Source organism: Burkholderia sp. IDO3, from assembly GCF_003366075.1.
Taxonomy (GTDB): domain Bacteria; phylum Pseudomonadota; class Gammaproteobacteria; order Burkholderiales; family Burkholderiaceae; genus Burkholderia; species Burkholderia anthina.
Window position 1 is genome coordinate 1,305,972 of the sequence record NZ_CP028963.1, and the last position, 54,935, is coordinate 1,360,906.

The 54,935-nt window shown below is 68.6% G+C and carries 56 protein-coding genes (2 of these 56 cut by a window edge); 36 read left to right on the forward strand and 20 right to left on the reverse strand.

Annotated elements, in window-relative coordinates:
* Both DCN14_RS20655 and DCN14_RS20660 read left to right on the forward strand, forming a co-directional pair.
* A protein-coding gene (locus tag DCN14_RS20655; RefSeq protein ID WP_096502874.1) for a putative zinc-binding metallopeptidase crosses the window boundary here: on the forward strand, positions 1–996 show its 3' portion. 129 nt of this gene lie to the left of the window's left edge; the window shows 996 of its 1,125 coding nt (coding positions 130–1,125); its start codon lies off the left edge, out of view; it ends in the stop codon at positions 994–996.
* A gap of 122 nt (positions 997–1,118) precedes the next feature.
* Complete coding sequence (locus DCN14_RS20660; protein ID WP_096502872.1) at positions 1,119–1,340, forward strand: hypothetical protein; 222 nt, start codon at positions 1,119–1,121, stop codon at positions 1,338–1,340.
* Positions 1,341–1,395: 55 nt separating this feature from the next.
* Here DCN14_RS20660 and DCN14_RS20665 read toward each other — a convergent pair whose 3' ends face one another.
* The 3 genes from DCN14_RS20665 to DCN14_RS20675 are packed head-to-tail and all read right to left on the reverse strand — an operon-like array spanning position 1,396 to position 2,379.
* On the reverse strand, positions 1,396–1,707 hold the full coding sequence (locus DCN14_RS20665; RefSeq protein ID WP_096502870.1) for a hypothetical protein: 312 nt from the start codon (positions 1,705–1,707) through the stop codon (positions 1,396–1,398).
* A complete protein-coding gene (locus DCN14_RS20670; RefSeq protein ID WP_096502868.1) occupies positions 1,707–2,078 on the reverse strand; it encodes a phage holin family protein in 372 nt (123 codons plus the stop codon). Before DCN14_RS20670 ends, DCN14_RS20665 begins: the two co-directional genes overlap by 1 nt.
* 52 nt (positions 2,079–2,130) lie before the next feature.
* Positions 2,131–2,379, reverse strand: coding sequence for a CsbD family protein (locus DCN14_RS20675; protein ID WP_096502866.1), 249 nt, complete (start codon positions 2,377–2,379; stop codon positions 2,131–2,133).
* Between the two features lie 373 nt (positions 2,380–2,752).
* Between DCN14_RS20675 and DCN14_RS20680 the strand changes: the two genes are divergently transcribed.
* The 6 genes from DCN14_RS20680 (at position 2,753) to DCN14_RS20705 (ending at position 9,969) form a co-directional block, all read left to right on the forward strand.
* On the forward strand, positions 2,753–3,985 hold the full coding sequence (locus DCN14_RS20680; RefSeq protein ID WP_096502864.1) for a 3-methyl-2-oxobutanoate dehydrogenase (2-methylpropanoyl-transferring) subunit alpha: 1,233 nt from the start codon (positions 2,753–2,755) through the stop codon (positions 3,983–3,985).
* Positions 3,986–3,987: 2 nt separating this feature from the next.
* Positions 3,988–5,028 carry an alpha-ketoacid dehydrogenase subunit beta gene (locus DCN14_RS20685; RefSeq protein WP_096502862.1) on the forward strand — a complete coding sequence of 347 codons (1,041 nt, stop codon included), beginning with the start codon at positions 3,988–3,990 and terminating at the stop codon, positions 5,026–5,028.
* Position 5,029: 1 nt separating this feature from the next.
* Positions 5,030–6,385 (forward strand): dihydrolipoamide acetyltransferase family protein, encoded by a 1,356-nt coding sequence (locus DCN14_RS20690; protein WP_096502860.1) that lies wholly within the window; start codon positions 5,030–5,032, stop codon positions 6,383–6,385.
* A 5-nt stretch (positions 6,386–6,390) separates the two neighbouring features.
* A complete protein-coding gene (lpdA, locus tag DCN14_RS20695) occupies positions 6,391–7,782 on the forward strand; it encodes a dihydrolipoyl dehydrogenase (RefSeq protein WP_096502858.1) in 1,392 nt (463 codons plus the stop codon).
* A gap of 874 nt (positions 7,783–8,656) precedes the next feature.
* Positions 8,657–9,556: an SDR family NAD(P)-dependent oxidoreductase gene (locus DCN14_RS20700; RefSeq protein ID WP_096502856.1), complete on the forward strand. Its 900-nt coding sequence runs from the start codon at positions 8,657–8,659 to the stop codon at positions 9,554–9,556.
* Positions 9,557–9,651: 95 nt separating this feature from the next.
* Positions 9,652–9,969, forward strand: a complete 318-nt coding sequence (locus DCN14_RS20705; RefSeq protein WP_096502854.1) for a nuclear transport factor 2 family protein — start codon at positions 9,652–9,654, stop codon at positions 9,967–9,969.
* Between the two features lie 201 nt (positions 9,970–10,170).
* On the opposite strand, the gene DCN14_RS20715 is transcribed toward DCN14_RS20705, so the two are convergent.
* A complete protein-coding gene (locus tag DCN14_RS20715) occupies positions 10,171–11,118 on the reverse strand; it encodes an MBL fold metallo-hydrolase (protein WP_096502852.1) in 948 nt (315 codons plus the stop codon).
* Positions 11,119–11,184: 66 nt separating this feature from the next.
* The gene (locus DCN14_RS20720) at positions 11,185–12,855 is read right to left on the reverse strand and encodes a GMC family oxidoreductase N-terminal domain-containing protein (RefSeq protein ID WP_096502850.1); all 1,671 of its coding nucleotides are present in this window, start codon (positions 12,853–12,855) and stop codon (positions 11,185–11,187) included.
* A 211-nt stretch (positions 12,856–13,066) separates the two neighbouring features.
* Between DCN14_RS20720 and DCN14_RS20725 the strand changes: the two genes are divergently transcribed.
* The 3 genes from DCN14_RS20725 (at position 13,067) to DCN14_RS20735 (ending at position 16,432) form a co-directional block, all read left to right on the forward strand.
* Positions 13,067–14,023: a LysR family transcriptional regulator gene (locus tag DCN14_RS20725; protein WP_240327409.1), complete on the forward strand. Its 957-nt coding sequence runs from the start codon at positions 13,067–13,069 to the stop codon at positions 14,021–14,023.
* A gap of 145 nt (positions 14,024–14,168) precedes the next feature.
* Positions 14,169–14,951 carry a class II aldolase/adducin family protein gene (locus DCN14_RS20730; protein ID WP_240327410.1) on the forward strand — a complete coding sequence of 261 codons (783 nt, stop codon included), beginning with the start codon at positions 14,169–14,171 and terminating at the stop codon, positions 14,949–14,951.
* A 29-nt stretch (positions 14,952–14,980) separates the two neighbouring features.
* The gene (locus DCN14_RS20735) at positions 14,981–16,432 is read left to right on the forward strand and encodes an aldehyde dehydrogenase family protein (RefSeq protein WP_096502978.1); all 1,452 of its coding nucleotides are present in this window, start codon (positions 14,981–14,983) and stop codon (positions 16,430–16,432) included.
* Positions 16,433–16,547: 115 nt separating this feature from the next.
* Here DCN14_RS20735 and DCN14_RS20740 read toward each other — a convergent pair whose 3' ends face one another.
* Complete coding sequence (locus DCN14_RS20740; protein ID WP_096502844.1) at positions 16,548–17,522, reverse strand: alpha/beta fold hydrolase; 975 nt, start codon at positions 17,520–17,522, stop codon at positions 16,548–16,550.
* Between the two features lie 136 nt (positions 17,523–17,658).
* Between DCN14_RS20740 and DCN14_RS20745 the strand changes: the two genes are divergently transcribed.
* Together DCN14_RS20745 and DCN14_RS20750 are read left to right on the forward strand one after the other, a co-directional pair.
* Positions 17,659–18,675: an AraC family transcriptional regulator gene (locus DCN14_RS20745; protein WP_096502842.1), complete on the forward strand. Its 1,017-nt coding sequence runs from the start codon at positions 17,659–17,661 to the stop codon at positions 18,673–18,675.
* Between the two features lie 168 nt (positions 18,676–18,843).
* A complete protein-coding gene (locus DCN14_RS20750; protein WP_096502840.1) occupies positions 18,844–19,473 on the forward strand; it encodes an NAD(P)H-binding protein in 630 nt (209 codons plus the stop codon).
* A 42-nt stretch (positions 19,474–19,515) separates the two neighbouring features.
* On the opposite strand, the gene DCN14_RS20755 is transcribed toward DCN14_RS20750, so the two are convergent.
* A complete protein-coding gene (locus DCN14_RS20755) occupies positions 19,516–20,433 on the reverse strand; it encodes a LysR family transcriptional regulator (protein WP_096502838.1) in 918 nt (305 codons plus the stop codon).
* Between the two features lie 128 nt (positions 20,434–20,561).
* Between DCN14_RS20755 and speB the strand changes: the two genes are divergently transcribed.
* The 3 genes from speB to DCN14_RS20775 all read left to right on the forward strand — a co-directional run bounded on the left by speB (position 20,562) and on the right by DCN14_RS20775 (position 24,703).
* Positions 20,562–21,512 (forward strand): agmatinase, encoded by a 951-nt coding sequence (gene speB, locus DCN14_RS20760; protein WP_096502836.1) that lies wholly within the window; start codon positions 20,562–20,564, stop codon positions 21,510–21,512.
* Between the two features lie 528 nt (positions 21,513–22,040).
* Positions 22,041–23,471 carry a cytosine permease gene (locus DCN14_RS20770; protein ID WP_096502834.1) on the forward strand — a complete coding sequence of 477 codons (1,431 nt, stop codon included), beginning with the start codon at positions 22,041–22,043 and terminating at the stop codon, positions 23,469–23,471.
* Positions 23,472–23,632: 161 nt separating this feature from the next.
* The gene (locus DCN14_RS20775; RefSeq protein WP_096502832.1) at positions 23,633–24,703 is read left to right on the forward strand and encodes a porin; all 1,071 of its coding nucleotides are present in this window, start codon (positions 23,633–23,635) and stop codon (positions 24,701–24,703) included.
* A 319-nt stretch (positions 24,704–25,022) separates the two neighbouring features.
* Here DCN14_RS20775 and DCN14_RS20780 read toward each other — a convergent pair whose 3' ends face one another.
* Positions 25,023–26,228, reverse strand: a complete 1,206-nt coding sequence (locus DCN14_RS20780) for an MFS transporter (RefSeq protein ID WP_096502830.1) — start codon at positions 26,226–26,228, stop codon at positions 25,023–25,025.
* A 728-nt stretch (positions 26,229–26,956) separates the two neighbouring features.
* The gene (locus DCN14_RS20785; protein ID WP_096502828.1) at positions 26,957–27,868 is read right to left on the reverse strand and encodes a LysR family transcriptional regulator; all 912 of its coding nucleotides are present in this window, start codon (positions 27,866–27,868) and stop codon (positions 26,957–26,959) included.
* A 171-nt stretch (positions 27,869–28,039) separates the two neighbouring features.
* Between DCN14_RS20785 and DCN14_RS20790 the strand changes: the two genes are divergently transcribed.
* Complete coding sequence (locus tag DCN14_RS20790; RefSeq protein ID WP_096502826.1) at positions 28,040–28,960, forward strand: pyridoxal-phosphate dependent enzyme; 921 nt, start codon at positions 28,040–28,042, stop codon at positions 28,958–28,960.
* 212 nt (positions 28,961–29,172) lie between these two features.
* On the opposite strand, the gene DCN14_RS20795 is transcribed toward DCN14_RS20790, so the two are convergent.
* Together DCN14_RS20795 and DCN14_RS20800 are read right to left on the reverse strand one after the other, a co-directional pair.
* A complete protein-coding gene (locus DCN14_RS20795) occupies positions 29,173–30,291 on the reverse strand; it encodes a DUF2242 domain-containing protein (RefSeq protein WP_096502976.1) in 1,119 nt (372 codons plus the stop codon).
* Between the two features lie 160 nt (positions 30,292–30,451).
* The gene (locus DCN14_RS20800) at positions 30,452–31,345 is read right to left on the reverse strand and encodes a LysR family transcriptional regulator (protein WP_096502824.1); all 894 of its coding nucleotides are present in this window, start codon (positions 31,343–31,345) and stop codon (positions 30,452–30,454) included.
* A gap of 108 nt (positions 31,346–31,453) precedes the next feature.
* On the opposite strand from DCN14_RS20800, the gene DCN14_RS20805 reads away from it, so the two are divergent.
* Positions 31,454–32,209, forward strand: a complete 756-nt coding sequence (locus tag DCN14_RS20805; protein WP_096502822.1) for a TerC family protein — start codon at positions 31,454–31,456, stop codon at positions 32,207–32,209.
* A 71-nt stretch (positions 32,210–32,280) separates the two neighbouring features.
* On the forward strand, positions 32,281–32,583 hold the full coding sequence (locus DCN14_RS20810) for a zf-TFIIB domain-containing protein (protein ID WP_096502820.1): 303 nt from the start codon (positions 32,281–32,283) through the stop codon (positions 32,581–32,583).
* Positions 32,584–32,695: 112 nt separating this feature from the next.
* On the opposite strand, the gene DCN14_RS20815 is transcribed toward DCN14_RS20810, so the two are convergent.
* Positions 32,696–33,109, reverse strand: a complete 414-nt coding sequence (locus tag DCN14_RS20815; protein WP_096502818.1) for an Hsp20/alpha crystallin family protein — start codon at positions 33,107–33,109, stop codon at positions 32,696–32,698.
* Between the two features lie 16 nt (positions 33,110–33,125).
* Complete coding sequence (locus DCN14_RS20820; RefSeq protein ID WP_096502816.1) at positions 33,126–33,566, reverse strand: Hsp20/alpha crystallin family protein; 441 nt, start codon at positions 33,564–33,566, stop codon at positions 33,126–33,128.
* Between the two features lie 245 nt (positions 33,567–33,811).
* Here DCN14_RS20820 and DCN14_RS20825 point away from each other — a divergent pair, with 245 nt between their 5' ends.
* Complete coding sequence (locus DCN14_RS20825) at positions 33,812–34,729, forward strand: 3-hydroxyacyl-CoA dehydrogenase NAD-binding domain-containing protein (protein ID WP_096502814.1); 918 nt, start codon at positions 33,812–33,814, stop codon at positions 34,727–34,729.
* Positions 34,730–34,754: 25 nt separating this feature from the next.
* Here DCN14_RS20825 and DCN14_RS20830 read toward each other — a convergent pair whose 3' ends face one another.
* Positions 34,755–35,033, reverse strand: a complete 279-nt coding sequence (locus tag DCN14_RS20830) for a DUF4148 domain-containing protein (RefSeq protein ID WP_096502812.1) — start codon at positions 35,031–35,033, stop codon at positions 34,755–34,757.
* Between the two features lie 185 nt (positions 35,034–35,218).
* Positions 35,219–36,067 carry a LysR substrate-binding domain-containing protein gene (locus DCN14_RS20835; protein WP_096502810.1) on the reverse strand — a complete coding sequence of 283 codons (849 nt, stop codon included), beginning with the start codon at positions 36,065–36,067 and terminating at the stop codon, positions 35,219–35,221.
* Between the two features lie 333 nt (positions 36,068–36,400).
* Between DCN14_RS20835 and madL the strand changes: the two genes are divergently transcribed.
* From madL to DCN14_RS20890, 11 genes are all read left to right on the forward strand, one after another.
* Positions 36,401–36,796, forward strand: coding sequence for a malonate transporter subunit MadL (madL, locus tag DCN14_RS20840; RefSeq protein ID WP_096502808.1), 396 nt, complete (start codon positions 36,401–36,403; stop codon positions 36,794–36,796).
* Between the two features lie 11 nt (positions 36,797–36,807).
* Positions 36,808–37,575 (forward strand): malonate transporter subunit MadM, encoded by a 768-nt coding sequence (gene madM / locus DCN14_RS20845; RefSeq protein ID WP_096502806.1) that lies wholly within the window; start codon positions 36,808–36,810, stop codon positions 37,573–37,575.
* A 173-nt stretch (positions 37,576–37,748) separates the two neighbouring features.
* Complete coding sequence (gene mdcA / locus DCN14_RS20850) at positions 37,749–39,395, forward strand: malonate decarboxylase subunit alpha (protein WP_096502804.1); 1,647 nt, start codon at positions 37,749–37,751, stop codon at positions 39,393–39,395.
* A 10-nt stretch (positions 39,396–39,405) separates the two neighbouring features.
* Positions 39,406–39,720 carry a malonate decarboxylase acyl carrier protein gene (mdcC, locus tag DCN14_RS20855; RefSeq protein WP_096502802.1) on the forward strand — a complete coding sequence of 105 codons (315 nt, stop codon included), beginning with the start codon at positions 39,406–39,408 and terminating at the stop codon, positions 39,718–39,720.
* Positions 39,717–40,652 (forward strand): biotin-independent malonate decarboxylase subunit beta, encoded by a 936-nt coding sequence (locus tag DCN14_RS20860; RefSeq protein ID WP_096502800.1) that lies wholly within the window; start codon positions 39,717–39,719, stop codon positions 40,650–40,652. The genes mdcC and DCN14_RS20860 overlap by 4 nt, the downstream gene beginning before the upstream one ends.
* Positions 40,639–41,346, forward strand: a complete 708-nt coding sequence (mdcE, locus tag DCN14_RS20865) for a biotin-independent malonate decarboxylase subunit gamma (protein ID WP_096502798.1) — start codon at positions 40,639–40,641, stop codon at positions 41,344–41,346. The genes DCN14_RS20860 and mdcE overlap by 14 nt, the downstream gene beginning before the upstream one ends.
* Entirely contained in the window at positions 41,333–42,001 is a 669-nt protein-coding gene (gene mdcG, locus DCN14_RS20870) for a malonate decarboxylase holo-[acyl-carrier-protein] synthase (protein WP_096502974.1), read from the forward strand. Before mdcE ends, mdcG begins: the two co-directional genes overlap by 14 nt.
* The gene (gene mdcB, locus DCN14_RS20875) at positions 41,998–42,870 is read left to right on the forward strand and encodes a triphosphoribosyl-dephospho-CoA synthase MdcB (protein ID WP_096502796.1); all 873 of its coding nucleotides are present in this window, start codon (positions 41,998–42,000) and stop codon (positions 42,868–42,870) included. Before mdcG ends, mdcB begins: the two co-directional genes overlap by 4 nt.
* Positions 42,867–43,799, forward strand: a complete 933-nt coding sequence (gene mdcH / locus DCN14_RS20880; RefSeq protein ID WP_096502794.1) for a malonate decarboxylase subunit epsilon — start codon at positions 42,867–42,869, stop codon at positions 43,797–43,799. Before mdcB ends, mdcH begins: the two co-directional genes overlap by 4 nt.
* Positions 43,800–43,960: 161 nt before the next feature.
* The gene (locus DCN14_RS20885) at positions 43,961–44,482 is read left to right on the forward strand and encodes a phospholipase D-like domain-containing protein (protein ID WP_096502792.1); all 522 of its coding nucleotides are present in this window, start codon (positions 43,961–43,963) and stop codon (positions 44,480–44,482) included.
* Between the two features lie 179 nt (positions 44,483–44,661).
* Complete coding sequence (locus DCN14_RS20890) at positions 44,662–45,330, forward strand: phosphoribosyltransferase family protein (RefSeq protein ID WP_240327412.1); 669 nt, start codon at positions 44,662–44,664, stop codon at positions 45,328–45,330.
* On the opposite strand, the gene phaZ is transcribed toward DCN14_RS20890, so the two are convergent.
* A complete protein-coding gene (phaZ, locus tag DCN14_RS20895) occupies positions 45,317–46,540 on the reverse strand; it encodes a polyhydroxyalkanoate depolymerase (protein ID WP_096502788.1) in 1,224 nt (407 codons plus the stop codon). The genes DCN14_RS20890 and phaZ overlap by 14 nt on opposite strands.
* A gap of 166 nt (positions 46,541–46,706) precedes the next feature.
* Here phaZ and DCN14_RS20900 point away from each other — a divergent pair, with 166 nt between their 5' ends.
* Together DCN14_RS20900 and DCN14_RS20905 are read left to right on the forward strand one after the other, a co-directional pair.
* Positions 46,707–47,336 carry a glutathione S-transferase gene (locus tag DCN14_RS20900; protein ID WP_096502786.1) on the forward strand — a complete coding sequence of 210 codons (630 nt, stop codon included), beginning with the start codon at positions 46,707–46,709 and terminating at the stop codon, positions 47,334–47,336.
* Positions 47,337–47,680: 344 nt separating this feature from the next.
* Positions 47,681–47,878 carry a hypothetical protein gene (locus tag DCN14_RS20905; RefSeq protein ID WP_096502972.1) on the forward strand — a complete coding sequence of 66 codons (198 nt, stop codon included), beginning with the start codon at positions 47,681–47,683 and terminating at the stop codon, positions 47,876–47,878.
* Between the two features lie 107 nt (positions 47,879–47,985).
* Here the strand turns inward: DCN14_RS20905 and proP are convergent, their stop codons facing one another.
* Positions 47,986–49,470: a glycine betaine/L-proline transporter ProP gene (proP, locus tag DCN14_RS20910; protein ID WP_096502970.1), complete on the reverse strand. Its 1,485-nt coding sequence runs from the start codon at positions 49,468–49,470 to the stop codon at positions 47,986–47,988.
* A gap of 540 nt (positions 49,471–50,010) precedes the next feature.
* Here proP and DCN14_RS20920 point away from each other — a divergent pair.
* Complete coding sequence (locus DCN14_RS20920; protein WP_096502784.1) at positions 50,011–50,343, forward strand: YnfA family protein; 333 nt, start codon at positions 50,011–50,013, stop codon at positions 50,341–50,343.
* 51 nt (positions 50,344–50,394) lie between these two features.
* On the opposite strand, the gene dnaQ is transcribed toward DCN14_RS20920, so the two are convergent.
* The 3 genes from dnaQ to DCN14_RS20935 are packed head-to-tail and all read right to left on the reverse strand — an operon-like array spanning position 50,395 to position 52,420.
* Positions 50,395–51,129 (reverse strand): DNA polymerase III subunit epsilon, encoded by a 735-nt coding sequence (gene dnaQ / locus DCN14_RS20925; RefSeq protein ID WP_096502782.1) that lies wholly within the window; start codon positions 51,127–51,129, stop codon positions 50,395–50,397.
* A gap of 38 nt (positions 51,130–51,167) precedes the next feature.
* Positions 51,168–51,611, reverse strand: a complete 444-nt coding sequence (gene rnhA / locus DCN14_RS20930; protein ID WP_096502780.1) for a ribonuclease HI — start codon at positions 51,609–51,611, stop codon at positions 51,168–51,170.
* Entirely contained in the window at positions 51,608–52,420 is an 813-nt protein-coding gene (locus DCN14_RS20935) for a class I SAM-dependent methyltransferase (protein ID WP_096502778.1), read from the reverse strand. Before DCN14_RS20935 ends, rnhA begins: the two co-directional genes overlap by 4 nt.
* 18 nt (positions 52,421–52,438) lie before the next feature.
* Here DCN14_RS20935 and gloB point away from each other — a divergent pair, with 18 nt between their 5' ends.
* Both gloB and DCN14_RS20950 read left to right on the forward strand, forming a co-directional pair.
* Complete coding sequence (gloB, locus tag DCN14_RS20940; RefSeq protein ID WP_096502776.1) at positions 52,439–53,245, forward strand: hydroxyacylglutathione hydrolase; 807 nt, start codon at positions 52,439–52,441, stop codon at positions 53,243–53,245.
* A gap of 162 nt (positions 53,246–53,407) precedes the next feature.
* A protein-coding gene (locus DCN14_RS20950; RefSeq protein ID WP_096502772.1) for a transglycosylase SLT domain-containing protein crosses the window boundary here: on the forward strand, positions 53,408–54,935 show its 5' portion. 56 nt of this gene lie beyond the right edge of the window; the window shows 1,528 of its 1,584 coding nt (coding positions 1–1,528); it begins with the start codon at positions 53,408–53,410; the stop codon falls past the right edge of the window.

The window sequence follows — 54,935 nt, forward strand, 5'->3', positions numbered from 1 at the left end:
GACGGAACGTGGCGCAGCCTGCATCCGGCCGCGCCGGGGAAATCCTATCGGCAATGCGGCAATTACGCGAACGAGCACGTCTGCAACTGGATGATTCCGGCGGAAAGCGGCGATGCGCTGTGCCGCGCGTGCGTGCTCACCGAGACGATTCCGGACCTGTCGCTGCCCGAGAACCGGCTGCTGTGGTACCGGCTCGAGGCCGCGAAGCGGCGGCTCCTCTATACGCTGCTCGTGCTGGGCCTGCCGGTTGAATCGCACGCGCAGCAGCCGGCGTGCGGCATGCGGTTCGCGTTCAAGGCGTCGACGGACGCCGAGCCGGTCATGACCGGCCATGCGAACGGCCTCGTCACGGTGAATCTCGCCGAAGCGGACGACGCGAAGCGGGAGCAGATCCGTACCGAGATGCGCGAGCCCTATCGCACGCTGCTCGGTCATTTCCGGCATGAAATCGGCCACTACTACTTCGATCGCCTCGTGAGCGGCACGCACTGGATCGAACCGTTTCGCGCCTGCTTCGGCGACGAGCGGGCCGACTATCAGGCCGCGCTCGACGCGCACTACGCGAACGGCGAACCGGCGGGCTGGGAGCGCGCATACGTCAGCGAGTACGCGACGATGCATCCGTGGGAAGACTGGGCGGAGACGTGGGCGCACTACCTGCATATCGTCGATACGCTCGATACCGCCACCACCTGCGGGCTCGTGCTCGCTCCCGACGACGCGAGCCTGCCGACGCTGTCCGACCAGACCTCGGTCGACGAAGCGAGCTTCGGCAACCTGATGCGGCGCTGGTTTCCGCTCACCTATGCGCTGAACAGCCTGAACCGCAGCATGGGGATGCCGGACGCCTATCCGTTCGTGCTCGCGCCGGCCGTCGTCGCGAAGCTGCGCTTCGTGCACGATGTCGTGGCCGCGGCGGCCGATGCGGCGGTCGCCGAGCCGTCGCTCGTCGCGCATTCGGCGGGGAGCGAGGCGACAGGAACGCCGCCCGCCTGAATCGCCCGAATGCCGCCCCGGCAGGCGCTGCGTGGGCGTCGATGCTTTTCGCGTATCCGGCGGATGCGCCGTCGCGCGGGATCGGCCGGCGCGGGCGATTCTCTTTTTCAAGGAGAAGTCGTATGAAGTTCCTCTCGATCATGGTGACTTGCATCGCGTTGTCGGCCGCTTCCGCTTCGGCCCAGGCGGCAGGATGCCTGAAGGGCGCGGCGGTCGGCGGCGTGGCGGGGCATGTCGCGGGCCATCATGGCGTGGTCGGCGCGGCGGCGGGATGCGCGATCGGCCATCACCACGCGGCGAAGAAGGCGAAAGAGGCGAGCGCGGCGGCGGCCGCCTCGCAGTGACGGCGGCAAGACGGGCGCCCGCGCATCCGTGCGGTGTTTTGCCGGGGCGTCCGTCTTACTTCTGCACGATGTCTCGCGTCATGCGCCCGATCATCGCGGCCAGGCCGGCGCGAACGGCGGTCGTCACGAGCCGTCGCGGCCCGAGAACCGCCAGACCGGCCAGCGCCACCGCGATCGCGACGCCGGTCGCCCCGCCGAGCGCGGGCAGTCTCACGACCGGATGGCCGCCACGATCGCGCGCGGACGGCTGCCGCGTCAATTCGAGCACATGGTTCGACGCGGACAATTCGGCGCGCGTGGCCGCCATGCGGGCCAGCAGAACGCTGCGTTGCGATTCCGGCGAACCGTCGGGCGTGCGTCGTTTCATTACAGACTCTCTTTGACGGCCTGGATGTCGCGCTGCAACTCGCCGAGCAGCGTGGCGAAGGTGCCGCGCTCGTCGCGCCTGCGCACCGCGACGAAGGCGCCGACGGACACGAGCACCCAGAAGCCGGCGATCGCCCACGCGGTTTCGATCAGATACGGCGTTTGCGCGGCGCTGACGATCGCCGCCACGCACACGAAGGCCAGACCGAACGTCACGCTCAGGCCGAGCAGCGCATACAGGATCAGATCGCGCAGAAAGGACTGCTTCGCGAGATCGAATTCGACCGCCGCCAGGCTGGCGTAATCGGGCAGGCGCGACGCCGAGAATTGCGCGACGTTTTGCCATTTCCTGACTCGTGAAAGCAACGTCATGGCATGCTCCCGTGCTGACTTCAGCGTGCGCCGGCCGGCTTTCGGCCGCCGATCAGCGCTTCGACCACAGGGCGCCGACGAGAAAGCTTACCGCCGCGACGGTTGCCAGCGTCGCAAGCGGGTTGCTCGCGGTCACGTCCCGGACCTGATCGAGCGCTTCGCCATAGGACTGCTGAACCTTGCCGGCCACCTGACGCGCCTTTCCCTCGAGCTGCATGCCGGTGTCGCCCGCGACGTCGCCCACTGCTTCCTGCGCCTTGCCGGCCAGTTTCTGCGCCGTGCCTTCCGTTTTTTCGAACATGATCGACCTCGTCGTTCAAAGGGGTTGTCGGATCGTCGGGACACGGCCGGATCGCGTTCGCGACACCCGCCGATATCCCGCGAGTCAGTATAGGGAGGCCGCGGATTGCGCGTGATATCCAAATGCACCGGAGCGATTAGTGCATTTGAGGGGCTGGCGGGGCGGCGCGCGGCGATGCGCGGCGGCCGATCTGTCGCCGCGCCATGGCAAATCTGCTCACCACGAACGAGCGGCTTGGTCATCGACGTCCGGCGCGCCAACGCATAGATTTCCAAGGTTGGCGTGCTTATCCGCGCGCCAGCCCGCGCGTGAGCCGGCAACCGGCCGCGCGTTTCTATCAGCGTGAGACACAATCGAGCGTGGAGACGACACGATGAGCCTGTCAGAGCCATTGCGTCTGCATGTGCCGGAGCCCACCGGGCGTCCGGGCTGCAAGACGGATTTTTCCTATCTGCATCTATCGCCGGCCGGTGCGGTCCGCCGCCCGCCGATCGACGTTGCCGCGGCGGATACCGCCCATCTCGCACGGAGCCTCGTGCGCGTGCTCGACGACCACGGCGAAGCCGTCGGCCCGTGGGCCCCCGATCTCGACGATGCGCGCCTGATCGCCGGGATGCGCGCGATGCTGAAAACCCGCATCTTCGACGCGCGCATGATGATCGCGCAGCGTCAGAAGAAAATCTCGTTCTACATGTTGAGCCTCGGCGAAGAGGCGATCGGCGCCGCGCATGCGATGGCGCTGCGTCACGGCGACATGTGTTTCCCGACCTACCGTCAGCAAAGCATCCTGATCGCGCGCGACGTGCCGCTCGAACGGATGATCTGCCAGCTGATGTCGAACGAAGGCGACCCGCTTAAAGGGCGCCAGCTTCCGGTGATGTATTCGGACCGCGAAGCCGGCTTCTTCTCGATTTCCGGCAACCTCGCGACGCAGTTCATCCAGGCGGTCGGCTGGGCGATGGCGTCGGCGATCAAGGGCGACACGAAGATCGCGTCGGCATGGATCGGCGACGGCGCGACGGCCGAGGCCGACTTCCACACCGCGCTGACGTTCGCGCACGTGTATCGCGCGCCGGTCGTGCTGAACGTCGTCAACAACCAGTGGGCGATCTCGACGTTCCAGGCGATCGCGGGCGGCGAGGGCACCACCTTCGCCGGGCGCGGCGTCGGCTGCGGGATCGCTTCGCTGCGCGTCGACGGCAACGACTTCCTCGCGATCTACGCGGCATCGGCCTGGGCGGCCGAACGCGCGCGCCGCAATCTCGGGCCGACCCTGATCGAATGGGTGACCTATCGCGCGGGCGCGCACTCGACGTCCGACGATCCGACCAAATACCGGCCGGCGGACGACTGGACCCATTTCCCGCTCGGCGATCCGATCGCGCGTTTCAAGCAGCATCTGATCGCGAAGGGCATCTGGTCGGACAGCGCGCACGACGCGCTCACGGCCGAGCTCGAAGCGGAAGTGATCGCCGCGCAGAAGGACGCGGAGAAATTCGGGACGCTGGCCGACGACCGGATTCCGTCGCCGGCGTCGATGTTCGACGACGTGTACAAGGAGCTGCCCGCGCACCTGCGCCGCCAGCGCCAGGAACTGGGAGCGTGATCATGGCGCAACATGAAACGACGGCGGCCGCACAGCCGATGACGATGATCCAGGCGCTGCGCTCCGCGATGGACGTGATGCTCGGGCGCGACGACGACGTGGTCGTGTTCGGGCAGGACGTGGGCTACTTCGGCGGCGTGTTCCGCTGCACCGAAGGATTGCAGGCGAAGTACGGCAAGTCGCGCGTGTTCGACGCGCCGATCTCGGAAGGCGGGATCGTCGGCGCGGCGGTCGGAATGGGCGCGTACGGCTTGCGGCCGGTCTGCGAGATCCAGTTCGCGGACTACTTCTACCCGGCGTCCGACCAGATCGTGTCGGAAGGCGCGCGGCTGCGCTATCGCTCGGCCGGCCAGTTCACCGCGCCGATGACGATCCGGATGCCGTGCGGCGGCGGCATCTACGGCGGCCAGACGCACAGCCAGAGCCCGGAGGCGATGTTCACGCAGGTCTGCGGATTGCGCACGGTGATGCCGTCGAATCCGTACGACGCGAAGGGGCTCCTGATCGCATCGATCGAGAACGACGATCCGGTGATCTTCCTCGAGCCGAAACGGCTGTACAACGGGCCGTTCGACGGTCATCACGAGCGTCCGGCCATGTCGTGGCTCAAGCATCCGGGCAGCGCGGTGCCGGAGGGCTATTACACGGTGCCGCTCGATACGGCGGCCGTGGTGCGGCCCGGCAACGACGTGACGGTGCTGACGTACGGCACGACCGTTCACGTGTCGCTGGCCGCCGCCGAGGAGACCGGCATCGATGCGGAAGTGATCGACCTGCGCACGCTGTGGCCGGTCGATCTCGACACGATCGTCGCGTCGGTGCGCAAGACCGGCCGCTGCGTGGTGGTGCACGAGGCGACGCGGACGTGCGGCTACGGCGCGGAGCTGGTGTCGCTCGTGCAGGAGCACTGTTTCTACCACCTGGAAGCGCCGGTCGAGCGCACCACGGGGTGGGACACGCCGTATCCGCACGCGCAGGAGTGGGCGTATTTCCCCGGCCCGGCCCGGGTTGGCGAAGCGTTGCGACGCGTGATGGAGGCCTGAGATGGGGATTCATGTCATCAAGATGCCGGATATCGGCGAAGGGATTGCCGAGGTCGAGCTGGTGGCCTGGCACGTGCAACCGGGGCAGACGATCGCGGAAGACCAGCCGCTCGCCGACGTGATGACCGACAAGGCGGCGGTGGAAATTCCGTCGCCGGTCGCGGGCAAGGTGCTGGAACTCGGCGGCCGAATCGGCGAGATGATGGCGGTCGGCAGCGAGCTGATTCGTCTCGAGGTCGAAGGCGACGGCAACCTGAAGCCGGGCGCGAAGGGGCGCGATGCCGGCACGGATGCGACGCCGCGTCCGGCCGCAGCTGAAGCGGCCGATGGACATGCCAGGTCATCCGAAGTATCGGAAGCAGCCGCGGCCTCCGGCGCACCGGCGGTGTCGAACGCGGCGCCTCACGCCGCGCACCGCACGTCGGCCGAGCCGCGACGCGCCGAACCTGCCGCGTCGCCGCGTGCCGCACGCGCGCCCGGCGAGCGGCCGCTCGCGTCGCCGGCGGTACGCCAGCGCGCATGGGACATGGGCATCGAGCTGCGCTATGTGCGCGGCACCGGCGAAGCCGGGCGGATCCTGCATGCGGATCTCGATGCGTATGCGCGCACGGGCGGCGGTACGGCGCGTGCGTCGCAGGCGCACGGCTACGACGAGCGCAACGACGAAACCGACGTGCCGGTGATCGGCCTGCGGCGCGCGATCGCGCGCAAGATGCAGGAAGCGAAGCGCCGCATCCCGCACTTCAGCTACGTCGAGGAGATCGACGTCACCGAGCTCGAAGCGCTGCGCACGGAGTTGAACCGCCGCTACGGCGACACGCGCGGCCGGCTCACGCCGCTGCCGCTGCTGATCCGCGCGATGGTGGTCGCGTTGCGCGACTTCCCGCAGATCAACGCGCGCTACGACGACGAAGCCGGTGTCGTCACGCGTTACGGCGCGGTGCACATGGGCGTCGCGACGCAGACGGACGGCGGCCTCACGGTGCCGGTGCTGCGTCATGCGGAAGCGCGCGACGTGTGGTCGATCTCGGCCGAAATCGCGCGGCTGGCCGACGCGGTCCGCACGAACCGTGCGCAGCGCGACGAGCTTGGCGGATCGACGATCACGATCTCGAGCCTCGGCGCACTCGGCGGCATCGTCTCGACGCCGGTCATCAACCATCCCGAAGTCGGCATCGTCGGCGTGAACCGGATGGTCGAGCGGCCGATGATCCGCGACGGCGCGATCGTCGCGCGCAAGATGATGAATCTGTCGTCGTCGTTCGATCATCGCGTCGTCGACGGCGCGGATGCGGCCGAATTCATCCAGGCCGTGCGCGGGTTGCTCGAACGCCCGGCGCTGCTGTTCGTGGAGTGAGCGCGATGAAGAACGAACACACCACGTTGCTCGTGATCGGCGGGGGTCCGGGCGGTTACGTCGCCGCGATTCGCGCGGGGCAGCTCGGCATTCCGACGGTGCTCGTCGAGCGGGAACGGCTCGGCGGCACGTGCCTGAACATCGGCTGCATTCCGTCGAAGGCGCTGATCCACGTCGCCGACGCGTTCGAGCAGGCGTGCGGGCAGGCCGGCGAAGGGGCGCTCGGGATTCGCGTGCGCACGCCGGAGATCGACATCGCGAAAAGCGTCGCATGGAAGGACGGCATCGTCGAACGGCTCACGCGCGGCGTCGGCGCGTTGCTGAAGAAGCACGGCGTGCGCGTGCTGCACGGCGACGCGCGCGTGATCGACGGCAAGACGGTCGACGTCGTCACCGGCGGCGAGACGACGCGGATCGCCTGCGAGCACTTGTTGCTCGCGACCGGCTCGGAACCGGTCGCGCTGCCGCCGATGCCGTTCGGCGGGCATGTCGTGTCGTCCACCGAAGCGCTGTCGCCTGCGTCGTTGCCGAAGCGGCTGGTCGTCGTCGGCGCGGGCTACATCGGGCTCGAACTCGGGATCGTCTATCGCAAGCTCGGCGTCGAGGTGAGCATCGTCGAAGCCGCGGAGCGCGTGTTGCCCGCGTATGACGCGGAACTCGCGAAGCCGGTCGCCGATTCGCTCGCGCGGCTCGGCGTCGGACTGTGGCCGGGTCACAAGGTGCTGGGTCTCGCGAACGACGGCGCGGTCCGCGTGCAGGCGCCCGACGGCACGGAGAAGACGCTGCCGGCCGACCGCGTGCTGGTCGCGGTCGGGCGCCGGCCGCGCGTCGACGGCTTCGGGCTCGAATCGTTGCCGCTCGATCGCAACGGCCGCGCGCTACGCATCGACGACGAATGCAGGACATCGATGCGCAACGTGTGGGCGATCGGCGACGTCGCGGGCGAGCCGATGCTCGCGCATCGTGCGATGGCGCAGGGCGAGATGGTGGCCGAGCTGATCGCGGGGCGCCGCCGCAAGTTCGTGCCCGCGTCGATCCCGGCCGTGTGCTTCACCGATCCGGAGGTCGTCACGTCCGGCTGGTCGCCCGACGACGCGAAGGCGGCAGGCGTCGACTGTATCAGCGCATCGTTCCCGTTCGCGGCGAACGGGCGCGCGATGACGCTGCAGGCGACCGACGGTTTCGTGCGCGTCGTCGCGCGGCGCGACGATCACCTGATCGTCGGCTGGCAGGCGGTCGGGCGCGGCGTGTCGGAGCTGGCTGCGGCGTTCTCGCAGTCCATCGAGATGGGGGCGCGGCTCGAAGACGTCGGCGGCACGATCCATGCGCATCCGACGCTCGGCGAAGCGATGCAGGAGGCGGCGCTGCGTGCGCTCGGGCATGCGCTGCATGTGTGACGTACAGGGCTGCTGAAACGGAACCGCCGATGTGCAATGTGCGCATTGGCGGTTTTTTCTTCATCGTGCCGACGGTAGTGACCTTCATCCGATCTCCGGAATGATGCGATGCCGGTGTTTCGTGTGCCTCCCGAATTCTCCCGGCGTCACGCCAAAGTGCCGCCGGGCCGTGGTGGACAGGACGCACGCGATCGTGACGCGCCGTTGCGGCCGGCTACCGGATTGTCAATTTCCCGGTACGCAATCCTGAAAGAACCGGTGCGGGTGGAGCGCGACCATGAATGAACCGATTGTTAGTCAATCGTGGATAGTTCATCTCTGCACCCCCCGTTCATTCGCGCGACAGGCTCGGCTACACTCGATTCATCCCAACATCTCCACCGAGTGATCCAGGGTTTTCGAATGGGCACTGTATCGATGACAGACAAGGTAGCCTTGGTCATCGGCGTGTCGTCCGGTCCTGGCCGCGAACTGGCGCAACGGCTGCTTGCGGAGGGCGCGCACTCGGCGCCGACGCGGTGAGGACGATGCTCGGCCGCGCCGAATCGATCGGGCGCGATATCCGGGCATGGGAACCCGTGCGGCGATCGACGCGGCGCGACTGAGCGGGCACCCGGATCATCCGGAACGAATCCGGACGAATAGTATCGGTGTACTAAATGGAAATGCGCGCGTTGTCGTAAATCGAATCGTGGGCGGACGCCGACGCTCCGGCTGCCGTGGCAAGGCATGTTCGACATGCAGATCGCCATCAACCTGAAGGAGAAGCTCAATCCGCTGCGCGAAGCGGCGCGCTGGCTGCGCAATGACGGGAGGGTTCGAGTCCGCATGGTTCGTATCGAGGAATCACAGTCGTCAATCAAGGAGCATCGTCATGGGCAAGATCATTCTCATCACCGGCGCGTCGAGCGGCTTCGGCCGCCTGACCGCCGAAGCGCTGGCGGCGGCCGGCCACATCGTGTTCGCGTCGATGCGCGACACGGCCGGACGCAATGCGCCGGTCGTCGCACAGATGGCTGCGTATTCGAAAGCGCGGGGCGTCGATCTGCGCACGGTCGAGATCGACGTGCAGTCGCAGGATTCCGTCGATTCCGGCGTCGCCAGCGTGATCGCCGAGGTCGGCCGCATCGACGTGCTGGTGCACAACGCGGGGCACATGGTGTTCGGTCCCGCCGAAGCGTTTACGCCGGAGCAGTACGCGTATCTGTACGACGTGAACGTGCTGAGCACGCAGCGCATGAACCGCACCGTGTTGCCGCATATGCGGAAAAGCGGTCAGGGCCTGCTGCTGTGGGTGTCCAGCAGTAGCTCGGCGGGCGGGACGCCGCCGTACCTGGCGCCGTATTTCGCGGCGAAGGCCGCGATGGATGCGATCGCTGTGCAGTATGCGCGCGAACTGTCGCGCTGGGGCATCGAGACGTCGATCGTCGTGCCGGGCGCATTCACGGGCGGCACCAACCATTTCGCGCATGCGGGCGCGCCGGCCGACAAGGCGCGTGCGGCCGAATACGATGCGGGGCCGTATGCGGGGTTCGGCGACCAGGTGCTGAAGGCGTTTGCGGACATCGTGCCGGCCGATGCGGATGCGAGCGAGGTGGCCCGCGCGATCGTCGACATCGTGGGCATGCCGTTCGGTAAGCGTCCGTTCCGCGTTCACATCGATCCGACGCAGGACGGCGCGGCCGTCGGTTTCGCGGTGCTCGACCGCGTGCGTGCGGAGATGTTGCATCGCGTCGGCCTGTCCGACCTGCTGCAGCCGAAAGCGAATGCGTAACGCGCGGGGCGGCCGGCAGAAGGCGGCACGCGTCGCCGGCCCATCGTGGGTCGGCGCAGGCCGAGGGCGGGCTTCTTTCGTCGAGGATAGACACCATGAACACCGACGTACTCCATCATCCGGTCGTGCGGCGCGCGATCGACGCGCTCCAGCAAGGCGACGGCGCGGCATGGGCCGCGCTGTTCGCGCCCGATGCGACGCTGTATGACGACGGCAGGCCGCGCGACCTTCACGCATTCAACCGTGACGCGATCGGGGCCGAGCGCTTCACGACGATCGATCGCGTCGACAACGACGGGCTCGACGTCTACGGCGAGTTTCATTCGGATCGCTGGGGCACGTTCCGCACGTACTTCAAGTTCCAGGTCGACGGTGCCGGCCGGATTATCCGGCTCGACATCGGGCAGGCCTGAGCCGTCTGCATGCCGGCCGTTGTCGCGGTGGCCGCAGCGCCGTTCCAGCACACCTGAATCGCGGGGTGACGACGGGCCGTGCGCGATCGCGCGTCCGTCCTTTTGCCTGCCGTTCGCGCATTCCGAAGCCCTCGGCGACCCGCGGAATTCCGTCGAACCGAACGGCAGGCTCGGCCAGCCATGGCTGTCGCGCGCGCTGCGTCAGCGCAGGAATTCGATGCCGAACGTGCCGGCCGTATCGACGATATGCCCCGCGTGCGGGGCCTCGAAATGACCGGGCAGCAGCAGCGCGCTGTGCTCGACGCAATGCGCGAGCAACTCGAAGCGGCTTTTCGCGGCGAGCGGACGGTCGTCGCAGACCTTGCTGCTCCATTGCCAGAACGGAATCTGGATCGGCGAGTGCAGCATGTCGCCGCTGAACACGCCGCGCGCGCCCCGCGACGTCAGTTCGATGCGCACGTGCCCCGGCGAATGGCCCGGTGCGTGGCGGATCAGGAACGTGTCGTCGAGTTCGTAGGTATCGTCGAACATCGTGGCCTGGCCGGCCTCGATCACGGGCAGCACGCTGTCGTCGTACATCGGGCCGAACCACGCCGGCCCCGCGGGGCCCTCGCCGCGGATCGCACGGACCAGATGATCGTGCTCGACCTGCGAGATCACATATCGCGCGTTCGGAAAGGTCGGCACCCAGACGCCGTTGACGCGCTGCGTGTTCCAGCCGACGTGATCGGCGTGAAGATGGCTGCACATCACGTAGTCGATTTCCTCGGGCTGGATGCCGAGCGCGCGCATCCGGTCGAGATAGCGCGTCGACAGGCGGTGCATCTCCGGCAGTCCCGGCCGCTCCTTGTGGTTGCCGATACAACTGTCGATCAGCACCGTATGCCGGCCGGTCCGTACGATCCAGCTGTGCACGGGCATCGGGATGCGGCCGCTTTCGGGATCGTAGTGCGTCGGCGCGAGCCAGTGTTCGTGCTCGGCCACGCGCGCGCGGTCGAAATCAGGCAGCCAGCTTTGCGCGGTTTCGCCGAGCAGCGTCGTGTCGTACAGCCGGATGATTTCGACGTTGCCGAGCGCGAGGGAGAAGGCATGCGGCGCGGCGTTCGTGATGTGCGCATGACGATGCGCGTGCCCGCAGGAATGGGTCATCGGTGTCTCCTGAATGGTCGGAATGAATCGAATCGGGGCCTGGCGCGAGACCCCGGGCGCGACCGTCTACATCGGTGCCGTGGCGCGAACCGGGGCTTGCGCCGCGGGTACGGCTTTGCCGGTCATGAAATCCGCTGCGCGTTCGGCCATCGTCATGATCAGCGCGTTGGTCGGCCCGCGGATGATGCGCGGGATGGCCGATCCGTCGACCACCCGCAGTCCGGCCACGCCACGCACGCGCATCTGCGTATCGACCACGGCCGCCGGATCGTCGTCACGGCCCATGCGGCAAGTGCCGACCGGGTGATGCAGGGTGATCGCGACGCGTCGAATGAATGCGTCGACGTCTGCATCGCTTTGAACCTGCGCGCCCGGCGCTATCTCTTCGCCGATAAAGGGGCGCAGCCCGGCCTGTGCGCCGATTTCCCGCATGCGCCGGAACATTTCCCGAACTGCGGTGCGATCGTTCCCGGTGGCGAGGAAGTTTTGCTCGATCCGCGCATGCTCGGCCGGATCGGCCGACTTCAACGACACGCGCCCGCGGCTTTCGGGCGTGAGGAAAATGCCCTTGATCGCGAACGAGTCGGCATACGCGCGCTTGAACGGCTCGAAGTACGGCGCGGCATTCATCGCGCCGGCCGCGAGAATCAGTTGAACGTCCGGCAGCGGCAGGTGCGGCTGGCTGCGGACCAGTCCGAGCGCGGCGGCGGGGATCTTGCTCGAGAAGCCGTTGCCGCCGGCAAACGTGCGCGCGACGTCGAACGCGATGCGGTCGGCGCGCATCATCCGGTGCAGCGGCCCCGGTTCCTTGCGGCTCCAGCGCAGGTCGAACACGATGTGGTCATGGAGGTTGGCTCCCACGCCGGGCAATGCGACTTTCGGCGCGATGCCGTGTACGCGCAGGCTGTCGGCGGCGCCGATGCCGGAGAGCATCAGCAGTTGCGGCGAATTGATCACGCCGCCGCAGAGGATGACTTCGCGGCGCGCCTCGGCGAGGTAATCGGATTCGCCGCGGCGATACTCGATCGCGGTGGCGCGCGGCGCACCCCTGTCGGTGTCGAGCACGATTCGTTTCGCGAGCGCCCCGGTCACGAGCGTGACGTTGCCGCGCGCGAGCGCCGGGCGCAGATAGGCGACCGCCGCGCTGCAGCGAAGGCCGTTGCGGATGGTGGCCTGCATCGGCCCGAAGCCTTCGACGGATGCGCCGTTGTAGTCGTCGTTCTCCGGATAGCCGCATGCACGCGTCGCGTCGAGGAAGCCGCCGATCAGCGGGTCGCGATAGTCGAGCCGGGTCACGGTCAGCGGGCCGCGACCGCCGCGCAACGCCGATTCGCCGCGCTCCCACGATTCGGAGCGCTTGAAGTACGGCAGCACGGCGTCGTAGGACCAGTCGGTCAAGCCGAACTCGTCGGCCCAGCCGTCGTAATCTTCCCGCGCGCCGCGTGCGTAGGCCATGCCGTTGATCGACGACGAGCCGCCCACCACCTTGCCGCGCGCGCACTCGATCCGGCGGCCGTCCATGCCGGCTTCGGGCTCGGTGAAATAGCCCCAGTCGAAGAGACGGTTCTTCAGAATCTGGCCCCACGTCAGCGGCACCTTGATGTACGGCGAGCGATCCTGCTCGCCGGCTTCGATGACGAGGATGCGGACGTTCGGATCCTCGCCGAGCCGGTAGGCGAGTGCGCAGCCGGCGGAGCCGGCGCCGACGATCACGTAGTCGTACGTAGCGGTTTTCATCGCCGCACCTCACGGCGCGTGGCGGCAGGGCGGGCCGGCGCAACCCGCGAACGCGGGGCGCGGCGACCGGCCGGAACGGGCGTCGAACGAACCATGATGTCTCCAGGTGGGCCTGAACGCAGGCCTCTCGGTTGTGGGTTCATTCGATTGTGCGTAACCTGAAACATATCTTCCAATACGTATTGCCGGGCCATTCGATACCCGAATGGCTATGGACGAGGGAACCGTGCGCGGATTCGATTCGTATCTCACTTTTCAGAAGCTCGAGGTGTTCTGCACGGTGGTCGAGCTCGGCAGCGTCACGCGTGCGGCCGACCGGCTGTGCATCGCGCAGCCGGTCGTGACCGCGCACGTGCGCAGCATGGAGAAGCGGCTTGGCTATGCGCTCGTGAAGCGCGCCGGCCGCAACATCGCACTCACCGAAGCCGGCGAGCGCATCTATCGGTGGGCGACCGAGGTCATCACGCGCACGCGCGAGGTCGAGCGCGAGCTCGCCGGTCTCGAACAGGGCGAGATGGGCAACGCGGTCGTCGCGACGTCGATGTCGATCGGTTCGTACGCATTGCCGCCGCTGTTCGCGGATTTCTACCGGCGGCAGCCCGACGGGCTCGTGACCGTGCAGATCCTGACGCCGCAGGCGGCTGTCGATGCGACCCGCGTGGGCGGCTGCGATTTCGCGGTCATCCTGATCGCGGCCAATCAGGATCTCGACGGGCTGACGACCCTTCCCGTGTGGGAGGACGAACTGCTGCTCGTGTGCGGCGCATCGAGCCCGTGGGCCGCGCAGCCGGCCCGGGATCTCGACCTGCGCCGCGTGCCGTTCGTGAGCACGCCGCGCAACCAGCCGCGCCGCGAGCTCGAGGAGGCGCTGCTGCGCGAGCGCGGCCTCGAGCAGCGCAAGGTCGTGATGGAGCTCGGGCACCCGGAAGCGATGAAACACGCGGTGCGCGAGAACCTCGGCGTGAGCTTCATGTTCGCGTCGGCGGTGCGTGCCGAGGTCGAGCGGCGCGAGCTGGTCGTGCTCGATCGCGCCGATCTGTCGATGAAGGTGCCGATCTATCTCGTGCATCGCGACGACAAGCGCTTCTCGGCGTTCCAGGCGGAACTCGTGCAGTTCATTCTCGACGCCGCGTCGCCTGGCGCGGAAGCGGATGGATCGAACTCATAGTCGATTGGCTATCTGTTCGGCGATCAATAGCTAATAGACCTATGGTCGGGCCGATTCTAAGCTGGCTGGGTGCCTGACGTCCGCATCGCGATGGGATGCGATGCGGACGCGCGCACCGCCCGTCAACCCGAAAACAGGCCGACCCATGTGCACTCTTCAGCTTCCATCCGGCGCCGCCGCCTATGCGGACGATGCCGGGCGTCTCGCCGATGCGCCGGAAACCGCGCTCGTCGAGGACCTCGTCTGCGCGAACCGCATCCTGTTCGACCAGGGCATCGTCGACGCCTTCGGCCATGTCAGCGTCCGTCACGACAAGGATCCGCGGCGCTTCCTGCTGGCGCGCAACATGGCGCCGGGCACCGTCGGCATGGACGACATCGTCGAATTCACGCTGGACGGCGTGCCGGTCAATGCCGGCGGACGCGCCGTCTATCTGGAGCGCTTCATCCACGGCGAGATCTACAAGGCGCGTCCCGACGTGCAGGCGATCGTGCACAGCCATTCGCCGACCGTGCTGCCGTTCAGCATCACGAAGCGTACGCCGCTGCGGCCCGTGTGCCACATGAGCGGATTCCTCGGCGCGGGGACGCCCGTGTTCGAGATTCGCGATACCGCGGGCGATGCGACGGACCTGCTCGTGCGCGACAACGCGCTCGGCGCGGCGCTCGCGCAGCGGCTCGGCGGCGCGGCGTTCGTGCTGATGCGCGGCCACGGTTCGACGGTGGTCGCGCCGACGCTCAAGCAGGCCGTGTATCGCGCGGTCTACGCGGAAGTCAATGCGCGCATGCAGATCGAGGCGCTGCAACTGGGCGACGTGGTCTATCTCAGCGAGCAGGAAGCCGCGACCGCGTGCGCGAACATCGAAACGCAGGTCGAGCGCCCGTGGGCGCTGTGGAAACGCCGCGTGCAGCGCGGCGACGCGCGCTGACCGGCGATGGAATCATCGAGGAGACGAGTATGAGCGAGCAGTTTATAACCGGCCGTTTGCTGATCGACGGCGAACTGGTCGACAGCGAGACCGGCGAGTGGGCGACGTCGATCAACCCGGCCACCGAGGAAGCGATCGGCCGCGCGCCGGCCGGTTCGCGCAAGGACGTCGCGCGGGCCGTGGACGCCGCGCAGCGCGCGTGGCCGGCCTGGGCCGAGCGCACCGGCGAGGAGCGCGGCGAACTGCTGCGCGGGTTCGGCGAGCGCCTGCTCGAACGCGCGGAGGAGCTGTCGCGCATCGAGGTGCTCGATTCGGGCAACACCTACGCGCCGACGCTCGCGAGCATGCACGAGACGGTGCGCGGCCTGCGCTACTACGCGGGGCTCGTGCACGGGCTGCACGGCGAGACGATCCCGGCCACCGGCCGCCACCTGCACATGACCGTGTACGAACCGTACGGCGTCGTCGGCCGGATCGCGGCGTTCAATCACCCGGCGATGTTTTCCGCGGCGCGCACGGCATCGGCGCTCGTGACCGGCAATACGGTCGTGGTGAAGCCGCCCGAAACGTCGCCGCTGTCCGTGCTTGTGCTCGGCGAAATCGCGCGCGACACGTTGCCGGCCGGCGTGTTCAACATCGTCAACGGCACGGGCGCCGAGGTCGGCGATGCGCTGGTGCGCCATCCGGACGTGAAGCGTCTCGCGCTGATCGGGTCCGTGCCGACCGGGCGCGCGATTCAGCGCAGCGCGGCGGAGGTCGGCGTCAAGCACGTGACGCTCGAGCTCGGCGGCAAGAATCCGATGATCGTGTTTCCGGACGCGGATCCGGACGCGGCCGCCGAAAGTGCGGTGCGCGGAATGAATTTCTCGTGGCAGGGCCAGTCGTGCGGATCGAATTCGCGGCTTCTGGTGCACGACGACATTTACGACGACGTGCTCGCGCGTGTCGTCGAGCGCGTGGCCGCGATCCGCGTCGGCGATCCGATGTCGCCCGACACGGGCATGGGCCCGATCAACTCGCGCAAGAGCTACGAGCACGTGATGAGCTTTCTCGATCCGGCGCAGACGCACGGCGCGCGGCTGATGGCGGGCGGCCGCCGCCCGCCCGGGCGCGCGTTCGAAAAAGGCTTCTGGGTCGAGCCGACCGTCTATGCCGACGTCACGCCGGCGATGCGGCTGTGGCGCGAGGAAGTCTTCGGGCCGATTCTGTCGGTCGCGCGATGGCGCGATGTCGACGACGTGGTCGCGATGGCCAACGACACCGAATACGGGCTGTCGGCCGCGATCTGGACCAACGATATCCGGCAGGCGCTCAACACCGCGCGTCGCATCCGCGCGGGCAGCGTGTTCGTCAACGGCAGCAACACGCACTTTCTCGGCGTGCCGTGGGGCGGCTTCAAGAACAGCGGCGTCGACCGGGAGGAGGGGATCGAGGAAATGGTCAGCTACGTCGAGAAGAAGGTCATCAACGTGATGCTGTGACCGGCGCGATGCGCCGCCGGCCGTACCCGTCATCGACGGCGCCGGCCGGCGGCCGGCGCGAGTTACCCGTCGAAACCGGATCGCGCCGACCGATGCATCGACGCAGGTTTCCCGTTTACGAAAGCGCCCGCGCGCCGGCAGGCCGTGCCGTCACATCCCGATAGAACGCGTCGATCGCATCGACCATCTGCGCGAGCCCCGGCTGTTCGAGCGGATAGTGGCCAGCGTTGTCCAGCATCACGACCTTGACCGGCACGTTGCGGATGCGCGCGAGGAACGGCTCGCTCAGGTGTCGCGGCGTCCAGCGGTCCGCGGCCGGCTGCGTGAGCAGGATCGGGCAGACGCGGAAATCCTCCGGCTCGACCACCGGCCGATACGACATGTACGAATCGAGAAAGGCCATCGTCATCGCGTTGCCGGCCGAAGTCCGGTCCGACAGCCAGACCTTCAGCGCGTCGTCGCGGTTCACGAGCGCGTGCATCTTGCTCGCGAGCGACATCGGAATGCGCATCGCGCGCAGCGGCGTCTTCGCGGTGAAGTGCGTCATCGGGCCGCCGACGCGGCTCATGAACAGGTTGCGCGCGGTTTCGTCGCGCACCTGCTGAAGACGCTGGTCGAGGAACGTCATCCCGACGATGCCGTCGACTTTGCCGTTCAGCGCGGCGACGTGGTAGGTCAGCATGCCGCCCGCGCTCAACCCGTAGAGCACGACCGGACGATCGTCCTTCGCGCGCTCCGCGTCGATCAGGTCGCTGCCGGCGCGCACCCAGTCGTCGTAGCGCACCAGTGCGCCGCGCTCGACTTCGGTCATCCCGTACTCGGGCATGTCGACCGCGATCGTCTCGTAGCCGCGGCGCGCGAGCTGCTCGCCGACGATCATCGACATCTGCCGACCGTTGGTGCCGACGCCATGGAACAGGATCACCTTCACTTTCGCCTGAGGATCGCGATACGTGTCGAGATGCAGGCGATGACCGTGCCAGCGCCACCATTCCTCATGCGGCTGGCGGTCGGCCGCCCACTGGAAGTCGGGCGGCAGGAAGCTTTGCATGGCGCGCCAGACGGGCTGGTCTGCATAGGTCTTGGACATGGCGGCGGACTCCGGTCGATTGGGTTGAAACGGCGGTTTCGATGCATCCCATCATGATCCGGCGGCCGCGCGACGGCCATGCTGGCGCGGGCCAACCGCTTTAGAATCTAGGCCAACACATGTCGCGAGGCGGCCGATGAACGTCTGGAACTTTGCCCGCAGCCCGGCTTCGGTCCTGCTGATGATCGCGTTCGGCCGCGACCGCGGAATCGCGCCGGCGGCCTTGCTGAAAGGCTCGCAACTCACGCTGAAGCAGCTTGCCGATCCGGACTTCACGGTGCTGGCGGCGCAGGAGCTGGCGGTGGCGTCGAACCTGCTCGCGCAGGCCGGCGACGAGCCGGGCGTCGGCCTGAAGGTGGGTCTGTCGTACCAGTTGTCCGCTTACGGACTGCTCGGGTACGGGCTGCTCAGCAGCGCGACCGGGATGGACGCCGTCGCGCTGGCGGGGCGCTATCTGGCGCTGACCTACACGTTCGTCGGGATGACCTACCGCCGAGCCGGGCGGCACGATGGGATCGCGTTCGACGCGGCGCCGGAACTGTCCGCGCCGCTGCAGCGCTTCTTCGTCGAACGCGCGATGGGCGCCACCTGTCGCGTGCTGCGCGACGTGATCGGCGGCGCGTTCGAACTCGCGACGTTCGATCTCGCATACGACGCCGAGCCGGGCGTGCCGCAGGTGCTCGGCACGCGGGTCCGGTCCGGTCGGCCGGCCAACGCGATCACGTTCGCGCATGCGCATCTCGAACGACCGTTGCCGCAGGCGAATGCCGCGACTGCCGCGATGTGCGAGCGGATGTGCGCGGAGCTGATCGCGCGCCGGCGCACCCGCGTCGATCTCGTGTCGTTCCTGAACGAATATCTGGCCACGCGGCCGTTCGACCGGCCGCCGCAACTGAAGGACATCGCGACGCTGCTCAACACGAGCGAGCGCACGCTGAAGCGCCGGCTTCAGGAGGAGGGCGCATGCTTTCGCGACATCTCGAACACCGTGCGCAAGGCGCGCGCGCAGGCGCTGGTTGCCGAAGGGCGGCTGTCGATCAAGGAGATCGCGCAGGCGCTGGGGTTCAGCGACATGTCGTCGTTCTCGCAGGCGTACAAGCGCTGGACGGGCATCGCGCCGAGCGTGTCGCGGCAGGCGGGAACCGGCGCATAGCGGAGGCCGCGGGCCGGTGTTGACCCTCCCGCGCGAACCGTTCATCGTGTCGATATCCCGCCTGAATCATCGGCCGCAAACGGGCGGGGCGACGCGGCAGCGGACTGCCGGGCGCGCGCGGCTGTCGCTCACGGCGAACCTGCGCGAGCTTCATACGGAAAACCTGACATGAAACTGTTGCTCGTCGGCGCGACCGGACTCGTCGGGCGCCACGTCCTCGACATCGCGCTCGCCGATGCGCGCGTGGACCAGGTCGTCGTCGTCGCACGCCGGCCGTTGTCGCCGCATCCAAAGATGCAGGCGCTGGAAGTCGATTTCGACGATCTGCCCGAGGCGGCCGACTGGTGGCAGGCCGACGCGGTGATCTGCACGCTCGGCACCACGATGCGCACCGCGGGTTCGCAGGCTGCGTTCCGGCGTGTCGATCACGACTACCCGCTCGCGGTGGCGCGTCTCGCGCACCGGCACGGCACGCCGGCCTACGTGCTGAATTCCGCGCTCGGCGCGGATCCGGCGTCGCGCATCTTCTACAACCGCGTGAAGGGCGAAGTCGAGCGTGCGCTCGCGGGCGTCGGATTCGCGTCGCTCACCTGCGTGCGGCCCGGCCTGATCGGCGGCAGCCGCGACGAATTCAGGTTCGGCGAACGGTTGTTCGTCCTTGCGTTGAGCATTGCCGGCCCCGTGCTGCCGATGAAATGGCGCGTGAATCCCGCGTCGCGGATCGCCCGCGCGTTGCTCGACGCCGCGCTCGATGCGCGGCCGGGCGTACACGTCGTCGCGTCGGACCGGCTCGTCTGAGTTTCCGCGGCAGGCGGCGCACGGCTGACGTTGCCGCGCCGGCTATCCGCGCGCGAAACCGTCGAGCAACCCGAACTGTTCCGCGAGCGCATCGGCAAACGCGTCCAGTGCTTCGCCGCCGTCGCTGTTCCTCGGCGTCGCGAGCTGGAATTCGACCGTGTGGCTCAGCCTGCTCGCGAGCAGCTTGCGCATCTTGCCGGCCGCGACCCACGGCGCCGCGACATGGTCCGGCAGGAAGCCGATGTGCGCGCCCGACAGGATGAAGATCACGTCGGCATCGACGTTTTCGGAGAACGCGGTCGGCTGCGCGTTGCGCAGCGCCGCACCGGCCGTGTGCGTCTTGTAGAGCCGCGCGACGTTGCTTGCCTGCGCGACATCGTTCATCGACACGGTCTTTTTCGCGGCGAGCGGATGCCGGGCGCCGCAATAGAGCGACTGCGGTTCGACGAACAGCGGCGCGTAGTGCAGGCCGGCCTGGTGCCCGGAGAAGTAGCCGACCGCCAGCTGCAGCTCGCCCTTCAGCAGCTTGCGCTCCAGTTCGTCGGGCGCCACTGCCAGCATCTCGATCAACACGTCCGGCGCATGTTCGCGAAAGCGGCCGACGGCCGTTGCGAGCGATTCGACGATGTCCGGCGCGAGCCGTTCGGACAACCCGATGCGCAGCTCGCCGAGCAACGTGCCCGACACGTGCTGCGTATCGCGCGTGAATACGTCCATCGCGTGCAGCAGGCGCCGCGTCGATTGCAGCACGCGTTCGCCCTTCGGCGTCAGCCGGAAGCCGCGCTTGCCGCGCTCGCACAACCGGAAGCCGACGCGCGTCTCGAGCTTGGCCATCTGCGTGCTGATGGTCGACGGCGCCATCCCGAGCGTGCCTTGCGCCGCGCTGAAGCCGCCGCTCTCGACGATCGTGACGAAGAGCCGCAGCAACTGCACATCCATGTCTCTCAAGCGGGTCAGCATGGCGATACATCGCGTTTTGTGAAGTCGGCTTATGTTAGTTCATATTTTTCGTCGAAAGCGATCGCGGCAGAATCGGCATCGGGTCGCCGCGCGTGCGACCGGCATCTCCACCCGACAGGAATCCGACGATGAGCCAGAACGATCTCGCGTTCACGCGCGACAGCCTTTACGGCACGCAGGCCGAACCCAGCTTCGCGGGGGCGACGAGCTTCATGCGCCGGCGCTTCAGCCGCGATCTCGACGGTGTCGATCTCGCGATCACCGGCGTGCCGTTCGATTCGGCCGCGTCGCACCGGCCCGGCACGCGCTTCGGCCCGCGCGGGCTGCGCATCGCGTCGACCGGCATTGCGTGGGAGCGTCCGTGGCCGTGGGACTTCGATCCGTTCGACGTGCTGGCCGCGGTCGACTATGGCGACTGCGCGTTCGATCTGGGGCAGCCCGAGTCGGTGCCGGGCGCGATCGAGCGGCACGCGGATGCGATCCTGTCGCGCGGCTGCGCGATGCTGACGCTCGGCGGCGATCACTTCATCACGTATCCGCTGCTGAAGGCGCATGCGAAGGTGCACGGCCCGCTGTCGCTGGTGCACTTCGATGCGCATACCGACACGTGGCCCGATCGCGACGTCAAGCGCATCGATCACGGCACGATGTTCTATCACGCGGCGCGCGAAGGATGGGTCGCGCCCGAACGCTCGGCGCAGATCGGCATTCGCACGACCAACGACGAACCGATGGGATTCGACATCCAGGATGCGCGCAGCGTGCATGCGTCGACACCGGCGGCGGTCGCCGCGCGCATTCGCGAGCGCGTCGGCGATCATCCCGTCTACCTGACGTTCGACATCGACTGTCTCGATCCGGCGTTCGCGCCGGGCACCGGTACGCCGGTTTCGGGCGGGCTGTCGAGCCATCAGGCGCTCGAAATCCTGCGCCATCTGAACGGCATCGATCTGGTCGGGATGGATGTGGTCGAAGTGTCGCCGCCATACGATCACGCGGAAATCACGTCGCTGGCCGGCGTGACGATCGCGCTGGAACTGATCTGTCTGCACGCGTCGCGCCGTCGCGATGCGCGATGACGGCAAGCACGCTCATCGACCGACGAACGATCCGATCTGCCGCCGTGCCGTTCCCGGCGATGCAATCCCGACGCCGCGGATCGCGCCGCGCACACGCGATTCGATCGGATAACGCGCGCGCGCTGCACGCGCCGCGCATGCGCACGACTGCTGCATTCCGGTCTCGTCCCGCTACGCCGCATCCGTCGCGCGCTTCAAATCCGGCACCACTGTCCAGTGCCGGACCTTTCATTTTTAAAACGCTCAACTTACGGCTGCCAAGGTCGGATCAGTCCTGATTATTCGGACGATTTCGAAAACTTGCCGATATCGGGTAATCACCGATATCACGCAAGTTGTATATACAAGATCATCCGCTGGCAATGTCGGCACACGTCGTGCCGGTTGCGCGCCAGCGTGCTGACCGTGCGTGCGTGGCGCATGCCGGCGATCCACGGCGCACCGCATGCGAAGAGCCGAAAGGGCGGCTCGGCACGTTCCAGTCTCGTCCAAACCATTTGTGGTCCTCAGTATCTTGGAGATTTACCCGTGTCAACGAATTCCAGTGGAAAAGCCGGCGGCCTGATCGAGGTTCGCTCGATCGATTTCATCCCTGACACCGAACGCCACGGCGGCCTGCTGAGCCAGTTCACGCTGTGGCTGTCGGCGAACATGCAGATCACCGCCATCGTCACGGGCGCACTGGCGGTCGTGCTCGGCGGCGACGTGTTCTGGTCGCTGGTCGCGCTGCTGCTCGGCCAGTTCGTCGGCGGCGCGGTGATGGCGCTGCACGGTGCGCAAGGTCCGCAGCTCGGGCTGCCGCAGATGATCTCGAGCCGCGTGCAGTTCGGCGTGTACGGCGCGATGATCCCGATCGTGCTCGTGTGCCTGATGTACATCGGCTTTTCCGCCAGCGGCTCGGTGCTCGCCGGGCAGGCCGTCGCGCAGTTGCTGCACGTCGACGACGCGGTCGGCATCCTGCTGTTCGCGGCCGTGATCGTCGTGCTGACCGTGTTCGGCTACCGTGCGATCCACTTCGTCGGCCGGATCGCGAGCGTGATCGGCATCGTCGCGTTCGTCTACATGTTCGCGCAGCTGTTCGCGAATCACGACGTCGGCGCGCTGCTCGCGAACAAGCACTTCTCGCTCGCGAGCTTCCTGCTGTCGATGTCGCTGTCCGCGTCGTGGCAGATCGCGTTCGGCCCGTACGTCGCCGACTATTCGCGCTACCTGCCGCGTTCGACGTCGTCGGTCGCCACGTTTTGCGCGGTCGGCCTCGGCTCGGTGATCGGCGCGCAGGCCGCGATGGTGTTCGGCGTGTTCGCGGCCGCGCTCGCCGGCAGCCAGTTCGCGCACCACGAGGTGTCGTATATCGTCGGCCTCGGCTCGACGGGCGCCGTGGCCGCGCTGCTGTACTTCAGCATCGCATTCGGCAAGGTGACGGTGACCGCGCTCAACGCGTACGGCAGCTTCATGTCGATGGCGACGATCGTCAGCGGCTTTCGCGGCAAGGGCGCGGTGTCGTCGCGCAGCCGTCTGGTGTACATCGTCGGGATGATCTGCGTGTCGACGCTGATCGCGCTCGCCGGCCGCCATTCGTTCCTGAAGGAATTCACCGCGTTCATCCTGTTCCTGCTCGCGTTCTTCACGCCGTGGAGCGCGATCAACCTCGTCGACTACTACTGCTTCACGCGCTCGCGCTACGACGTGCCGGCGCTGTCCGATCCGGACGGCCGCTACGGCCGCTGGAACGTGATGGCGATCACGATCTACGTGGTCGGCGTCCTGGTGCAACTGCCGTTCATGTCGACGCACATCTATACGGGCCCGCTCGTCGATGCGCTCGGCGGCACCGACATCTCGTGGATTCTCGGCCTCATCGTGCCGGCCGTGCTGTATTACATCGGCGCGCGCGCATCGCGTCGCAGCATCCCCGAGCGCCTGATCCTGCCGCTCGAACGCGGCGAAATCCAGCACTGACGCATCGCGTCGCCCGCCGGGCCGGCGTGCAGCCGGCCCGAGCGGCCCTTCGCCCGGTTTTGCGCGACGGGCCGCACCGTACTCCCACTTGATTTTCCGCGATGCCGGCACGGCAAGACCACCGTGCCCGGCGTCGTGCCATTCTCCTTCCATTGAATAGTATGACTAAGAAAATGAACGCACGAGGAACTCGTTCCCGCGCGCGGCCGGTGCATGCCGGCCTTCGCATCGCGGTTGCGGCGGCATGCGTCGCCGGTTCGGGCGTTGCCTGCGCGCAGGATGGCGTCACGCTGTACGGCGTGATCGACGAATTCGCGCAGTACGTGAACACCGGCAACGGCTATACGGCAGCGATCGGCTCCGGCGGCCAGTGGGGCAGCCGGTTCGGCGTGAAGGGCGGCGAGGACATCGGCGGCGGGCAGAAGATCGAGTTCGCGCTCGAGAACGGCTTCAACCCGAACGACGGTTCGCTCGCGAGCTCGGGCAGCATGTTCAACCGGCAGGCGTGGGTCGGCATCGCGGGGCAGTGGGGCAAGGTGCGCGCGGGCCGCCAGAATTCGCCGCTGTTCAACGACCAGGGCGGGCAGGATGCATTCGGCGGCGTCACGCAGGCGTCCGGCATGGACAACCTGACCGTGTTCTCGTTCCGCACGAGCAATACGCTGTCGTACCAGAGCCCCGAGATCGCCGGGTTCCAGGCCGGGCTGTACTTCGGTTTCGGCGACGCGGGCGGCGTGCGCTCCGCGGGCTCCAGCCAGCAGTTCGACGTGACCTACGAGCACGGACCGTTCGCGGCGTTCGTCGCGGGGCAGTGGCTGAAGAACACGACGGCGACCACGACCGATCGCACGATCATGGCCGGTGCCTCGTACGAGATCGGCAAGGCGACCGTGTACGGCGGCTTCTCGGCGGTGAAGTGGGACGACCTCGGGATCGATTCGCGCGTGTACGGGTTGTCGGTCAAGTATCAGCTCAATCCGGCGAACTACGTCGCGCTCGGCTATGCATACCTGCACGACCAGACGTCGCAGGGCGACCATGCGGACCAGTTCGGGCTGATGTACGAATACGACCTGTCGAAGCGCACGAGCTTTTATGGCGCGCTGTCGTACCTTCGCAACCGGAACCAGGCAGGGTACACGCTCGCCGGCGCGGCGAATCCGGGGCTGCCGCTTGCCTATCCGGGCGCGAATGCGCGTGGTGTGCAGCTCGGCATCGTGCATCGGTTCTGACCGGTGCCGCATCGGGCGCCGGGCGTTGCAGGCCGGCGCTTGCTGCTTCCGCGTTCGTGCGTTCACGCGGTGACATCGCCCCGTCGAGCGCGCGTGCCCGGCCGCGTTCGTCCGGCAGTCGCGATGCGATTCGAACGGGCGGCCGTATCTGCGACGGGAGACGAAAGGCCGATCGACAGGGCGAGCGACAACGTCGTGAAAACGATGGCGCGTTTCAAGGACGAAAAAATGGCCGCATGATGCGGCCATCCGCGGCCATCGAAATGCATGCGTCGAGTCCGGTTTGCCCGCGCGATTCGCGGGACCGGCCAGATCGCGTTCAGGAATTCGCGGCGGCCGGCGCGCGGCGGCGCTGAGCGACCTGCAGGGCGACGACCGCGAGCCCTGCCGCGGCGATCAGCCCGCCGACGACCGGCACCGCCGCGTAGCTGAAGCCGGCCGAGATTGCCGCGCCGCCGGCTGCCGCGCCGAGCGCGTTGCCGAGGTTGAACGCGCCGATGTTCACGGCCGATGCAAGGCCCGGTGCTTCGTGTGCGGCACGCATCACGCGCATCTGCAGCGGCGGGACCACAGCGAACGTCGCGACACCCCAGACCAGCAGCGTGATCGCGGCGCCGGCATGCGTGCCGGCGAGCAGCGGGAACGCGGCCATCGTCGCGATCAGCAGCAGCAGGAAACCGGCCAGCGTGCCGTCGAGCGAGCGGTCGGCCAGGCGGCCGCCGGCGATATTGCCGATCGAGAAGCCGACGCCGATCAGCACGAGCATCGCGGTCACGAAACCGGGCGTGGCGCCCGTCAGGTGTTCGAGCGTCGGGGCGACGTACGTATACAGCGTGAACATCGCGCCGGCGCCGAGCACCGTGGTGGCGAGCGCGCCGAGCACGACGGGGCGCGTCAGCACCGACAGCTCGGCACGCAGGTTGGGCATCCTGCCGGCTTCGCCCTTCGGCAGCGCGGCGAACAGGCCGGCGATCGCGACGAGGCCGAGGCCCGCGGTTGCCGCGAACGACATGCGCCAGCCGATGATCTGGCCGAGCCACGTCGCGGCCGGCACGCCGCCGACGTTCGCGATCGTGAGGCCCATGAACATCGTCGCGACGGCGCTGGCCTGCTTCTCGCGCGGCACGAGGCTTGCCGCGACCACCGAGCCGAGCCCGAAGAACGCGCCGTGGTTCAGGCTCGTGACGAGCCGGGCGAGCAGCAGCGTCGTGTAGTCCGGCGCGACGGCCGACAGCAGGTTGCCGATCGTGAAGATCGACATCAGCGCGATCAGCGCCGAGCGGCGCGACCAGCGCGCGAGCAGCAGCGTCATCAGCGGCGCGCCGACCATCACGCCGATCGCATATGCGCTGATCAGCATGCCGGCCTTCGGAATCGACACGTGCACGCCGTCGGCGATCACGGGCAGCAGGCCCATCGGCGAGAACTCGGTCGTGCCGATGCCGAACGCACCGGCGGCGAGCGCCAGCAGCGGCAGCGCGGCGTTGCCGCCCGGGCGGGAAGGAGAAGAAGTCGTGGTGTTCACGCGAAGTGCTCCTGTAAGCGTTGGGCAACGGCATCGGGCCGTTGTGGACAGGCTGAAGTGTGCCTGCATTACTTTTGTGGAAAAAGCCGCATGCGGACGAAATTATCTTGATTTCATGTCAACAATGCAGGCTCGGTCGGCGTGCGCACCCGGCCCGCAGGGCGGGGCTTCCGGCGATTTGCACGCGATCGACGACTGGGCGCGCGAGTGAATCCGTGCCGTTCGAATGGAGTCCGTCGCCGGAGCAACGAGGCTGCCGGGTGTAGCGGAACGCCCGGGTTCGACGTGCACGGCCGGGTGTGCGGCTGCGTTCCGAAGCGACGCGGACGGCGCTCGGCGGCCGCGACGAAGCGATCGGCCGACATGCGCGCACGACCGTCATTTCGCGACGCGGGCGTGCGGCATCGTCGTCGCGAACCTGTCGCCGGCGCGGCTCGAAAGCAAAAAAACCCCGGTCACAGGGGGACCGTGACCGGGGCGGAAAAGCATCCTCTCTTTGGCACGAGGGTTGGATGCGCGCGCAGTATATTTCGCTCCATAACAATTCGAAATGCCGTTAAACGGCCGTTTTTGGTGTCAATTTAAAAATACTGACGCGGCACCCTGATTTGTCATCGATATGAAAGGTTTTTCGTGAATTTGCGCCGCAGTTTAGGGCGTCGCGATGGCGAACGCGGCGGGTGGATCCGCCGCGGATGGTGCGGCTGCCGATCCCGCGGTTTCGCCGGTCAGTCCGCGTAACCGGTCGCTTCGCGCACGGCTTCGACGAACCGCGCGACGACCGGAGAAGGCGACGCCGGCGCGCCGTCGAACACGAACTCGATGTCGAAGCGGCTTGCGAGTTCGTCGAGCGCGACGAGCCGAACGGTGTGCGGACACGTCGGCGCCGCGCTTTCCGGCACGAACGCGCAGCCCATGCCGGCCGCGACGAGGCCGATCAGCGTCGGGATGTCGCTGCCGACCTGGGCGATGCGCGGCGTGAAGCCGGCCCGCTCGCATTGCGCCATCAGGAACCGGTGGTGCGCCGCGGAGCGTTGCGCGTCGAACCACACGAACGGCTCGTGTGCGACGTCGGCCAGCGTGCGCGGTGCGTCAAGGTGCTCGCCGGGCGGCGCGGGCATCGCGAGCACGAAGCGGTCGCTCAGCAGCCGCACGCCCGACAGGTGCGGTGCCTCGTCGCGACGCCACGCCATGATGCCGCCGTCGAGCTGGCCGCGCGTCAGCGCCGCCGCCTGCTCGGCCGACAGCATCGGCGCGATCGACAGTTTCACGTCCGGGCATGCGTCGCGAAACGCTTTCAGCACGTCCGCGACGATCGGCAGCGGCAGGCAGTTCGGCAGCGCGCCGAGCCGCAGTTCGCCGAGCTGGCCGGCCGCGCTGCGCAACGCGCGTTCGCGGCTGTCCTGCAACGTCGCGAGCAGGGCCGTCGCGTCCTGCAGGAAGCTCGCGCCGGCCGCCGTGAGCGTAACGCCGGTCGCGCGGCGGATCAGCAGCGGCGTGCCGATCGCTTCCTCGAGTTCGCGGATCTGACGCGACAGCGCCGGCTGGACGATGCCGGCCGCTCGGGCGCCGGCCATCACGCTGCCGGCTTGCGCGACCGCCACGAAATAACGCAGGTGACGCAGTTCGATCTGGCGCATGCGGCGCGGACTCCGGTTCCGATTGATAGGGTATGCCTAAAGAGCATAGCAAACGCCATTCGATGGTATTGGAAAGCATGGCGTGCGTGCCGTACGATGGTTTCCGTTGCCGCACCGGCTCGCCGCCGGCGCGCGCGCCTTCCGTCACCCATCCTCACCCTGTCCCGCACCATGCCGCTTCATATCCAGACGCCGTATATCCGTTCGCAAATCGCCTCGCGCCGGCTTGGCACGAACGTCCTGCTCAAGCTGGACGCGCTGCAGCCGTCCGGTTCGTTCAAGTTGCGCGGGATCGGCGCCGTCTGCGAAGCGCGGCATGCGGCCGGCGCGCGGCGGTTCGTGTCGTCGTCGGGCGGCAATGCGGGCATCGCGGTCGCGTACTGCGGCCGCGAACTCGGCGTGCCGGTGCTCGTCGTCGTGCCGGAAAGCGCGTCGGCCCGCGCGCGCGAGCTGATTCGCGTCGAGGGGGCGGAGGTCGTCGTGCACGGCGCGAGCTGGGCCGAGGCGAACGCGTTCGCGCTGTCGGCCGTCGGCCCGCACGACGCGTTCGTGCATCCGTTCGACGACCCCGTGCTGTGGCAGGGGCACGCGACGATGATCGACGAGATGGCGGCGAGCGGCCCGAAGCCCGACGCGGTCGTGCTGGCGGTCGGCGGCGGCGGGCTGCTGTGCGGCGTGCTCGAAGGGCTCGCGCGCAACGGCTGGCCCGACGTGCCGGTCGTCGCGGTCGAGACGGAAGGTGCCGACTGCTATGCGCGTTCGGTTGCGCAGGGGCATCCGGTCGAATTGCCGGCGATCACGAGCATTGCGACGTCGCTTGGTGCGAAGCGTCCATGCGACGCGGCGGTCGAATGGGCGGCACGGCATGCGATTCATCCGGTCGTCGTGTCGGATGCGCAAGCTGTGGCCGCGTCGCTGCGGTTGCTGGACGAGCACCGGATCGTCGTCGAACCCGCATGCGGCGCCGCGCTGGCCGCGCTCGAGGCGTCGGTGCCGGTGCTCGAGTCGGCGTCGAATATCGCGGTGATCGTCTGCGGCGGCGTGACGGCGACGGTCGAGTATCTGCACACGCTGAATGCGACGTTGAGGTAAAGCGGGAAGGCAGGGCGGCTGGAGATTTCGGCAAGTCTTGCACGTCGGGCGCGCGGGGCTGTCGTGGCGCGTCGGCCTTTGATCGTCAGCCGCTTCGTATCGAAGATGTGTGGCGGGCCGCCGGTGTGCGGCCGGGCATGTCGTTGGAGGGGGCGGAGAAAAGGGATCGCGCCGCGCCTCGAGAGGCACGGCGCAGGGAGGCGGGACGCGTGTTAGTTGGCAGCCGGTGCGCTTGCGCCGGTCGGTGCCGACGATGCGGCCGGATCGGCAGCGGCAGGCGTGGTGTTCGACGGCGCGGGGGCGGATGTCGCGGACGCCGGCACCGGCGCAGATGCGGCCGATGCCGGCGCTGCGGCGGCAGGCGTCGATACCGGGCTGGAAGCGGGGGCCGGGGTAGCGGGTGGCGACGAAGCGGGTACGGACGCTGCGGCGGGCGCCGAAGTCGAAGCGGGCGCCGAGGCCGAAGCAGGTGCCGAAGCCGAAGCCGAAGCAGGCGCCAAAGCCGAAGCGGGTGCCGAAGCCGCGGCAGGAACCGAAGCCGCCCCCGGCACAACCGCCCGCATTGCCCCCGGCGCGACCACGGCCGACGCAGCGCCGGGCACGGCCGGCACCACGGATGTCCCCGTCGCCGGCGCGATGCTCGGCACCGAAAGCGGCACCGGCGCGGCGGGCGGCGTCGGCACGACCGGCGTCGTCATTTTCAGCGGCTCGCCCTGCGGCGTCGGCGCGGGCTCGGGCAGCGGCGCGACCGGCTCCTTCTCGGCCGCCTTCACGGCCGCGCGATCGCGGCGGGCCGGATCGACCTTCAGGAAGTGCTCGACGAGATTGAAGAAGCGCTCATAGAACACGCCGGCCGGAATCGTCTCGCTCGCGGTCTTCACGAGCGCATCGTCGCTCGACCCGATCGGCAGCGACAGCGAGCCGAACACGCTGAGCCCGACGCTCGCCGACGTATTCGACTTTTTCAGCGTGTAGCGATCCTGCACCGCGTTCACGTACGCGATGCTCGACGAGCCGTCCGCGTTCGCGTCCGCGCACACGACGTGAAACTCGATCACGACGTGCATGTCGTTGCTGGGCTGGAAATTCTTGCTGCCGTCGACCGCATCGTTGCGCGACGACGACACGACATAGCCCTGGCTCAGCAGCGCGCGCCGCGCGGCCTCGCAGGCCGCGTCGGACTTTGAATGGAACGTGTGCGCATACGGGCTGCTGGTCGCGTCGAACTGTTCCTGCTGGTAGATCGGCTTGGGCGGCGACGAGCACGCCGCCAGCACGGTCGCGGCCGCGAGCGCGCACGAAACGGAAAACAGGCGAAATCGGTTGTGCATGGCGTCTTTCAAAAGGCTCGGCGAGATGCCGCGCGGCGGCTGCGGGCGCAGTGCGCGCAAGCCGCGCAACGGTGGTGCCTGCGCGGCGCGCGGGCAACTTCCGCGGGCAATCTCGTATGGCCGGGGCGTCATTATAGTTTCGTTTGATGTCGCGCTCGCTTCAGCCGGCCGGCGCGGGCCGCGCGGCGGCGAGCAGTTGCGATGCCAGCGGATGGTGTTCGCCGCGCCGCGAGCGGATCGCGTGGATTTCCTCGGTCACGTCGCCCGCGCGGCCGAGCCGGCGCAGCCCGCGCAGCAGCGATGCATCGTTCGCGCCGAGTTCGCTGAGCGGAAATACGCCGAGGCCGCGCGCGGCGAACACGGCCATCAGCGCGCTGTCCTCGAATTCCCCGGCCACGCGCGGAACGATCCGTTCGCGCTCCAGCCACAGGTCCAGACGCGCGCGCAGCGCCGAATGGGCGGTGGGCAGCAGCACCGGCAATTCGGCGAGGCACTGCGGAAAGTGCTGTCGCGCGGCCGGCGTGACGAGCGCCGCGGGCCCGTACCAGTCGACCGGCGACGCGACGAGCCGCTCGCTCGTCACGCGCAGGTTAGACCCCGACGGCGCGCCCTGGCCGGCCAGCACGAGATCGAGATGGTGCAGCGCCAGCTCCGCGAGCAGCGCATCGTGTTCGCCTTCGTGGCACAGCAGCCGCAGCGTGGGCGTGTCGAGCACCGGCGCGAGGATCGCATGGGCCGCCAGCTTCGAGATCCCGTCCGCGAGACCGACCGCGAGCCGCACGGTCGGCTGGCTTGCCGCCGCGCGCACTTCGTCGGGAATCAGCCGCCCCATCTCGAAGATGACTTCCGCGCGCGCATACGCGGCCTGCCCGGCGTCGGTCATCGCGACGCCGCGCCCGGCCGGGCGCAGCAACTGGTGGCCGAGCGACTTCTCGAGCTCGCGCACCTGCGCGCTGATCGTCTGCACGGCCATGTCGAGCCGCTCGGCGGCGCGCGCGAAGCCGCCTTCCTTCACGACGACCCAGAAATAGTACAGATGTCGAAAATTCAGCATCGGATCGTTATTTCGTAAAAACCGAACCAAAGATCATATTTTCTCTGATTTTCTCGAAGTCGTGGGTTGTCTATCATCGGGCTTTCCACTTTCGTATCGGCCCTTTCCATGGACTATCTGCTGACGCTTGCCGCCGATCCCGCCGTCTGGGCGGCGCTCCTGACGCTCGTCGTGATGGAAGTCGTGCTCGGCATCGACAACCTGATCTTCATCTCGATCCTCAGCAACAAGCTGCCCGAAGCGCAGCGCGCCCGCACGCAGCGCATCGGCATCGCGCTCGCGCTCGTGATGCGCCTCGCGCTGCTCGGCAGCGTCGCATGGATCGCGAGCCTGACCACGCCCGTATTCACGCTGTTCGATCACGCATTCTCGTGGCGCGACCTGATCCTGCTGTCGGGCGGCCTGTTCCTCGTGTGGAAGGCGACGACCGAGATCCATCACCACGTGTCGCGCGATGGCGACGCGGACGGCGCGTCCGGCGGCGCGGCCGGCCTGACGATGTGGGCGGCGATCGGCCAGATCGTGATGCTCGATATCGTGTTCTCGATCGACAGCATCGTGACCGCGATCGGCATGACCGAGCACATCCCGATCATGTTCGTCGCGGTGATCGTCGCCGTGACCGTGATGCTGTTCGCCGCCCAGCCGCTCGCACGCTTCATCGACCGCAACCCGACCGTCGTGATGCTCGCGCTGTCGTTCCTCGTCGTGATCGGCATGACGCTGATCGCGGAAAGTTTCGGCTCGCACGTGCCGAAGGGCTATATCTACGCGGCGATGGCGTTCTCGGCATTCGTCGAGGGCATGAACATGCTGGCGCGGCGCGCGAAGGCGAAGCGCGCGGCGCGAGTCGAAGGTCACTGAGCCAGCGTGCGGGAGGCCGGCTTCGGCCGGTTTTCCCGCGACGCGTCATTCGCAACCCAAGGAGAAGCGCGATGAAATGTCCGGTCTGCAAGACGCCCGACCTGCTGATGGCCGAGCGCCAGTCGATCGAGATCGACTACTGTCCGACGTGCCGCGGCGTGTGGCTCGATCGCGGCGAACTCGACAAGCTGATTGCGCGTGAAACCGGCGATGCGCCGGCGCGCCGCGACGCGGCGCCGATGCGGCACGATGCGCAGCCGCCGCGCACGCGCGGCGATGGCTGGGGCCGCGACGGCCGTTCGCACGACGATCGTTATCGGCACGACGGCCAGCGCCGCAAGAAATCGATGTTCGACCTGTTCGACTTCGATTGATCGCGGCGGTGCGCTTGCGCCGCGCGTTGCACGCACGTTGCAAAAAGCCCCGTCAGGCAGCGCGCCTGGCGGGGCTTTTACATGCGCGTCGCGCGCCGACGTGCGCCGGCGCTTACGCGTTGCCGGCCGTCACGTCGATGCGGCGCGGGCGCGTTTCCTCGCGACGCGGAATCGTCAGCGTGAGCACGCCGTCGCGCAGGTTCGCGTCGATTCTCGACGTGTCGAGATCGGGACTCAGCACGAAGGTGCGCGCATAGCGCGTCGCGCGCACTTCGGCATGCCGCACACGCAACTCGGCCGGCGTATCGACGCGCGTGTCGGCTTCGATCGTCAGCGTGTTGTCGTGCACTTTCACGTCGAGGTTCTCGCGCGGCACGCCGGGCAGGTCGGCGCGCAGCGTGACGCGCTGCTTGTCCTCGACGATGTCGACGGACGGCGTGATCGCGGGCCGGCGCGCGGCGTCGGCGGTGGCGGCAGCATGCGCGGCACCGGTCTGGCGTTCGGTCAGGGTCTGGCTCGTATTCATGTCGTTCTCCTGAATGTTACTGGACGGCGATCGCACGCGGCTTCGATGCCTCGCGCCGGCCGACGCGAATCAGCAGGCAGCCGTTTTCGTAGCGGGCGCTGACGTTGTCGGCATCGGCATGCTGCGGCAGCTCGACCACGCGGCGGAACGTGCCGTGAAAGCGTTCCTGCGCATAGGTGCGCACATCGTCGCCGGCGTCGTGCGGCGCGGGCTTGCGCTCGCCGCTGATCGTCAGCAGGTCCTTGTCGATCGATACGTCGAAGTCGGCCGCGCCCATGCCGGGCGCGAATGCGACGATCTCGATCGCGTCGTCGATGGTGCCGACGTTCAGCGCGGGGAACGCGCCGGGACGCACCGCGCGGATGCCGGTCGGCAGCTCGCCGAACAGGTTCGCCATGTGCCGCTGCACGCGGGCGAATTCGTCGAACAGATCGTGACCGTTATGAATGCCGCTCATGAAATTCCTCCGGAACATGAAACGCGAAAGACGCGACGACGCGACGCCGATGGCGCGTGCGATGCGCGGCTTTCCGCCGAGTCGAAACGGGGGCAGCGCACGTGACGGGCACTGCCGGGTAACCGGTAATTAGAGGCCGTCGCAGCGGTTTTCAAGAGGGAAATTGCAATCTGCATCAACGCGTGACGATGCGAATCGATGCGACAATCGTCGCGCTATCCACAGACCACGGAGACGGGAAGGACATGGACATTCAACGCATCGCGATCGTCGGGGCCGGCGTGATCGGCGCGAGCTGGGCGGCTTTCTATCTGTCGAAGGGCTTTGACGTCGTCGCGACCGATCCCGCGCCGCAGGCCGACGCACGGCTGCGCGACGCGCTCGCCGCGTTTCTCGGCGAACGGGCCGCCGAACTTTCCGCACGGCTGTCGTTCGACGCCGATCTCTCTCGCGCGCTCGACGGCGTCGATTTCGTGCAGGAAAACGGCCCGGAACGGCTCGACCTGAAGCGCGCGCTGTATCGTCGGATGGACGACGTGCTGCCGGCGCACGTCCCGATCGCCTCGAGTTCGTCGGGCCTGAAGATGTCCGAGATCCAGACCGCGTGCGACAAGCACCCGGAGCGCTGCCTGATCGCGCATCCGTTCAATCCGCCGCACCTGATTCCGCTCGTCGAGCTGGTCGGCGGCGACGCGACCGATGCCGGCGTGATCGCGCGCGTGAAGGCGTTCTACGACGCGCTCGGCAAGCAGACGATCGTGCTCAACAAGGAAATGACGGGCCACGTCGCGAACCGGCTCGCGGCCGCGCTGTTCCGCGAGGTGTATCACCTCGTCGGCGAAGGCGTGGTGAGCGTCGCCGATGCGGACAAGGCGGTCGCGTGGGGCCCGGGCTTGCGCTGGGGGCTGATGGGGCAGTGCCTGACCTATCACCTCGGCGGCGGCGCGGGCGGGATCGCGCACTTCCTCGAACATCTGTCGGGGCCGATCACGACGTGGTGGGACGATCTCGGCACGCCGTCGTTCGATCCGGACGTCGATCGCAAGCTGAACGACGGGCTGCGCGCGATCCAGGGCGAGCGCTCGATGCAGGAACTCGCCGCCGAGCGCGACCGGCTGCTCGTCGAGCTGATCGACGCGCGGCGTCGCAGCTTCCTGCCCTGAGCCTGTCGCCGCGCCGCGCGGGCGGCTATTGCTGAACGCTCGTTTGCGGCGCCTGCGGTGTCTGCGCAAGCCATGCGGGCCGCGCGGCCTGTACCAGTTCGCGATTGCGCGCGCGCGTCGCGGCGTTCGGCGGATAGTTGCTGTCGTTCGTCGGCAGTTCGCCGTCGAGATAGGCCTGCTTCAACTGGGCGATGACTTCCGCGCGCGTGAGGCCCTGCTCGGGGGCCGGCGCGCCGGTTTGTGCAAAGGCGGGGGACAACAGCGCGGCCGCGGCGGTCGCGACGGCGAATCGCATGACGTTCATGGTGTGCTCCGATCTGGGGACGGGACACCGGATGCACGGCACGCTGCCATGCATTCCGATGGGCCCCATTCTGGCGAGCGGGCACTGCGCAGAGGCTGACGCGTTCCGGGCAAGACGGTCAGTTGCGCGCGACGCCGCGGCGTCGCGCGCCGTGGTCGCTACGGTGACGCGCGCGACGGGGGCGGCTACAGCTCGGCCGCCGCGGCGATCAGCGTCGCTTCGAGCGCGAGCGTCGAGCGCGACGCGGCCGCCGGCCGGTCGATCACGTATTCGAGTTCGCCGAGTTCGGGCAGTCCCGCGTCGAGCCGCGCGAGCCCGGCCGGAATCACGTAGCCGGCGAACGCGCTGACGCCGAGCCCCGCGCTCGCGGCCGCGCGCAGCACGGCGATGCTGCTGCTCACGACGGCGATCCGGTAAGGCCGGCCGACCGCCTCGAGCGATTCCAGCACGCGGCGGCGCGACACGCTCGGCTCAGGATGCATCGCGAGCGGCAGCACGGTCTCGTGGCCGGTAATGCGCGAATCGGGGCCGGTGCACCAGTAAAGCGGTTCGCTGCGGATCACGCGGCCGCGCCGGCTGCCCGCGACGCGCTTCGCGAACACGAGATCGTGGCGGCCTTCGTCGAGCGCGTCGAACAGGTCGCCCGACAACCCCGTCGAGATCGCCAGCTCGACTTCCGGATTGCGCTGCACGAAGCTCGCGAGCGCGGCCGTCAGGTGCGCGGACGCGAAATCCTCCGACATCGCGAGCCGCACCTTGCCCGACAGCGGCGGCCCGCACACCGACGTGACGGCCTCGTCCATCAGTTCGAGGATGCGCACCGCGTAGCGGAACAGCGCGTCGCCGTGCTGCGACAGGTGCACGTTGCGCGTGTCGCGCTCGAACAGCGGCCGGTCGAGCAGCTCCTCGAGACGGCGGATGTGCTGGCTGACGGTCGACTGCGACAGGCTCACGCGCTCGGACGCGGCGGTGAAACTGCCGGACTGGGCGACGGCGACGAAGCTGCGCAGCAGCTCGGGCGGTAATGGACGCATTGCTAAATCCACTGAATCGGTTTCGACAACTTCATAAATGGCCGGATTTTGCGGGGCTAGTATCGGATACGCCCCGGTGCGGCTCGTGCAAACGGGGCGCAGCGGACGCGTAGCGCGTGTCGCGCCGCCGGCTGCCCCGGTCAGTCTAAGGCATCCGGCGTCCGGCCCGAAACCGCATCATCCCATCGACCGCCCGAGAACGCGCTCGCACGACGAGCCGCCGGGCCGCGGCGCACCGCCGCAGGAGACAGGCAATCCGCGCGCGGGATCGGCGTGCGGGCCCTGGCTCCCGCAGGTGTCAGGCGCCCGTCACGAAGAGACTGGAGACGACTCATGATCATCTACGGAACCGCGCTGCTGGCGTTCTGCCATCTGGCCGGACTGTTCCTCGGCGACCTGCTGGGCACCGCGATCGGCGTGAAGACCAATGTCGGCGGCGTCGGCATCGCAATGCTGCTGCTGATCTGCCTGCGTTTGTGGCTGCACCGGCGCGGCTGGCTGCCGAAGGAGACCGAGGCCGGTGTCGGTTTCTGGGGCGCGATGTACATCCCGGTCGTCGTCGCGATGGCCGCGAACCAGAACGTCGTCGCCGCGCTCAAGGGCGGCCCGGTCGCGCTGCTCGCCGCCATCGGCGCGGTTGCGATCTGCGCATGCTGCATCGCGGTACTCGTGCGCATGGGGCGCGACGACACGGCCTTCGCGGGCGTGCCGCAACTCGACGAACAGTGAAGGAGGCCGCCATGTTGCAGATGCTCGAAAAAACCGTCGCCCACAACGGGCTCGTCGCGTCGTTCGCGCTGGTCGGCCTGATCATGTGGCTGTCGTCGATCGTGTCGCGCAAGCTCACGTTCGGCCGCGTGCACGGCTCCGCGATCGCGATCGTGATCGGTCTTGCGCTCGCGTACGTCGGCGGCGCGTTCACCGGCGGCGAGAAGGGGCTGGCCGACGTGCCGCTGTTCGCGGGTGTCGGCCTGATGGGCGGCGCGATGCTGCGCGATTTCGCGATCGTCGCGACCGCGTTCGAAGTGCAGCCGACCGAGGCGCGCAAGGCCGGCCTCGTCGGCGTCGTGTCGCTGCTGCTCGGCACGGTGCTGCCGTTCATCGTCGGCGCGTGCATCGCGCGCGCATTCGGCTATACCGATGCCGTCAGCATGACGACCATCGGCGCGGGCGCCGTCACCTACATCGTCGGGCCCGTGACGGGCGCGGCGATCGGCGCGAGTTCCGACGTGATCGCGCTCAGCATCGCGACGGGGCTCGTCAAGGCGATCATCGTGATGGTGGGCACGCCGGTTGCGGCCAACTTCATGGGCCTGAAGACGCCGCGCTCCGCGATGATCTTCGGCGGCCTGGCCGGCACCGTGAGCGGCGTGAGCGCCGGGCTGGCCGCGACCGATCGCCGGCTCGTGCCGTACGGCGCGCTGGTCGCGACGTTCCATACCGGCGTCGGCTGCCTGCTCGGGCCGTCGGTGCTGTTCTTCACGACGCGCGCGCTGGTCGGCGCGTAGCCGGGCGCGTCCGGTCATCCGGTCCGGGCGGCCCGCGCGTGCAGCCGGCAGGCCCGCGCCATAGCGGGCCGCATCCATCGCGGCGTCCTCTGAGTCGCATTCGTCAACATCATCAATCGGCGGCGGCGCCAGGCTTAGAATGCCGCTGAACCATCGAAGCGGGAGAACTGTTCATGACGGGATGGAATCACGCGCGGCAGGCGCGCGATGCACGCCTCGCGGCCGGCGCGGCGTACGCGCGGGGCAAGCGGGTCGATGCGCGCGACACCGTCGCGTTGCTCGAAGCGGTGCTGCGGCCCGGCGACCGCGTTTGCCTCGAAGGCGACAACCAGAAGCAGGCCGATCTGCTCGCGACGGCGCTCGCCGACGTCGACAGCGCGAAGGTGCACGATTTGCACATGGTGCAGTCGGGCGTCGTGCTGCCCGAGCATCTCGACGTGTTCGAGCGCGGGATCGCGAAGCGGCTCGATTTCGCGTATTCCGGCCCGCAGTCGCAGCGGATCGCGAAGCTGCTGTTCGGCGGCAAGATCGCGCTCGGCGCGGTGCACACCTATCTCGAGCTGTTCGCGCGCTACTTCATCGACCTCACGCCGCAGGTCGCGCTGATCGCCGCGGTCAGCGCCGACGCCGACGGCAACCTGTACACCGGCCCGAACACGGAAGACACGCCGACCGTCGTCGAGGCCACCGCGTTCAAGGACGGCATCGTGATCGCGCAGGTCGACCGCATCGTCGACAAGGTGCCGCGCGTCGACATTCCCGGCGACCGCGTGCACTTCGTCGTCGAGGCCGGCCGGCCGTTCTACGTCGAGCCGCTGTTCACGCGCGACCCGGCCGCGATCACCGAGACGCAGATCCTGACCGCGATGCTCGCGATCAAGGGCATCTACGAGCCGTACGGCATCAAGCGCCTGAACCACGGGATCGGCTTCAACACGGCCGCGATCGAGCTGCTGCTGCCGACCTACGGCGCGAAGCTCGGGCTGAAGGGCAAGGTCTGCACGCACTGGGCGCTCAACCCGCACCCGACGCTGATTCCCGCGATCGAATCGGGCTGGGTCGAGCAGATTCACTGCTTCGGCTCCGAAGTCGGGATGGACGACTACATCCGCGCACGCTCCGACGTGTGGTTCACCGGCCCCGACGGGTCGCTGCGCTCGAACCGCGCGTTCTGCCAGACCGCGGGCCTCTATGCATGCGACATGTTCATCGGCTCGACGCTGCAGATCGACCTGTCCGGTCATTCGTCGACGGTCACGGCCGAGCGGATCGCCGGCTTCGGCGGCGCGCCGAACATGGGCAGCGACGCGCGCGGCCGGCGCCATCCGAGCGAGCCGTGGCTGAAGGCCGGCGCGGAAGCCGACCCCGACACGCCGGCGGCGCTCAGGCGCGGCCGCAAGCTGGTCGTGCAGATCGGCGAGACGTTCGGCGACAAGAACGTGCCGATGTTCGTCGAGAAGCTCGACGCGCTGAAGCTCGCCGACAAGCTGCAGCTCGATCTCGCGCCGATCATGGTCTACGGCGACGACGTCACGCACATCGTCACCGAGGAAGGGATCGCGAACCTGCTGATGTGCCGCGACAAGGACGAGCGCGAGCATGCGATCCGCGGCGTGGCCGGCTATACGGAAATCGGCCGCGGCCGCGACAGGAAGATGGTCGAGCGCCTGCGCGAGCGCGGCGTGATCCGCCGCCCGGAGGATCTCGGCATCGATCCGCTCGATGCCGACCGCCGCTGGCTTGCCGCGCGTTCGATCAAGGATCTCGTGCACTGGTCGGGCGGTCTTTATGCACCGCCGGCCCGGTTCCGCAACTGGTGAGGAAGAGGGCATGGAACAGTTGAACTACCGCTTCACCGCGCGCGAACGCGCGAAGGGCGAACGGGCCACGGCGCTCGTCGGCGTGGTCGCGTCCGGCAATCTCGAAGTGCTCGTCGAGCGCGTGCTGCCGGGCAACGAATGCGAGATCGACATCCGCACCGCGGCGGTCGGTTTCGGCGCGGTCTGGCAGGCCGTCGTGTCGGACTTCGTCGAACGGCGCACGCCGGGCGGCCTGAAGCTGTCGATCAACGACGGCGGCGCGCGGCCCGACATGGTGTCGCTGCGGCTCGCGCAGGCCGTGCGCGCGATCGAGGGGGACGCATGATGACCGACGTGATTCACGATGCACCGGCGTTCGTCGCGAACGGCGCGAGCTGGTACGAAGCGTCGGCGCGCCAGCGCGTCGACGGGCTGCTCGATGCGGGCAGCTTCACCGAATTTCTCGGGCCGGGCGAACGCGTGACGAGCCCGCACCTGCCGCTGTTCGGCCTGCCGCAGCAGTTCGACGACGGGATGGTGGTCGGCCACGGCCGGCTCGACGGCCAGCCGGTGTTCGTCGCCGCGCAGGAAGGCCGCTTCATGGGCGGCGCGTTCGGCGAAGTGCATGGCGCGAAGCTCACGGGGCTGCTGCGCGCGGCGCGCGAACTCGGCACGCCCGTGCTGATCCTGTTCGATACGGGCGGCGTGCGGCTGCAGGAAGCGAACGCGGGCGAGCTGGCGATCGCCGAGATCATGCGCGCGCTCGTCGACGCGCGCGCGGCTGGCGTGCCGGTGATCGGGCTGATCGGCGGGCGGGCGGGCTGCTACGGCGGCGGCGGTCTGCTCGCCGCGTGCTGTTCGGCGCTCGCGGTGTCCGAGCAGGGGCGCATCAGCGTGTCGGGGCCCGAAGTGATCGAGACCAACCGCGGCGTCGAGGAATTCGATGCGAAGGACCGCGCGCTGATCTGGCGCACGATGGGCGGCAAGCACCGCCGGCTGATCGGCGGCGCGGATCGCTACGTCGCGGACACGCCCGACGCGTTTCGCGCGGCCGCGCTCGAACTGCTCGGCCGTGCGCCGGCGTTCGATGCGGCGATGCTGCGCGCGGAGCAGGCGCGTCTCGAAGCGCGGATCGAACGGTTCGGCGCATGCAGGGATGCGCTCGACGTGTGGCGGGCGCTCGGCGCGGACAACGCGGAAGCGATCCCCGGCATGCCCGACGACGCATTCGCGAAACTCGCCGACCAGTTACAGGAGCCGAAGCATGACGCTCGATGAAGTCCTGACCTCGCTGTTCCCTGAAGGCCATTCGATCGCGCGAACCGGCGGTCTGCTCACGGGCCATGCGGAACTGGCCGGCACGCGCGTCGACGTGATCGGTGTGGCCGACCGTTTGCCGTTCGGCATCGACGAAGCCGTGACGCTCGCGTCGCACGTGCTCGACACGCTCGAGCGCGGCGGCGACACGCCGATTCTCGTGCTGGTCGACAGCGACAGCCAGCGGATGAGCAAGCGCGACGAACTGCTCGGGCTGAACGAATGCCTGTCGCATCTTGCGAAATGCCTGATGCACGCGGAGCTCGCCGGGCACCGGACGATCGGCCTGCTGTACGGTCATACGGCCGCGGGCGCGTTCATCGCGACCGCGCTCGCGACGCGCACGCTGCTCGCGGTGCCGGGCGCGGAACCGGAAGTGATGGACCTGCCGTCGATGTCGCGCGTGACGAAGCTGCCGATCGACGTGCTGAAGGAGATGGCGCGCTCGACGCCGGTGTTCGCGCCGGGGCTCGACAACCTGGTGAAGATGGGGGCCGTGGACGCCGTGCTCGATCCGGCCCGCGCGCTCGACGCGCAGGTGGGCGAATGGCTCGGCAAGCCGGCGGCGCGCGTCGATGCGCGTGCGGCGCGCGGCCGGCCGGTCGCGGCCGACGTCGCGAAGCGCGTCGAGGCACTTGCGCGTGCCGCGCGCTGACACGCCGCTGCGCCGCCACACGCTCGTCACGCTGACGGCGAACGGGTGGCGCGACGCGGGTGCGCGCGATCCGGCGCTCGCGGCCGATCCGCTCGTACGGGCGTGGTCGGCACGCGGCTGGCCGCTCGTCGTGCGCCGCGCGTCACCGGACGAAGCCGATGCCGGCCGCGTGCCGCTCGGCCTGCCGCTGCCGCCTTCCGCGGGCAAGCGGCGCGTCGCGCTGAACGTTGCTGCCGACGCGCTCGCGTCGGTCGGCCCGCTGCCTGCGCTGGCCGACGTACTCGCTGCCGCGCCCGATGCATGGCACGCGCCGTTGCGCGAGCTGGACGCGCTTGGCGCACGCTGCGGCGTGCCGGGCCGCGTGTTCGGCAGCCTCGCGTGGCAGGCGCTGACGGGCGAGCGCTATCTGAGCGAATCCTCCGATCTCGACATCGCTTTTCCGCTGCCGGACGCCGCGTCGCTCGCGCCGCTGCTCGACGGGCTGGCCGACATCGACGCGCGCGCGCCGATGCGCATCGACGGCGAGCTGCTGCGCGGCGACGGCGCGGGCGTGAACTGGCGCGAGCTGCATGCGCGGCTACCCGAAGTCGCGGTCAAGACCGCGATCGCCGTCGAATTGATGTCGGCCGACGCGTTCACGGGAGGCGTGCAATGAACGCCCGGGCGGCTTGCCGCGCACCGGCGCCGTCCGATGCCGAGCGCATCGCCGGGCTTGCCGAGCGCAGCCTCGTGCTGGAAATCGAGACCTACCCGAAGCCGGGGCTCGTCAGCCACGTCGACACCGGCAGTCATGCGGACATGGATGCCGCGACGTTCGAACGCAGCGCGGCCGTATTGCGGCCGTACTTCGCGGAACTGGCCGACGCCGGCGCACGCGACGCGGACATGACCGTGCTGCGCAAGATCGGCCTGCGTGCGGAACACGCGATGCTTGCCGCGACCGGCGGCGTCAATACGCATCGCGGCGCAATCTTCGGGCTCGGGCTGCTGTGCGCGGCCGCGGGCCGCCGCATGGCGTCCGGCATGGCGGCCCCGGCGAGCGCGATGACGCTCGGCGCATGGGTCGCGCGGCGCTGGGGCACCGAGATCCTCGGCGGCCCGCGACTGCCCGACAGCCACGGCGAGCGTGCGAGCCGCCGCTACGGCGTGGGCGGCGCACGCCGCGAGGCGGCCGGCGGTTTCACGACCGTTTACCGCGTCGGGTTGCCGGCGCTGCGCCGCGCACAACGCAGCATGCCGGACGACGCGCACGCCGCGCGCGTCGACGCGTGCTTCGCGCTGATCGCCGCGCTCGACGATACGAATCTGCTGCACCGGGGCGGCCAGGCCGGCCTCGATTTCGCGCGGGCGACCGCGCGTGCGTTCGTCGCGCGCGGCGGCATCCGCGCCCGCGACTGGCGGTTGCACGCGGTCGCGGCGCACCATGCGTTCGTCGCTCGCCGGTTGAGCCCGGGCGGCGCGGCCGACCTGCTGGCGATGAGCGTGTTCGTCGATGCGCTCGAAGCGGACGGGGAGGGGCGATGACGCTGGCGATCCTGTGTTCGGGGCAAGGCGCGCAGCGCGCCGACATGTTCGAACTGACCGGCACGGCGCCGCAGGCCGATGCGTTGTTCGCGCACGCGGGCCGGCTCCTCGGCGACGATCCGCGCAACTGGGTGCGGACCGCCGCCCCGGACGCGCTGCGCGAGAACCGCGCCGCGCAGATTCTCTGCACGGTGCAGGCGCTCGCGGCGGCCGCGCTGCTCGACGCGGTATGGCCGCGCCGTCGCTGCGTCGCCGGTTACAGCGTCGGCGAAGTCGCGTCGTGGAGCGTCGCGGGGATGATCGATCCGCACGACGCGCTGGACCTGGCCGATGCGCGTGCGCGCGCGATGGATGCCGCCAGCGGCGGCGATGAACGGATGGTATTCGTGCGCGGGCTGACGCGCGCGCAACTCGCGCAACTGTGTGACGGCCGCGATGCGGCGATCGCGATCGCCAATCCCGGCGACGCGTTCGTGGTTGCCGGACGCCAGGCCGACGTCGATGCGGTGGCCGACGATGCGGCGCGCGACGGTGCGCTGCGCGTCGCGCCCGTCTGCGTGCGGATTGCGTCGCACACGCGCCGTCTCGCGTCGGCGGTGCCCGCGTTTCGTGCGTCGCTGGCGGCGGTGAACGTGCGCCGGCCGCTGCCGGGCACGCGGCTGTTTTCGGGGATCGACGGCGCGTCGGTGCTCGATGCCGACGCGGGGCTCGACAAGCTCGCGCGGCAGATCGCGGAGCCGGTCGAGTGGGCGGCTTGCCTGGCCGCGTGCGTCGAGGCCGGCGCGACCGCGTTTCTCGAACTCGGCCCCGGCCGCGCGCTGGCCGAGATGGCGAGCGGCGCGTATCCGGCGCTGCCGGCGCGCAGCGTCGCGGATTTCCGTTCCGTCGACGGCGTGGCGAACTGGCTCGCACGTGTTTCAGCCGGCTGACGGGCGGCACGCCGTCAGCGCGGAAACACCGCCCAAACACCGCGAAACGGGCGCTGAAATCGGGCCCGAAACAGCCCGGCCACCGGCCGTCGCGCACCGTGTGTTGCGCCGGCGCAGCAGCGTTGCAGCGAGCGCTTGCCATGCGAATTGGCGTCGCTACAATGGCGCCCGCCATGAGACCCGTCGCCTTCCTTTTCGCCGCGTTCGGCTGCGCGGCGACCGCCCACGCCAGCCCGATTCCGTCCGATGCCGCATCGGTCGGCGCATACTTTTCGTATGACAATGCGGCGGCCGATGCGACCGTCGACCTGATCGGGCAGGCCCAGCGCCGCGTGCTGCTGGCCGGCTACGCGTATGTGCCGCCCGCGGTCGCGGCGGCGCTGCGCGCGGCGCGCGCGCGTGGAGCCGACGTGCGTGTCGTGCTGGTGCGCTCGTCGCACGCCGGCAAGTACAGCGGCGCAGGCTATCTGAAATCGGCCGGCATCGACGTGGCGATCGATTCGCGGCATGGCGACCCCGCACCGCGCTTCGTGATCGTCGACGACAGCGTCGCGCTCACGACGCTGTCCGACGGCGCTGCGGTGCATGCGGAAACGGTGAACGTGTTCCAGCGCGCACCGGAACTCGCGCAGTCGTATGCGCAGTCGTTCTGGCGGCTGTACCGGCAGGCGGCCGGGCTCTGACCCGTCGCAACCGCCCGTCCGAACGCACAGCGCGTCAAGCCCCTGCCTTTCTTCCCCCAACCGGCATCTCGCCGACGCGGTTGCGACCCTGCTTGCATCGGCGTGGTTGATGCACCATGCTCGTTGGACAGGCACCGGTGCGGGCTTCGCGGATCCGGCGCCACGGCAGGGAGCCGATCGTGACCGAGTATTTTGCCGATCGCGCGGACGCGGGCCGTCAGTTGGCCGACGCGCTGCGCGACTATGCGGGGCGTCGCGACGTCGTCGTGCTCGCGTTGCCGCGCGGTGGCGTGCCGGTCGCATTTCCGGTCGCCGTTGCGCTGCGCGCGCCGCTCGACGTGCTGGTCGTGCGCAAGCTTGGTGCGCCGTCCGATCCCGAGTTCGCGATGGGCGCGATCGCGACCGGCGGGGCGGCCCACCTGCAGCACTCGGAGATCCGTGCGCTGGGCGTGACCGGCGCACAGCTTGCCGACGTGATCGCGCGCGAGACTGCCGAACTGCAGCGCCGCGACGCGCTGTATCGCGGCGCCCGGCCGCCGCTGCCGGTCGACGGCCGCATTGCGATCGTGGTCGACGACGGCATCGCGACCGGCGCATCGATGCGCGTCGCGCTGCAGGCGCTGCGCGAGCGCCGCCCGGCACGCATCGTGGCCGCAGCACCCGTCGCGCCGGCCGGCGCCCGGCATGCGTTCGGCGATCTCGCCGACGCGTTCGTGACGGTGGCGCAACCGCTGCGGTTCTTCGGGATCAGCCAGTTCTACGCGCGTTTCGAGCAGACCGGAGACGACGAAGTACGCGCGCTGCTCGACGCGGCCCGCGCCCGGGACGACGACACTACGTCCGCCTGATCCTGCGCCGGCGCGTTCCAGCGCGCGCGGCCTCGGCCAGCGCGAACACGCGCTGCAGCGCCGGATGGACGTCGCCGCGCCAGCGCGCGCCCGTGAACAATCCGTAGTGATCGCATTCGTCGATATCGACGCGGTGACGTTCGCCGGCCGTGAGGCCGCGGCACATTTCGAGTGCCGCATGTGTCTGCCCGGCGCCCGTGACGGCGTCGCACGCCCCTTCGACGGTCAGCAGCGCGACGTCGCGCAGCGCGGCCGGCTCGACGCGCCGGCCGCCCACCTCCCACGTGCCGTTCGCCAGGCACATCCGCTGGAACACGATATCGACGGTATCCAGGAAGTACTCGGCCGGCATGTCGAGCAGCGCCGTGTATTCGCGCAGCGCGCGCCGCGCGTCGGCCAGCCCCGTCATGTCGAAGTGCGACGCGGCGCGCGCGTAGTCCTCGATCAGCAGCAGGAAGCGCTGCGGATACAGCAGCGCGATCTCGCCTTGCTGAAGATAGGTCGGGAACACGTGCCGGCCACGGCCGGGGAAGCAGGGCGGCACGATGTCGATCAGATGGCGGCGGCACCACGTCAGCGAACGGGACGCGGCGGTGGTGCCGAGCGTCGTCGGATTGACGCGCGCGTCGAGCGGGCCGCCGATCAGCGTGATGCTCGCCGGCGGCGGCAGGCCGCGCGCGGCGCGCAGCGCGAGCGCGCCGAGCGCGGGCACGGTTGCCTGGCATATGGCGACGACGTGCAGCGGCCGGTCGTCCCGTACGAGCGCATCGACGAAGCCGTCGAGCGTCGCCACGTACTCGTCGAGCCCGAAGCGGCCCGACGCGACCGGGATGTCGCGCGCATTGATCCAGTCGGTCACGCACACGTCGCCGTCGGCCAGCAGCGTCTCGACGCTCTCCCGCATCATCACGGCCGCGTGCCCGGCGAGCGGCGCGCACAGCAGCACCGTACGCTGCGCGTTCTCGCGCGCGAAGCGCCGCAAATGGCAGAACGGCGTGCGCGCGACGAGCTGTTCGTCGACGGCCGGCCGCCGGATATCGAAGCGCGGCGGCCCGGCGGGCGGCCCGAGCAGCGGCTCGAACAGGTCGTCGTAGCACGACGACGCGGCATGCGGCAGCGTCGCGGCCGGCCACGCATCGAACGCGTGACGCGTTGCCGCGCGCCATGCGCGCATCCATTCCCGCTGCTGCTCGACGACGGCGTACCACATGGAGAACCTTGATGTGGAAGGGGCGTGAATCTGCATTATGGCCACTCCGGCCGCGCAGCGGGTGTCGGATACGTGACCGAATGATGTGCGTTAAACATCGCCCTAGGCGGCGACGCGCGACGCTGCTACAGTCGTCGGTCCCATTCCCTCAAGCGGAGCGTTTGCGATGAAGCTGATCGGCATGCTGGATTCCCCGTTCGTGCGCCGTGTCGCCATTTCGGCGAAGCTGCTCGACCTGCCGTTCGAACACGAGTCGATCTCGGTGTTCCGTCACTTCGACCAGTTCCGGACGATCAACCCGGTCGTCAAGGCGCCGACGCTCGTGACCGACGACGGCACGAAGCTGCTCGACTCGTCGCTGATCGTCGACTACCTCGACCATCGCGTCGCGCCGGAGCGGCGCCTGCTGCCCGACGCCGCCGATGCGCGGCTGCGCGTGCTCGTGCCGGTCGGCTTCGCGCTGGCGGCGGCCGAGAAGACGGTGCAGGTCGTGTACGAGCAGGCGCTGCGGCCGGCCGACAAGCAACACGCACCGTGGCTCGAGCGCGTGTTGAGCCAGCTCGAGGCCGCGTATGGCGAACTCGAGCCGCTCGTCGCGGCCGCGAGCGGCTGGCTCGGCGGTGCGCGCCTGCTGCAGTCCGACGTGACGGTGGCGGTCGCGTGGCGCTTCACGCAGTACATGGCCGCCGAGTACCCGGCGCTCGGCCGGATCGATCCGGCCCGTTATCCGGCGCTTGCCGCACATTCGGCGCGTGCCGAGGCGTTGCCGGCGTTCGTCGAGACGCCGCTGGACTGAAGCCGGCGGCGGGCATGCCGGCCGGTGAGGGCGGCGTGCCGCAGCGGTGCGGTCAACGTGCTGTCCGGCGGGATCGGTGCAGGCACCCGATACGCACCGCCCGGTCGGTAGTCATCCAGTGCGCCGCGGCTTGCTTTCATGCGACGCCGCGCCCGGACATGCGCGTTGCATCAGTCCGTTTGCGCGGCCGGGCCGGCCGCTCGTCGCCCGCTCGGGCCAGCCGGACAAGGGCGTCGCCGATTGTTCGCGGCCGCCGACAAGTGACTTCGCATTCGCGCTGTTTATCCGGACGAGTCCCGTCCCTAGAATCCACTCCATCGAATAGGTATTGCCTGATGGAGCCGATGATGAGAGCGCTGATCGAATCGAGCCTGTACCACCCGTCCGTCGTGTTGCCGCTTGCCGCGCTGACGCAGTTGATGGTCGAGCGCGATTTCAATCTCAGCCAGGTCGGGCTGATCGTCGCCGCGCGTGGCGCGCAGGCCGCGGTGTCGCGCTCGCGCGCGCTGATCTTCTGCCGTCACTGCGAAGCGCACGCATGAGCGGGCCTTTGCCGCGCCCATAAAAAAACCCGGCCGGCGCAAGCCGGTCGGGCAGATCGGATTCGATCGAGCCCCGGCTTCGGCCGGGGCTTTTTCATTGTCGGCGTTCAGGCACGGGCGGGCGACCCGACGCTGTAGACTTGCGCGTCGTCGTCCTCGCGCAGTTGACGCACGAGCTGGTGTGCCTCGCGGCGCGACGCGACGGCCGGCGGCGAGCCCTTGAGCGGCTGGCGCGCGGTTTCGGCGAGCGCGACGACCGACACGATGCCGATCACGGCGGCGCCCATCATGTAGTACGCGGGCATCATCAGGTTGTGGGTCACGTCGACGAGCCACGCGGTCATCAGCGGCGTCGTACCGCCGAACAGCGACACCGACACGTTGAAGCCGATCGCGAGCGCGCCGTAGCGGATCTCGGTCGGGAACAGCGCCGGCAGCGCCGACGGCATCACGCCGGTGAAGCACGACAGCAGCACGCCGAGGATCAGCAGGCCGGCGAACACCGACGCGGTGGTGCCCGCATGAATCAGCATCATCGACGGGATCGACAGCACGAGCAGGCCCACGCAGCCGGCGAGCATCACCGGCTTGCGGCCGACCTTGTCCGACAGGCGGCCGGCGGCGAGCGTCAGCGGCATCATCAGCACCATCACGATCAGCACGAGCACGAGGCTGTGCGACTCGTCGAAGTGCAGCGTCGACGACATGAAGCTCGGCAGGTACGACAGCACCATGTAGTCGGTCACGTTGAAGATCAGCACGAGGCCGACGCAGAGCAGCAGCGCGCGCCAGTTGCGCATCAGCGTTTCGCGGAAGCGCGTCTTCGGCACGGCCTTGTCCTGCGCTTCGCGCGCTTCGGCCTGGCGTTTGAACGCGGGCGTTTCCTCGAGCTTCATCCGGATGTACAGCCCGATCAGGCCGAGCGGGCCCGCGATCAGGAACGGCACGCGCCAGCCCCACGACAGCAGCGCTTCCTGCGACAGCGACGCGGTGAGCAGCGCGACGACGCCGGCGCCCATCACATAGCCGATCAGCGTGCCGAACTCAAGGAAGCTGCCCATGAAGCCGCGGCGCTTGTCGGTCGAGAATTCGGCGATGAAGGTGGCGGCGCCGCCGTATTCGCCGCCGGTCGAGAAGCCCTGCACGAGACGGGCGACGAGCAGCAGCACGGGCGCCATGATGCCGATCGACGCGTAGCTGGGGATCAGGCCGATCGCGAAGGTGCCGACGGCCATCATGATCATCGTCGCGGCGAGCACGCGCTGACGGCCGATGCGATCGCCGAGCGGGCCGAACACCATGCCGCCGAGCGGGCGCACGAGGAACGCGGCCGCGAACGTGCCGAAGGTCGCGAGCAACTGCGCGGACGGGCTGCTGGACGGGAAGAACACCTTGCCGAGCGTGACGGCGATGTAGCTGTAGACGCCGAAGTCGAACCATTCCATCGCATTGCCGATGGCCATCGCGCTGACGGCGCGCTTGAGCAGGCTCTGGTCGACGACGGTAATGTCGTCCGCGACGAGCGGGGCCTCGGCGGACGACGGGGAGGAAGAAGCAGCGGTCGGGCTGACGTGTGTTGCGGTCAAGGTCATGCACTCCTTTGACTGCGCCGAACGGGCGGGCCGTCCGACACGGTTTGCCGGCAAGCGCGATGTCGCGTGCTGCGCGTCGGGGCAAGCCTTTAAGCACTTACTGCACATCGGGCGGCAAGACGCTGCAAGGGATTGCTTCGACGCGGGCCCGATGGGCCGTCGCGACGGTGCGCTCATGAAGAATGGGCCGCGTGATGCGAGCGGCAGATGCCGGTGCGGACTCAGTGTCCGGCGTTCCGGCAAGCGCCCCGGAGGGGCAACGAAACGAGAAAAGCGGGCCTGTCGGGCGGGCTTTCCTGTGGGTGCAATTTCGGTCGAAGCACCGGCCCGCAACGCGCGGACGGACTTCTTGCGAAATCGAATAGACAGAGATTGAATGTTGAAACAGGCGACATGATAGCACGATGGCAGACGATCGTGCAAATTGCCCGGAATCCCCCGTGTGGCGGGGCTTCCGGCGAAACCGGTTCCGGTATGATCGGCGGCGCGCGGCGGGGTCGCGCCGCCCTCGGGACGGGGGCCGAATCTGCGAGGAACCGGATGACCGAACTGATGAAGATCGCGGCGCTGTTCGCCGTTACCGCGCTGGCCGAAATCGTCGGCTGCTATCTGCCGTGGCTCGTGCTGAAGGGCGGCCGGCCCGTGTGGCTGCTGGTGCCGGCCGCGCTGTCGCTCGCCTTGTTCGCGTGGCTGCTGACCCTGCATCCGAGCGCGGCGGGGCGCACGTACGCAGCGTACGGCGGCGTGTACATCGCGGTGGCGCTGATCTGGCTGCGGGTCGTCGACGGTGTCGCGCTGACCCGCTGGGACGTGGCCGGCGCGGTGCTCGCGCTCGGCGGGATGGCCGTCATCGCGCTGCAGCCGCGCGCGTGAGCGCGGCTGCAGGCGTGGCCGCCTATGGCCTATGGCCGGTGAAGCGCCGCGTCAGGCGGCGGCCGTGGTGTCCGCGTCGGCGCTCTTGCGCCACACGCAGGTGCCCTTGACCGACTTGTCGAGCTCGTCGAGCTGGGTCTGGTGCGCGGCGAGTTCGTCGTCGCTCGCGGCGAGAACGGGCAGGTCGAGCGACGCGAGCGATACGCGCTGACCGTTCGCGGCGCCGCCGGCGGCATCCACGTCGTCGAGCATGTCGATCACGAGGCTGTCCTGGCCGCGCGTCATCGCGAGATAGACTTCGGCGAGCAGTTCCGAGTCGAGCAGTGCGCCGTGCAGCGTCCGGTGTGCGTTGCTGATGTCGAAGCGGTCGCACAGCGCGTCGAGCGAGTTGCGCTTGCCCGGGAACATCTGCTTGGCCTGCACGAGCGTGTCGATCACGCCGCCGCAATGCTCGGTGAACGGCGGCAGGCCGAGCCGTGCGAACTCCGCATCGAGGAACCCGAGGTCGAACGGCGCGTTGTGGATGATCAGCTCGGCGTCCTTCACGAAGTCGCGGATCTGGTCGGCGACTTCGGCGAATTTCGGCTTGTCGCTGAGGAATTCGGTCGTGAGGCCGTGCACCGCCAGCGCGCCCGGATCGCTGTCGCGCTCGGGGTTCACGTAGATGTGCAGGTTGTTGCCGGTGAGCCGTCGGTTCAGCAGCTCGACGCAGCCGATTTCGATCAGGCGATCGCCCGTGCGGGGATTCAGGCCGGTGGTTTCGGTATCGAGAATGATCTGGCGCATGTCGGATAAATCGGGAAAGACAGGAGGGTGGCCCGGGCTCAGGCCGTGAGCGATTCGACGCCGCGATTCGCGAGCGCGTCCGCGCGTTCGTTTTCGGGATGGCCGGCGTGGCCCTTCACCCAGCGCCACTCGACCTCGTGCTGCGCGACGAGCGCGTCGAGCCGCTTCCACAGGTCGGCGTTCTTCACCGGCGTTTTCGCCGCGGTGACCCAGCCTTTCTTCTTCCAGCCGTGGATCCACTCGCTGATGCCTTTCTGCACGTATTGCGAGTCGGTATGGACGATCACGCGGCACGGCCGCTTCAGCGCCTCGAGCGCGGCGATCACGCCCATCAGTTCCATGCGGTTGTTGGTCGTGTCGGGCTCGCCGCCGAACAGCTCCTTTTCGCGGTCGCCGTAGCGCAGCAGCGCGCCCCAGCCGCCGGGGCCGGGATTGCCCTTGCAGGCGCCGTCGGTATAGATGTCGATGGTGTCGGTGGTCATGAGTGTTCTTGATGGGTGGTCGGGGTGGCCGCCGGCGTCAGGCCCGGCGCGAGCACGGGCTTCTTCTTCCTGATCTGGCCGACGAGGCGCATGCCGCGCACGCGCTTGACGGCCGTGACCATGTAGACGGCGCCGAAGATCGGCCACCAGCGGTCGCCGGCGGCTTCCATGAAGCCGTAGCGGGCAAGCCATTTGTCGGTGGCGAGCGGCGGACGGTAACAGCCGAACCGGCCGCGCTCCAGATCGAAGCCGAGCAGCTTGATCCAGTCCTTGAGCCGGATGAACGCGATCTGGTCGCGCGCGGCCGGCACGAACGGCCGGTTGGCCATCCGGCCGAACGATTGGCGCATTCCCCACAGGCTCAGCGAATTGAAGCCGGTGATCACGAGCTGGCCTTCCGGCATCAGCACGCGTTCGGCCTCGCGCAGCAGGCGGTGCGGGTCGGACGTGAATTCGAGCGTGTGCGGCATCACGATCAGGTCGACGCTCTGCGACTCGAACGGCAGGTCGAGCAGATCGCTCCAGGTCGTGCTGCGATCGGCCGGCGCATGCTCCGGTGCGTGCGCTTCGCGCGCCCACGGGTACTGGTAGGGTGCGCTCGCGCCGCTTGCCGGATCGAGCACGAGCCCGCGATACGGCATGCGGTTCTCGCGCAGCGCATCGAGCTGCGGCAGCCCGAGCTGCAGCGCGTGAAATCCGAAGACGTCGGACACGATCCGGTCGAGCTGCGCCTGCTCCCAGCCCAGTACGTAGCGGCCGGGCGGCGAGTCGGTCCAGGCGGGCCAGTCTATAATTTGTCGGTCAGACATAACGATGATTGCGCGCCCATGAACGAGCTGGAATACGTGCCGGTACCGGCATTCGAAGACAACTACATCTGGCTCGTCTCGGACGGCCGCGATGCGATCGCCGTCGATCCGGGTGAAGCCGCGCCGGTGCGTCGGGTTCTTGCCGAACGCGGCTGGCGGTTGACCGCTATTTTACTCACGCACCATCACGCCGACCATGTCGGCGGTGTCGCGGCGCTGCGCGATAGCCAACCGGACGATGTGCCGCTGACCGTTTACGGCCCGGCGGCAGAAGCGATCGGCGTGGTCACGCACCCGCTCGCGGGCGGCGACCGCGTGACGCTCGACGCGCCCGCGCTCGCCTTCGACGTGCTCGACGTGCCGGGGCACACGCGCGGCCACATCGCGTACTTCCAGGCGGCCGGGCAGGGCGCCGCGGCCCCGCACGTGTTCTGCGGCGACACGCTGTTCTCGTGCGGCTGCGGCCGCCTGTTCGAAGGCACGCCCACGCAGATGCTCGCATCGCTCGACGCGCTCGCGGCGCTGCCCGGCGACACGCGCGTGCATTGCGCACACGAATACACGCTGTCGAACATCCGCTTCGCGCTTGCGTGCGAGCCGGGCAACGCCGCGCTCGCCGCATGGCGCGACGATGCGCAGGCGCTGCGCGCGCGCGGCATGCCGACCCTGCCCACGACGATCGCGCACGAGCGCGCGGTGAACCCGTTCATGCGGGCCGACAGCGCCGCCATTCGCACGACGCTCGAAGCCGAGCTTCACGAAACGGTGCCGGATCGCCTGGCGGCCTTCACGCTGATGCGCGAGTGGAAAAACCGCTTCCGATGATCCATTCCCGCGGCATTCCGGCGGACTCCAAAGCTCAGGTGGTGTCTGTAAAAATTGCTCCAAATGTAGGATTTCGCTGAGTTTTCGGTGTTTTTATTGACGTGAAGCACGCACTTCCGTAGTATCGCCTGCAATTTCCAGCCGTCGGAAGCCGAGATTTTCATGCGACTTATATTGAGCGCGCTGATGGTCCTGTTACTCGCCGCTTGTGCGAGCCAGGGCCCTGTCGCGAACAACGCCGCCGATTCGCAGGCGACGTCCACCTACCTCCGTAAATCAGCCACCGCCAAAGAAACTGTCGACGTCGACAAGCAATCCGTCGGCGACTTGACCAGTGCAGACACCGATCTCTGGGCGCGCATTCGTCGCGGCTTCCAGATGCCGGACCTGCAGAGCGACCTCGTCGACATGCAGACGACGTGGTACACGCAGCGCCCGGATTACGTGCAGCGCATGACCGAGCGCTCGCAGAAATATCTGTACCACATCGTCGAGGAACTCGAAGCGCGCCACATGCCGACCGAGCTCGCGCTGCTGCCGTTCATCGAGTCCGCGTACAACCCGCAGGCGCTGTCGGTCGCGAAGGCGGCCGGCATGTGGCAGTTCATGCCGGGCACGGGGCGCACGTACAACCTGAAGCGCAACATGTGGCAGGACGAACGGCGCGACGTGCTCGCGTCGACGAGCGCGGCGCTCGACTATCTGTCGCGCCTGCATGACATGTTCGGCGACTGGTATCTCGCGCTGGCCGCGTACAACTGGGGCGAGGGCAACGTGCAGCGCGCGATCGCGCGCAACCAGGCGGCCGGCTTGCCGACCGACTACCAGAGCCTGCGGATGCCGAACGAGACGCGCAACTATGTGCCGAAGCTGCAGGCGGTGAAGAACATCATCGCGAATCCGCAGCAGTACGGCCTTTCGCTGCCGGACATTCCGAACCACCCGTATTTCGTGACGGTCACCACGTCGCACGACATCGACGTCGCGGTTGCCGCGAAGCTCGCGAACCTGTCGCTCGACGAGTTCCGCTCGCTGAACCCGTCGTTCTCGAAGCCGGTGATCCTGGGGGCGACCGAGCCGCAGATCCTGCTGCCGTTCGACAACGCGGCGGCGTTCGAGAAGAACCTGAAGGCGTACGACGGCCAGCTGTCGTCGTGGACCACCTACACGGTCAGCGAGCGCGCGCGCCCGGCTGCGATCGCCGAGAAGATCGGCGTCGACGCCGATACGCTGATGTCGGTCAACAAGATTCCGGCCGGCATGCGCCTGAAGCCGGGCTCGACGATCGTCGTGCCGCGTAGCGACGACGACGACGAGGACATCAGTGCGGACGTGGCCGAAAACGCCGTGCTCGCGATGGAGCCCGACGTGCCCGACACGCGCAAGATGCTGATTCGCGTGCGTCGCAAGCAGTCGATGGCGGCGCTTGCCGGCCGCTACGGCGTGTCGGTCGGTCAGTTGAAGGCATGGAACCGCACGCGCCGCGATCTGGTGATGCCGGGCCAGGCGATCGTGCTGCACGTGCCGGTCGGCCGCGCGGTGCCGGCCGAGCCCGGTCCGGAGCGGATCGCGACGTCGGTCGGCGGCGCGCACATCGAGCGTGCGAGCCTGTCGGTCGGCGGCAAGTCGCGCGGCGCGAAGCACGGCGCCGCGAAGCCGGCGGCCCGCACCAAGGCGGCTCCGGCGAAGG

What these genes read in the sequence shown, in the direction of transcription:
- DCN14_RS20805 (WP_096502822.1), top strand. Translation starts at nt 31,454, where the DNA reads ATGGACTATCTGCTGACGCTTGCCGCCGATCCCGCCGTCTGGGCGGCG.
- mdcH (WP_096502794.1), top strand. Translation starts at nt 42,867, where the DNA reads ATGACGCTGGCGATCCTGTGTTCGGGGCAAGGCGCGCAGCGCGCCGAC.
- mdcC (WP_096502802.1), top strand. Translation starts at nt 39,406, where the DNA reads ATGGAACAGTTGAACTACCGCTTCACCGCGCGCGAACGCGCGAAGGGC.
- mdcA (WP_096502804.1), top strand. Translation starts at nt 37,749, where the DNA reads ATGACGGGATGGAATCACGCGCGGCAGGCGCGCGATGCACGCCTCGCG.
- proP (WP_096502970.1), bottom strand. Translation starts at nt 49,470, where the DNA reads ATGACCTTGACCGCAACACACGTCAGCCCGACCGCTGCTTCTTCCTCC.
- DCN14_RS20755 (WP_096502838.1), bottom strand. Translation starts at nt 20,433, where the DNA reads ATGCTGACCCGCTTGAGAGACATGGATGTGCAGTTGCTGCGGCTCTTC.
- DCN14_RS20905 (WP_096502972.1), top strand. Translation starts at nt 47,681, where the DNA reads ATGATGAGAGCGCTGATCGAATCGAGCCTGTACCACCCGTCCGTCGTG.
- DCN14_RS20795 (WP_096502976.1), bottom strand. Translation starts at nt 30,291, where the DNA reads ATGCACAACCGATTTCGCCTGTTTTCCGTTTCGTGCGCGCTCGCGGCC.
- DCN14_RS20745 (WP_096502842.1), top strand. Translation starts at nt 17,659, where the DNA reads ATGAACGTCTGGAACTTTGCCCGCAGCCCGGCTTCGGTCCTGCTGATG.
- DCN14_RS20785 (WP_096502828.1), bottom strand. Translation starts at nt 27,868, where the DNA reads ATGCGCCAGATCGAACTGCGTCACCTGCGTTATTTCGTGGCGGTCGCG.
- DCN14_RS20715 (WP_096502852.1), bottom strand. Translation starts at nt 11,118, where the DNA reads ATGACCCATTCCTGCGGGCACGCGCATCGTCATGCGCACATCACGAAC.
- DCN14_RS20735 (WP_096502978.1), top strand. Translation starts at nt 14,981, where the DNA reads ATGAGCGAGCAGTTTATAACCGGCCGTTTGCTGATCGACGGCGAACTG.
- DCN14_RS20800 (WP_096502824.1), bottom strand. Translation starts at nt 31,345, where the DNA reads ATGCTGAATTTTCGACATCTGTACTATTTCTGGGTCGTCGTGAAGGAA.
- DCN14_RS20790 (WP_096502826.1), top strand. Translation starts at nt 28,040, where the DNA reads ATGCCGCTTCATATCCAGACGCCGTATATCCGTTCGCAAATCGCCTCG.
- mdcB (WP_096502796.1), top strand. Translation starts at nt 41,998, where the DNA reads ATGAACGCCCGGGCGGCTTGCCGCGCACCGGCGCCGTCCGATGCCGAG.
- DCN14_RS20885 (WP_096502792.1), top strand. Translation starts at nt 43,961, where the DNA reads ATGGCGCCCGCCATGAGACCCGTCGCCTTCCTTTTCGCCGCGTTCGGC.
- madM (WP_096502806.1), top strand. Translation starts at nt 36,808, where the DNA reads ATGTTGCAGATGCTCGAAAAAACCGTCGCCCACAACGGGCTCGTCGCG.
- DCN14_RS20750 (WP_096502840.1), top strand. Translation starts at nt 18,844, where the DNA reads ATGAAACTGTTGCTCGTCGGCGCGACCGGACTCGTCGGGCGCCACGTC.
- DCN14_RS20860 (WP_096502800.1), top strand. Translation starts at nt 39,717, where the DNA reads ATGATGACCGACGTGATTCACGATGCACCGGCGTTCGTCGCGAACGGC.
- DCN14_RS20820 (WP_096502816.1), bottom strand. Translation starts at nt 33,566, where the DNA reads ATGAGCGGCATTCATAACGGTCACGATCTGTTCGACGAATTCGCCCGC.
- DCN14_RS20730 (WP_240327410.1), top strand. Translation starts at nt 14,169, where the DNA reads ATGTGCACTCTTCAGCTTCCATCCGGCGCCGCCGCCTATGCGGACGAT.
- mdcE (WP_096502798.1), top strand. Translation starts at nt 40,639, where the DNA reads ATGACGCTCGATGAAGTCCTGACCTCGCTGTTCCCTGAAGGCCATTCG.
- lpdA (WP_096502858.1), top strand. Translation starts at nt 6,391, where the DNA reads ATGAAGAACGAACACACCACGTTGCTCGTGATCGGCGGGGGTCCGGGC.
- phaZ (WP_096502788.1), bottom strand. Translation starts at nt 46,540, where the DNA reads ATGTGGTACGCCGTCGTCGAGCAGCAGCGGGAATGGATGCGCGCATGG.
- DCN14_RS20830 (WP_096502812.1), bottom strand. Translation starts at nt 35,033, where the DNA reads ATGAACGTCATGCGATTCGCCGTCGCGACCGCCGCGGCCGCGCTGTTG.
- DCN14_RS20935 (WP_096502778.1), bottom strand. Translation starts at nt 52,420, where the DNA reads ATGTCTGACCGACAAATTATAGACTGGCCCGCCTGGACCGACTCGCCG.
- DCN14_RS20815 (WP_096502818.1), bottom strand. Translation starts at nt 33,109, where the DNA reads ATGAATACGAGCCAGACCCTGACCGAACGCCAGACCGGTGCCGCGCAT.
- DCN14_RS20740 (WP_096502844.1), bottom strand. Translation starts at nt 17,522, where the DNA reads ATGTCCAAGACCTATGCAGACCAGCCCGTCTGGCGCGCCATGCAAAGC.
- DCN14_RS20670 (WP_096502868.1), bottom strand. Translation starts at nt 2,078, where the DNA reads ATGACGTTGCTTTCACGAGTCAGGAAATGGCAAAACGTCGCGCAATTC.
- DCN14_RS20920 (WP_096502784.1), top strand. Translation starts at nt 50,011, where the DNA reads ATGACCGAACTGATGAAGATCGCGGCGCTGTTCGCCGTTACCGCGCTG.
- madL (WP_096502808.1), top strand. Translation starts at nt 36,401, where the DNA reads ATGATCATCTACGGAACCGCGCTGCTGGCGTTCTGCCATCTGGCCGGA.
- DCN14_RS20835 (WP_096502810.1), bottom strand. Translation starts at nt 36,067, where the DNA reads ATGCGTCCATTACCGCCCGAGCTGCTGCGCAGCTTCGTCGCCGTCGCC.
- DCN14_RS20810 (WP_096502820.1), top strand. Translation starts at nt 32,281, where the DNA reads ATGAAATGTCCGGTCTGCAAGACGCCCGACCTGCTGATGGCCGAGCGC.
- DCN14_RS20900 (WP_096502786.1), top strand. Translation starts at nt 46,707, where the DNA reads ATGAAGCTGATCGGCATGCTGGATTCCCCGTTCGTGCGCCGTGTCGCC.
- DCN14_RS20685 (WP_096502862.1), top strand. Translation starts at nt 3,988, where the DNA reads ATGGCGCAACATGAAACGACGGCGGCCGCACAGCCGATGACGATGATC.
- DCN14_RS20775 (WP_096502832.1), top strand. Translation starts at nt 23,633, where the DNA reads ATGACTAAGAAAATGAACGCACGAGGAACTCGTTCCCGCGCGCGGCCG.
- DCN14_RS20700 (WP_096502856.1), top strand. Translation starts at nt 8,657, where the DNA reads ATGGGCAAGATCATTCTCATCACCGGCGCGTCGAGCGGCTTCGGCCGC.
- DCN14_RS20665 (WP_096502870.1), bottom strand. Translation starts at nt 1,707, where the DNA reads ATGAAACGACGCACGCCCGACGGTTCGCCGGAATCGCAACGCAGCGTT.
- dnaQ (WP_096502782.1), bottom strand. Translation starts at nt 51,129, where the DNA reads ATGCGCCAGATCATTCTCGATACCGAAACCACCGGCCTGAATCCCCGC.
- DCN14_RS20680 (WP_096502864.1), top strand. Translation starts at nt 2,753, where the DNA reads ATGAGCCTGTCAGAGCCATTGCGTCTGCATGTGCCGGAGCCCACCGGG.
- DCN14_RS20725 (WP_240327409.1), top strand. Translation starts at nt 13,067, where the DNA reads ATGGACGAGGGAACCGTGCGCGGATTCGATTCGTATCTCACTTTTCAG.
- rnhA (WP_096502780.1), bottom strand. Translation starts at nt 51,611, where the DNA reads ATGACCACCGACACCATCGACATCTATACCGACGGCGCCTGCAAGGGC.
- DCN14_RS20675 (WP_096502866.1), bottom strand. Translation starts at nt 2,379, where the DNA reads ATGTTCGAAAAAACGGAAGGCACGGCGCAGAAACTGGCCGGCAAGGCG.
- gloB (WP_096502776.1), top strand. Translation starts at nt 52,439, where the DNA reads ATGAACGAGCTGGAATACGTGCCGGTACCGGCATTCGAAGACAACTAC.
- speB (WP_096502836.1), top strand. Translation starts at nt 20,562, where the DNA reads ATGAGCCAGAACGATCTCGCGTTCACGCGCGACAGCCTTTACGGCACG.
- DCN14_RS20705 (WP_096502854.1), top strand. Translation starts at nt 9,652, where the DNA reads ATGAACACCGACGTACTCCATCATCCGGTCGTGCGGCGCGCGATCGAC.
- DCN14_RS20660 (WP_096502872.1), top strand. Translation starts at nt 1,119, where the DNA reads ATGAAGTTCCTCTCGATCATGGTGACTTGCATCGCGTTGTCGGCCGCT.
- DCN14_RS20720 (WP_096502850.1), bottom strand. Translation starts at nt 12,855, where the DNA reads ATGAAAACCGCTACGTACGACTACGTGATCGTCGGCGCCGGCTCCGCC.
- DCN14_RS20690 (WP_096502860.1), top strand. Translation starts at nt 5,030, where the DNA reads ATGGGGATTCATGTCATCAAGATGCCGGATATCGGCGAAGGGATTGCC.
- DCN14_RS20825 (WP_096502814.1), top strand. Translation starts at nt 33,812, where the DNA reads ATGGACATTCAACGCATCGCGATCGTCGGGGCCGGCGTGATCGGCGCG.